Genomic DNA, 57,671 nt, shown 5'->3' on the forward strand with positions numbered 1-57,671 from the left:
ATTATGCAATGGGAAGTGCCAAGGAATGTATATAATCCACAGCCCTGCCCATTTGTAATAATACCTTCCAATATCCCTTCCTCTCAAAACTGGTTTTATTATCTCCTCTGTTCTTTTTCTTTCTTCTTCTGTTTTGCAGTTTGCCAATATCCTGTTTCTTGTTTCTGTATCAATAATAAATGCTTCATTAAAGCCTGTTAAAACACCTCTGTAAATTTTCACATCCCAATCTTTTAATGGTTTTCCAATCTTTTCTATCTTTTCTTTGAGTGCTAAAACCTTTTCATCAGCAAGTGTCCAGGCATTTTCAGAGAGTTTTTCCTGAAGTACTTTGTTTTGATTTTTTCTAATATATTCAATGACATCACCATCAACTTTACCTACATTTACAAATTTTACCTGATGATTATTATTTGGTCTTTCTTTTTGAAACAAGATTATGTTTGTATCTACTGTTTGCTCAAATACAGAATAACCACTAAAATCTATAATCTCTACTATTTTTGTGTTTTCTTTCAAAAATTTTCTTAATTTTTCTCCATATTTTGCTCTCATCCATTTATTACTTGATATATAAGAAAGCACGCCTTTTTCCTTAAGTAATTGATAACCCTTTTCATAAAAGTATACGTAAAGGTCTGCTGTCGATGTGAATACTTCGTAGCCTTGTTTTTCCAAGATTGGTTTTTGGTCTTTTATTCTCTCTTGTCTTACATACGGTGGATTTCCAATCACTATATCAAAGCGGTCATCTATTCCAAACATCCATTCAGGATCAAACCAATTCGCACTTTGAGTTTGACTTAAGAGATCAAAACTAATAATTTCCTCGATGGTTTTATCCGAAAAATAGTTTTTAGAAAGCTCTTCTTTTATTTTGCTCTTTATTTCATTTATTTTCTTTCTTAAATTAGCCTTCTCTTCTCTATTTGTGAGTCTAAAATGTTCTTTATAAAGCTCTTTCAATTCACTTTTGAGTCTCTCCAAAGTATCGTCTTTTGCCAAAGTCATCTGCTTTGGCTTTTCAAGCTCAATAAGTGTATTCGCTGACACAAACTTAGTCTCAAGATGGGGTAAAGGCCTTATCCCATAATTTTCCTTATTTTTATCAATTTTTTGATCTATTATTAAGGATAGGAAAAATCTGAGCTTACATATCTGAATAGCAATAGGCTGTATATCTACTCCATATAATGAATTCTCTATCAAATAAAGCTTTCTTGCGTAGTCTGGATAACTTATGTTTTCATCAAAAATTTCATTTATTTCTTTTAAACGCTTTTCCCTCTCCTCCTTAGCTTTAATCTTCAATATCTTTTCTACCTCTTTTAATGCTTTTTGATCTTGAAGTTTTTTCCATAAGGTATTATATAAATCTATCCTGTTTAAAAGATACACAAGCTTATGCAAAATTCCCATGGGGAAGGCACCAGAACCCACTGCGGGATCTAATACTTTTAGTTTATCTATAGCTTCTATTAATTCCTTCTTTTCTCCATCTGTTAAATTTACTTCTTCTGAATAGGATAATAAAGTCCTTAGTTTTTCTTCATCTATACTTGTTTTATCTTTTAAATAGAAGATTAAAGCTTCTTCAGACATAAAATCCACAATTTCCTTTGGAGTGTAGTAAGACCCTGTCGCTTTACGGGCTGTAGTCTGGGTCTCTGGATTATAAGCTGCAAGAAGATTTTCAAAGATATGTCCCAAAAGCTCTGGATCAAGAGATACTTCTATATCTATGGGGCTATTTTCATCTGCAGTAAAATTATAATCCTTAAGTATATTTATAATCCCCCTTACTTTTTCTTTTTTTCCATCCCCATAAAAGAAAGATAAATCTTCTTCCCTTTCTTCACTGAAGAATAAAAAATCAGGAATTCTTGCCCTTTTATCCTCCCTTCTTGAGAAACCGTCTATATAATTCTTGTCGTCATCAAGACATTCAAAAAGTCCACCATTTATAAAAGGTACATCATCAAAAATTTTTATAAATTCCTTTTCGGGTATTAATAAAAATTTCTCATATCTAAATAAAGTTTTCACCCCAAAAGTTTCTCTATTTTTAGGATATCCTTCGTCTTTCGCCCAAGCCCTTTCATAAGGATATTTATTTAAAACAGCGAAGAAAAGATTTTGTAATATAACATTGTAGTAATAATCTCCATTTCCAAAATTTTTTACAATATTTTTTAGTTCTTCTGGTTTAAAAATTTTATCAGGAATAAGATCCCTTTGTTTTATAAACCAAACAAAGATCAGTCTTGTGATAAGCCTTATAATATTCTCCTCAGGCTTTCCACCTGGGAATTTAGCATACTTTAGTGCCCATGCATACCAATTTTGAATTTCTGCATAAAATTCCTTTGTAAGAGGTTGAATACTGAAGGCAGAAATAATATCTTCAAGAGACTCAAATTTAGCGTTATAAAGGGCTTTAACAAAAGTACGATAAGGACTATTCTTCCCTACAAAGTAGGTATATCTTTTGTAGTAGCTAAAATTTATTTTTGCCCCTGAATATTTTTTGTAAACCAATGAAAATCTAAAATTTCCATCCTTATCATGGAAGACAAAGATTCCAGCATCATAAGGCTCATAGGTATCCTTTAAGATCTCTTTAGCCAAATCATACTGTTTCTTTTTACTGTTTCTTTCTGAAAGCTCTCCTGATACTTTTATAGAGTAGACTACCAGTTTTTTATTATCCTCTAATCTTAAATCCCCAATTTTATAAACTTCATCAAAAACATTTCCCTCATAATTTTTCTTCCTTAAGGGAGAAGTAAAAATTTCGAAATTACCATTTTTAGCCCTTAAAAATCTTTTTAATTTGTCTTGTGTGAAACCTCGAGCAAGATCTTCAATAGCCTCTCTCAAGGTCCCCTCCCTCCCCTAAATTTTATTTCTATTCTCTATAGCTATGATAATTTCTTCCCTATGATTTTTAAAAAATTTCAGGGTCTTTTCAAGAAAATCCTCTCCTATTTCACTTTTCAATTCACTAAGTTTTTCTACAATTTTATCTATATCATCTAATTTTTCGCTTAAAGAATTAATCTCCGAAATAACATATTCAGACAGTGTCCTATATTCTCTTATATCCTCAAGGATATCCGATATAAATTTTTTATAGGGATTTAATTTCTCATCTTTGTTTTCAATAAGTGTTGTTAAAATACTATATGCTTTTGCCCATGAATCATTTGAACTTTCACAACGAGGTTTTATAAAATCTTCCTTTTCAAGGATTTGATGATAATTTTCCCAGAAATGATCACTTAGATTTAATCCTTCCTCATCTTTTTCTGCCTTTATTTTTTCATATACCTTTTCAAAACTTACCGCCTGTGGAGATTTATCTTTGTAATTTTTGTAGCCTACAAAAAGATCTTTCCCCTTCTTCACAAAAACCAGGAGTTCATCTTCTTCTCCTTTTTTTGCTACTTTTACCCTATTAGGTATATTTTGAATTTCATTTTCAATATTGGGATAAATCTCTTTTATTTTTTCAAAATCTCTTCTCAGTTTTGTAAAGAAACTTTCTTCCTCTTCTATATAAGTATTTAATCTTCTATATAATTCCGAGGGCTGAGGTTCCTCATCAGGGTCAAAAATTTTAGCGTCTTCTCCGAGGACATTATGTATCATAAACATTTTTGTCTGAGCAATCTCTCTTGATTTAACTATATCAGAGCCCTTTTCTGTTGGGAAAAAGTTAACAATATAGATTTCATTATATACTTTTTTGGCAATACGATTTATTCTTCCTACCCTCTGAATTACTCTTACAGGATTCCAAGGTATATCATAATTTATTACTACTCCCGCCCTATTAAGGTTAAATCCTTCTGAAAGCTTATCAGTGGTGAGTAAGACATCATATTTAGATTCTTGATCTTCATATTGGGCATCAAAATTTTTGAGAATAGCTTCTATGGTACTCTTGCTTAAATTACCAATAGCAGTTAATAATCTATCTTTAAATTTATTCTTCAAAATTTCTTTTAAATAGTCTGCAGTATCCAAATACTCAGTAAATATAACTACTTTTCTTCCCTCTTTTAGGAATTCCTCCAAACCTTTAATTAATCTTTCAGCTTTTGGATCATTCTCTACAAGTTTTAATTTCTCTACTTCTTCATAAATCCTTTCAAACAGCTTCAAATCTTCTTTAAGATCTTCTACAAATTTTTCTGCATATTTTAAATCCTTTTTTATATCATAGACTTTATAATACTTTTTTGATATATTTTTTTCCTTAAGATCTTTTTCGTACTCCGCTAACTCTTTTAATATTTCTTCAGGCTCTGCAATAACAAGATCTTCCATTAGTTTTCTATCAAGGATAAATTTTCCTGTCTTTTCTACAAATTCAATAGCAGTCTCGTGTATATCTCTAAAACGATGGATACTTTCTTTAAATGCTCCAAAACTGCTCTCAAATCTCTTTACAAGAAGTCTTCTCATGAAATCATATAGGTTCTGTTGAGATACATAAGTAAAATATTCTTTATTATCTTTAAATTCATCTACAAGAGCTTCTATATCTATATCTTTCTCGTATCTTGCAGGGAAGTAAATTGCTCCTGTGAATTTTCCACCATCATAGTGAGAAGCAAAAGTTTGAATCACTTCATCATAGAATAAGGATTGCTCTTTTGTTAATTCAAAGAACCATTCTTGTGGATCTTTTACTTCTGGAAGATCTATCTTTTCTCCATAATATTTCAAATCAAGTCTATTTCTTCTTATTACTATTGGTTCAAGAATTGCTCTAATTTCTTTTGCAAGCTCTTTTGTATAAACCCTTACCTTATCAAGATTTATGTTATCCCCTCCAAAAATCTCTTTGTAATATCTTTTTGCTTTTTTCTTCTTTTTCTCATTCTTTGAATTAAAATAGTTTTTAATGTAGGCTAATTTTCTAAATTCAGTCTCATAAAAGAGAAATTTGGCTTCTAAATTCTCATCCAAAATAATAGTAGACTTTCTTGGAATAGTGAATAATTTTAAAAGAGCAAAAAGATCAGAAGGTCTATTGTTGAAAGGTGTAGCAGTGATGAGTATAACAGTCTTTCCTCTACATATCTCCCTTAAATAATAATAGCTTTGGGTATTCTCATTTCTAAACCGATGAGCCTCGTCCACTATTACTACTTCAATATCATTATTCTTTTTAACAAATTTTAGAGTATCTCTTAATTTTCCAATAGATCTTACTTCCCAATCTCTTAATTCAAAATCATCCAAATATTTTCTCCATCCTGATGTGCGATTTTCATCACCAATAAGATGAGGAGGACATATTACTATTCCTCTCTTACCAAGAGATTTTGCCACAAGACAAGCTATAATGGTTTTTCCAAGTCCAACTACATCTGCAAGAATAGTTCCATTATGAGCGTTACAATTTGCTAATGCTTGGGATACCGCTTCGAGTTGGTAAGAAAATGGTTTATATCCTTTATCTTTCAATATAGATTCAAAATTTTTGCTTATTTTTCTCTTATGAAGATTAAGATAAGTGTAAACCAAATATGCATATGCAACAAAGGGACTTATCTTTCTAAGTAAGCTCTCTTCTTTAATTATTTTTACAATTTTATTTATATCCTCTTCTGAAAATTCCACTGCTTCGTTCCATAGCTCATCAAAATATCTTTCAGCTTCTTCAAAACCATAATCTTTAACTTCCACATTAAATTCTCTTTGTGATTCAAGGCCTGCCTTCGTGAGATTACTACTTCCAGTAATAAAGAGATTTGGGATTACCTCTTTAACTGAGTTATCCATTTTAAATAGATATAATTTTGCGTGATTAGGTTCTGAGGTTTTTCTAAGCTTAATCTTTTTCTCTTTTAAAAGGCTAAGAAAGAGATCTACCTGCTCATAAACATCCTTATTATCTAAATCACAAGAAGTAAAGGCAACTTTTAAGGATTCTAAAAATTTTTCTTTTATTTTGTTATTGCTAAAGGTTTTCTCTATTTTTGCTATCTCATAAAGACCATAATTTCCTTCATCTACATTTAATCCAACAAGAATCTTCAAGTGTTCATCCTTTAATTTACCTTCATTATAGAGTTTTTTTAAAGATTCATATAGCTCTCTTAATCCAGAAAAATAAAAAAAGCCTACAAGAAATTTTAATTCCTCACTTCTTTCTACTAAAGTTTGAATTCTTCTTTTTAAATTTTTCTCCCCAGAATTTGTAATAAAATTACTCATTGAAGGAATCTCTATTCAAATTCAGCTTCCTGCCTCTTGAAGCCTCCTAATAACAAAATCCTTAGGAAGAGAAACTAAAAAGTATCCTGCTCTTGGTCCTGAAGTTTGTTTTAGAAAGGCTAAATATATGAGCTGGAAGGCTCTTTTTCCCTCTACTCCGTGCTCCTGAGCTAAGTTGTATATAAAGTTTTGAAGCTCATCTCCTTGCCAATCTTTTTCTTTTATCTTCTCTGCTAAGTCTTTTAAGAATTCTTTTTCCTTTGGAGAAAAGGTTTTTACAATCTCTGGAGTTTCTTCCTGGAGTTTAAATTTTACTTGAGATGGGGCAAATTTTTCAAGCCAATTTTTTACATACTCTACTCTCTTTAATATTTCATCAAATTTATTAAGCTCTTTTTCATAACCACTTCTTATAAGCATTTCCTTAAGAAGCTCATTATTTCCTAAGGAAATTTGAGTCAAGGTAATTATATGTCTCAAAGGTACCTGAGGACCAGGTTCCTTTGGTACCCCTTTAACTTGAGAAAGCTCATAAACTCTTGCAAGCTCAGCCCATTCCTCCTCAGTACCTTCTAATCTATAATATATTCTTTCTAATCTTTCATAATCCTCTGCCAAGAGAATATATCCATTTACTGGATCAAAATCTATATGTTTATCAGGCTTATATCTCAAAATTAAATATCTTACCCAGGATGGGGGAAGAATCTCTAATATTTCATTTATAGAGATTGCAATCCCCTTTGAGCTGGACATAGCACCTTTACCTTTTAGATATATCCATTCATATATAAAAGGATATGGTGGCTCATACCCAAATATTTCTTTTGTAATTACTTTACCTGTGTCATAAGATCCGCCAGTAGTAGCATGATCTTTACCAAAAGGTTCAACAGTAACTCCAAATATCTTCCATCTTCCAGGCCAGTCTAATCTCCAAGGAAGTTTCGCTTCTCCTTTACTATAGTCTGCAATTCCCGTATGTCCACATTTACATTGATATTCTACCTGATGCTTTTTTACGTCAAAGGAGACTATACTTGTAGTGGTCAATCTTCCGCACTTTTCGCACTTAGGAAGAAGGGGAACAAAGTTTTTCTCCAGATTTCTTCCTGCAATTTCATTGAGGATTTGAGTTATCTTCTCGTTATTCTGTAAAGTTAAATCAATGATCTCTGTATAAAGTCCGTTTTTATAGCTTTCATGAGCCTTTATAACTTTGGGCTCTATTCCTAAAATTTTGATTGCTTCCAAGAAGGGCTCTAAAAAGTGTTCAGCATAGTTTTCGTGACATCCCTCGGGATCTGGTATTTCAGAGATGGGCTTTCCCACATGTTCAGCATAAGAATCAGGAAGAAAAGGATATACTTTTCTTAAAGGATCAAAAGTATCAGCAATATAAATAAATTCTACTTCTGAGCCTTTATCTTGCAAGGCTCTATAAAGAGCATCACCAGTAAGGATCTCCCTCAGGTTCCCAAGATGAATGGGACCTGAGGGAGTAATCCCTGTAGCTACCACGTTTTTTTTGCCTTTAAGACGGATTATCTCTTCTGCGGCTAAATCAGCCCAATGAGGAACCTTCTCTACCATACAGAATACTTCCCTTCGGCAAGCTCGTTACAGAATTTCTCAATATTAGCCAACTCTTGATCAATTATATCTTCTACTGGTTTTGCCACATCATATATTGAAGTTCCATTTTCTAAGATTAATTGAGCTGTAGCAATTTTAGGTTGATCAATGGGTTTTCCAATTTGGCTACATAGCCACACATAGACCTCTTTAATACCTGGTACCTTTTGATAGATCTCTTTGGCAATCTTATGAGTAAGAATGTTATAGATCTTTCCAACATGGCTTACAGGGTTCTTTCCAGCTGCAGCTTCTGTCCCCATTGGACGATTTAATGCAATAACACCATTTACCCTATTTCCTCTTCCTACCTGTCCTGAATCTGCATCTTCCGCTGAAGTTCCAAGCACACTTACATAAATACCGTCCATGCCTCTTTCTGGATCATCCAAGGTATTGATATCAATAGTGATATTTTCAAAATTCTGAGCTCTCTCACTTACAAAATCTTCCACAATACTCTTGATAACTTCTTTCTTTTCAAAATAATCTTTAACGCTGGTTACATATCTATCGATAAGGGGCATTGCTATAGTCAATTGCAAATTCTTCTTTTGTCTAAATGCCATTATTTTAATATCTTCTCCTACCTCTGGATGAATAGCCTTAAACTCTTTTGAGTTTAAATATCTTTCAAGTTCTAATACGATCTTTTCTGTAGAAGTTAAAGGCGCATATCCTACAGCTGCTGAGGTATCATTGGCAGGAAGCAATCCCTTTCTTCTTCTGAAAATAGCTGTAAGTTCTGGAGAACCTGGATAAAGTTCTACCTGAAATTTTACATGTTTATCTGGATCGACAAATCTCAGGTTTTTTCTAAACCATTCCTTTGCTGTTTCAATAGCTATCTCCTCTACAGGTATCCTTATACCATCCACTTCAAAGGTTGCTCTGTCTCCTATGACAAGAAGCATCGGCTTTCTAACTTCGCCGCCTACTCCAAGTTTTCTTTCCACCTCTCCAGCTACAAGCAAACTCTTATCAATATTATGATGTAAAATATTTCCTACACGCTTTATATACTCCTGTGATAAATTTACAGATATCTGGTCCATAATAGCATCACAAATGGAGTCAGGATGTCCTATTCCTTTTCTTTCTACAAGTTCCACACCATGTTCTTCTACTGGCAAAGAATTTAGCTTCTCTACTACAATGTTTCTCATCTCTCCTATCCTCCTTCTTTTTTTTAATAAACAAGCAAAAAAATAATATCATAAGCTAATAAAGATTACAATAAATTAAGGAAAATTTTCAATAAAAAAAGGGAGAAGAATTTTATCTTCTCCCTTTTTTTAAAATAAATTTTAAATCAAAAATTTCCTTTTTTACTTTTTATTGGAATAATATTTATCAATGAAGTTAGAAAGCTTCCTATAATACTCTTTTAATAGTGGATAAAGTTCCCTATATAATCCATACATTTCCTCATACATCTTTGCCCTTTCTGAATTAGGCTCTTCTAAGCTCATCACTTTAACAACTCTATCACAAGCCTCTTCTACACTCTTATAGACACCCACACCAACACCTGCAAGAAGTGCTGCTCCATACGCAGCGCCTTCTGTTACATTTATAGTAGTTATAGGAGTATTAAATACATCTGCAAGAATTTGTCTCCACAATTTGCTTCTTGCACCACCTGCAATGGCTCTTATTTCCTTCATTTCTATCCCAAGATTCTTCATAAGTTCTAAGGAATCTCTAAGTCCAAAGGCTACTCCCTCAAGAACCGATCTCACAAAATAAGGCTTTTTATGTCTCAAACTGATCCCAGCAAATACACCTTTCGCGAGGGGATCTGCATGGGGAGTCCTTTCACCTGTAAGATATGGCAGAAAAATTAGACCCTCAGAGCCAGGAGGCACATTTTCTGCCTCCATAGTTAAAAATTCGTATGGATCTCTACCAGTCCACTTAGAGAGTTCTATTTCTACATCTCCAAAAGAATCTCTAAACCATCTGAAGGATCCACCTGCAGAAAGCATTACTCCCATAGTATGCCATTTACCAGGTACTGCATGACAGAAAGTGTGAAGTCTTCCCTCAGGATCCCCCTCAGGAGTATCCAAGTGAGCAAATATAACCCCTGAAGTTCCTAAGCTTACAAAAAGAATTCCACTTTTGACAATACCACTTCCTACTGCTTGAGAAGCATTATCACCACCACCGCCCACTACAGGAATCCCAGAAGGAAGACCTAATTCCTCAGCTACGCTGGGAAGTAAAGTACCAGTAATTTCTGGTGATTCATATACTTTTGGCATCCACTCTTCTGGAATTTCCAATAAATTTAACATCTCCTTTGACCATTTTCTGTTCTTTACATCAAAAAGCAAAGTTCCCGAGGAGTCAGAAACGTCAGAGGCATATTCTCCTGTTAATCTAAATCTTATATAATCCTTGGGAAGTAGTACTTTATGTACTTTAGAGTAATTTTCTGGCTCATTCTCTCTAAGCCATAATATTTTTGGTGCTGTAAATCCAGTAAGAGCAAGATTTAAAGTAAAGTCTAAAAGCCTCTTTACTCCCCCAACCCTCTCTACAATTTCATCGCATTGCTTAGCAGTCCTTTGATCATTCCACAATATTGCTCTCCTTATTACATTTCCTTTCTCATCCAAAAATACCGAACCATGCATCTGACCAGATAAGCCTATGCCTTTGATTAACTTAGGCGATACTCCTGTCTTATCTATTACGCTAACCACAGCCTCTTTTGTTGCCTTCCACCAATCTTCTGGCTCTTGTTCTGACCAGGATGGAAAAGGAGTATAAAGGGGATATTCTACAGTAGAACTTCCAATTACTCTACCATCATCATCAATAAGTAAAGCTTTAGTACCAGATGTACCAATATCAATTCCTAAAAGCAAATTATTCACCCCACTTCTCAATATGATTTTTTATTAGTTTATAAAAACGTTTTTCTATTTGTCAATATATTAAATTTTTAAAAATAGCTACGCAAAAGTTAGAGATTAGAGAAGATTAAAAAAGTAGGGGGGAAAAAATAATCCCCCCCCCTCTTTTTTACTCCTTCTTAATAGCACTAAATGGACACACTTGGAAACAGATTCCGCACTTTGTACATTTAGATTGATCTATTACATAAGTTCCATCTTCATCTTTATAAATTGCTCCTACAGGACAGTTTCTAAAACATATGGAACATTTTCTGCATTCTTCTCTTATCACCTCATAATGGATTAATGCGGTACATACCTTAGCAGGACATTTTTTATCTCTAATATGGGCTAAATATTCATCTCTGAAATATTTAAGAGTAGTAAGTACAGGGTTCGGAGCCCCCTTACCAAGACCACATAGAGAAGTATTTCTTACCGTATAAGCAAGCTCCTCTAACTCTACTAAGTCTTCCTCTGTACCTTCACCTTTAGTAATCTTGTCAAGAATATCTAACATTCTCTTTGTACCCACCCTACAAGGTACACATTTTCCACAGGACTCATCCTGAGTGAAAGAAAGGAAGAACTTAGCTACATCCACCATACAATTATCTTCATCCATCACAATGAGACCACCAGAACCCATTATGGCTCCAAGAGCAGTTATAGATTCGTAGTCTATTGGAGTATCAAGATATTCTGCCGGAATACAGCCTCCCGCAGGACCTCCTATCTGCACCGCTTTAAATTTCTTACCCCCAGGAATTCCTCCACCAATATCATATACTACTTCCCTTAAGGTAATACCCATGGGAACCTCAATAAGACCAGTCATATTTATCTTTCCTGCAAGAGCAAAAACCTTTGTGCCTTTGCTTTTTTCTGTTCCAAAACTACTAAACCACTCTGCTCCGTTCAAAATTATTGGAGGGATATTTGCCCAAGTTTCCACGTTGTTAATAACAGTAGGCTTACCCCAAAGACCTGAATTAACAGGGAAAGGAGGTCTTGGTCTCGGCATTCCCCTCTTACCTTCAATAGAGGCAATTAAAGCTGTCTCTTCACCACATACAAAAGCCCCTGCTCCTATTCTTATTTCAATATCAAAAGAAAAATCAGTTCCAAGAATATTCTCTCCTAAAAGTCCGTAATTCCTTGCTTGTTCCAGTGCTGCTGTAAGCCTTTTGATAGCAAGAGGATACTCTGCTCTTATATAAACAAATCCCTTTTTAGCACCAATCGCGTATCCTCCAATTAACATTCCCTCAATTACCGAATGAGGATCTCCTTCCATAATACTTCTGTCCATGAAAGCTCCAGGATCACCCTCATCGGCATTACAAACAATATATTTCTCTTCTCCCTTTGCTTTTCTTCCAAGCTCCCACTTTAAGCCTGTTGGAAACCCTGCTCCACCTCTACCTCTAAGGCCTGACTTCTTCACCTCTTCTATTACCTCTTCGGGCTTCATCTCTGTAAGAACCTTTGCAAGGGCAGAATAGCCATCTCTAGCTATATACTCTTCAATATTTAACGGATCAATAAAGCCCACATTTCTCAATGCTATTCTTACCTGATTTTTAAAGAAAGGTAATTCATTAATAGTAGGAATTGTTTTCTTTAATTCTGGCTCCTTAACAAGAAGTCTTTCTACTACTCTACCTTTAAGGAGATGCTCATGAACAATATCTTTGGCATCTTGAGGCTTTAATCTTATGTAAAAAGTACCTTCAGGATAAATAGCCATCACAGGACCTAAATCGCAGGTCCCAAAACAGCCCGTTTCAATTATCTTTACCTCATCGTAAATTCCCGCCTCTTTAAGCTCCCTTTCAAGGGCAGACTTAAAACTTTCCTCTCCTGCAGAAATACATGCTGCTCCTGCACATATTAAAATGTGCGCTCTCTCTGGCATCTTTAAACCTCCTTATCCTATGATGTGTTAATCTTATTCTGTAGAAAGTACGTCTTCAGTAACAATTTGTCCGTTAACAATATGCTGAGCAATAATCTTTCTTGCCTTTTCTGGGGTGACATGCTTATATAAAACCTTAGAGCTTCCTACTTTTTCTACTGATATTAAAGGCTCGTATTCGCAAAGACCAATACACCCAGCTTGGGTCACTACTACATTCTTTAAATTTCTCTTTTCTATTTCATCTAGGATTGCAAGTAAAGTTTCTCTTGCACCTGCAGCAATTCCACATGTCCCCATATGTACCACTATTTTGTCTTTACCCTCAGCACTCCTTGCCTCAAGGTCTGCCTGAGCTTTCTCTTTAATTTTTTTGAGGTCCTCAATAGTAAGTTTTTTACTCATTTTTACCAACCTCCCAAATTTTCATAAATATATTTTTTTAAAAAGGAGATAACTTCTAAACTATTTAAGGGAATACCATTTAATTCCCTTTTCAAATCTTCGGTAGAAAATTCAAAAATGTCTCCGTTCTTTTCAAATTTAAAGTTTAAATTTAAATCAGGGTTTGCTACTATAAGAGACAAAATGGTGCCTGAAATATCCCCCAAAGGAGGAAGATCAATGCAATCATAAGGAACTTCTGCAATAATTTCCGTTCCTTTCCCTACTTCTGATCTAACATTTAGATTTCCATTGCAACTTCTTACTACTTCCCAGAATAAAGGAATCCCTAAACCCACCTTTCTGGTTTTTCTTGTAGTAAAAAAGGGATTCTTTAATTCCTCCAAAACCTCAGGAGGAATTCCTTTTCCATCATCCTTTATCTTTAAAAACAATTTTTTATTTTCCAAATCCTTCTTCATCTCAATATAAATATTTCTAGCTCCAGCCTCTATAGAATTTTGCACCAAATCCAACAAATGAAGAGACAATTCTTTCATTGATGTTCTTTTCTGAAGTTCTCTATCAATTTTTTCAATTTATCAGGAGTAAGCTTTCCATATACTTCTTCGTCAATCATAAGAGCAGGAGCCATACTACAAGCACCAATACACCTTACAAGATCCAAAGAGAAATAACCATCTTCAGTTACTTTACCCTCTTTGAGTCCTATCTGCTCTAAAGCTGTTAATAGATCTGCTGCTCCTTTAACATAACAGGCAGTACCCATACAGAGTCTAATCACATGTTTACCTTGAGGCTCCAACCTAAAGAAGGAATAAAAAGTCACTACTCCATAGATCTCACTTAACGGGATCTTTAGTTTTTCAGATACCATCTCTAAAGCTTCTTTAGGAAGATAACCAAACTTTTCTTGAATTGCATGCAATATCATAATAAGTGAACCTTTAGTAGAGGAAAATTGATCTAAGATTTTTTCCAATTCTCTCTGGGCATAATCTGAAAACTTTAGCTCTACTGCCATAACTATACCTCCATTTCTTCTATTTTTATAATTTTATTTTTTAAGCTAAAGAAGACATCTTCAATTGTTAAACCCTCTACACCTATGAAAGTTCTTGGTTTTTTAATATCATCTAAATAGTGAGCATCAGAAGAAATTATAAAGTTATTTTTTTTTGATATTAAACCATAATTATCCCTCAAAAATTTCTCAATTTTTACTTCCTTCGATAATTCAAGTAAATCATAGTCTAAATTTTCTGGTATAAATCCCAAGTTAGAAAGCACACTAAAATTAGGTTTATCAATATGAGCAAGAATTATAAATCCATCAAACTTTCTTATTAACTTCGTCACTCCTTCTAAGGATAAATTTGTTGAGGTTAACAATAACCTTTCTTCAATTCTTTCTACCTCATCTTTTTCATTAACCACTACTTGAACTCCAAAAAGATTCTCATCATTCTTTTTATCAGGTAAATGATTCCAAATTTCTTTTTGAAACTCATACGCTGAACTGTAATTTTTAAACAATCCTAGTACATGAACTTCTTCTCTTGTTTGAATTTCCATTCCAGGAATAACTAAAATATCCATTTTCTCTCCCCAATAGGAAACTGCAGGGAAATTTTCTACCATGTGGTGATCAGTTATCCCTATTATTCCTAATCCAATTTCTTTTGCTTTTTCAACTATCTTTTTAGGGCTCATATTCCAGTCTCCACAAGGAGAAAGTATGGTATGAATATGAAGATCTACTCCAATCCAAGTCAAATATTTTTGTACTCCTCCTTTACCTTTTTCTTCATAACTGCAGATTCAATACCATGAGAATACAAAATCCCGCTTACTTCAAAAACTATTTTTTCAGTACTTACTAAAATTATCCCTTTCTCTTTCGCAAGATCAATAACATCTTTTGGCACTACTTTTCCTCTGCATACTATTATCATAGGAATGTCTAATATCTCAGCAGTTCTTACAATTTGTGAATTTGTAATACCAGTAATAAGTACCACATCTCTCTCTTCAGAAGTAACCATTGCAAGTACATCGCTCATAAGATCAGCAGCAAAAGCCCTTTTGATATCAATTTCATCAAGCTTTTCTTCACCTACTAAAGCTTTACCTTCAATCAATTCAACCAGTCTCCTACCTTTCATTGTATTCTCTTTACTCCTTTTATTCCAAGCTCATATAACTTCCCCACAATGTTAAAAGCGGTATCTTCAGTACGAGCAAGAATAATCTTTTCTTCTTTTGCCTTTTTTATAGTTTCCTCATCAGGTTTTTGACCAGAAACAAATATGATTGCTTTTATTCCTGCAAGGGTTGCAACAGCAATAGTATTTACATGTGTTTGTATAGTCACCCATACAGAATTCTCAGGAGCATTTGCCATTACAAAGGAAAGTAAATCACATACTATACCATTTTCTACCTCCCAATCTTCATCATAGGGAAAGATTAGCTCAAGCCCAAGTTTATTTATCAATTCACTGATCTTCATTCTCCTCTTCCCTCCGCTTTAAAATAACTGAAGAAGATCTCCTTGATAATTCTTCCATTTCCTTAGCCATCTCCCATAATTTCTCTTTTAAAAGAAAGATACAATCATATACCTGAGCATTACCTCTTACAATATCTTCTGCTAAAGATGCACAAGTGGGTGCCCCACAAGACCCACAATCAAGCCCAGGCAAAATCTGAAGGATTTTTTTCATCTCATCCATTTTCTTTAGAGCTTTATTAATATCTTCATCTAATTTCCATATAGGTCTTGGAGAAATAGGAGACATCCTTACTATTTTGGAAATATGTACTTCAGCAATATCTTTTAACAGATTCGTATTTTCAATTTTTTCTTTGTCTAAATTTTTATAAATAGAGTGCATTCTCTTCTTTGCCAGGTAATAATTTTCAGGATTTAAAACTCCTCCTACACATCCTTCTTCACAGGCTCTAAGTTCCAAAAACTTTATCTCTTGAATTTTATTTCTCTCCAAATCCTCCAATACCTTTACAACCTTCTCTATACCACCTACACTTATTGCTTCTTCTTCATTAAAAATCTGAGATTCTCCCCCTAAAGTTCCACAAAGAATACCCTTAGGATAAAACAATTTTAATATTTCTGATTTATTTTCTTGAAGTTCCTTTTTGACTCTCAAATAAATGTTATCTATGCCTATTACAAAATCTACTCCCTCTTCTTTATTCTCCTTTAAATAACTTGCAAGAGCAGGACAGGGAGTAATGTAAACCAAATTTAATTTCTCATTAGAATAATTTTTGCTCCAATACTCTCTTATAATTTGCCCCATAATCTCAATGGGAGACTTAAAAGGAGATAAATTAGGAATAAGAGTAGGAAAACGTACCTGAATCAGCTCAATTATTGCAGGACAATATGTGGAAATAAGAGGCAGATTATGGGAAGAATTAACATAATCTAATAAAGCATTTTCAAGGAGATAGATAGCATAAGTGGTATCCCATACTTCTTTTGCATTAGTAACTTTTCTGACAGCTTCCTGTATATCGCCAACAGAATATTTTGTGGAAAATTGAGAATAGAATTCAGGAGAGATAATAACTACTATATTATCAAGATAGGCAATACTATCAAGGGTATGAGTAAAACCAAAAGGAGCATGATATGGACAAACTCTAATACATTCTCCACAATCTATACAACGATAAGGAATTATCAAAGACTTACCATTTCTTACTCTCATTGCCTCTGTAGGACAATGCCTTATGCAGTGGATACATCCCCTACATCTTTGAAGATTTATAGCAACGGAATGAATATACTTTTCAGACATTCGTTTCCCTCTTTAAATAAATTCTTGAATGAACTGTGGTTCCTCTTCCCACTATAGAATCAATATGAAGCTCATCAGAGGAATTCTTTATATTAGGAAGTCCCATCCCTGCTCCAAATCCCATCTCCCTTATGTTGTCGGGAGCAGTAGAATAACCAGGTTGCATAGCCAATTCTATGTCAGGTATTCCTGGTCCTTCATCCTCAGCCACAATATCAATATACTCAGGGGTCACTTTTACCCTTAAAACTCCTCTATAAGCATGTATCACAATATTCATTTCTGCCTCGTAGGTTACTACCGCAACTTTTCTTATAATATCAGGACCTATTCCAAGCTGTTGAAGCACTTTTTTCACATTACTAGATGCCACTCCTGCTAAGGCAAAATCTCCACCCATTACTGGATATTCAAGAATAAGAACCGCTTCTTCTTTCTTTTCCTCCTTTATTCCCTCAATATCTTCAACATCTACAAGATTTAATACTATATCCTTTGTGCTCAATATTCCAAGAACCTTGCCTTTTTCGTCTACTACAGGAAATCTTCCAAATCTAAACCGCCTAAACTTTATTAACGCCTCATAAAGGTTATCGTCAGGCTTTAAACACTTAGGATCTCTCACCATATATTTCTCACAAGGAACATTTATATCACCTTTTGCGAGGGCATTAATTACATTTTCTACAGTCACAAGACCAATAAGATTTTCTAAATCATCAACAATAGGAATAGCATCAATTCTCTTAATTCTCATTATTTCTTGAATAGAACGCATATCCTGGTAAGGCCTAAGCCTTACAATGTCTGTATTCATAATATCTTTAACCTTTATCTTCTCAAGATATTCTTTGGGAATTTTCAAGAATCAACATCTACCTTCTTTCCTTTAAATCCAGCGGTGTACAATAATCCACAAGCCTCATACATAGGGTACTTGGTTGAGAGAAGAGGTAAATTAGACTTACGAGCAAGGTCAATAACATCCTTAGGAGGAATCTTTCCTCTTACAAATACTACACCCACCAGATCCAACATTTCTGCAGTTCTTACTACCTGTATAGTTATAAGTCCAGTCAAAAGTAATGCGCCCTCTTCTAACAAACATAGTGCATCACTCATGAGATCTGTAGCTCCAACAATAGAAATTTCTCTATTCAAATTTTCCTCTCCACACAAAACCTGAGCCTTTAAAATTTCTCTGACCTTTCCTAAAGTCATACTCTCTTCCTACATCTTTTTATTTTCACATTTAATTTAAGCACAATAACAATATTATTGTCAATAAAACTTAAATGTGTTATAATCTTAAATTTTTATTAATTATACCTATGTGGGTAAACATTAATTGTTAAATTTTTCTCAATTTCTTGCAATTATATAATACCTTTATAAAATTATACCCTTAATAGGTATAAGGGAATAAAAATAAATGCTATAATTAAGATATGAGAGGAGTGAAAATTGGATTAGCCTTAGGAAGCGGTGGTGCAAAAGGTCTATCTCATATAGGAGTACTCAAAGTTTTAGAAGAATACAATATTGAAATTTCTTTTATTACTGGAAGTAGTATTGGTGCCTTAATTGGAGGACTATATGCTAAGGGGTATTCTTCTAAGGAATTAGAAAATTTAGCCAACAGTATTGCAGAAAATAAAGAGCAGTTTTACAAATTGTTTGATTTTTCAAAATCTCTTCAAGGAATAATTAAAGGGGATAAAATCTTAGAGTATTTAGACAACCTTTTAGAAGGGACTACTTTTGATAAGCTTAAGAAACCATTTATTCCTATTGCTGTAGATCTTATCATGGGAGAAAAAGTATATGTACAAGAGGGAAAAGTCTCAGAAGGAATAAGGGGTAGCATTTCTATTCCTGTAATCTTTCAGCCCTTTCCATGGAAAGATAAACTTCTAATAGATGGAGGTGTACTTTCTCCTCTTCCTGTGAAAGATTTAAAGAAACTTTACAAACCAGATATTGTAATTGCAGTAAGCCTTCACAAAAGATCTAAATGGGCACCAAAGAATAACATAAGTATTGACATTCCTTACAAGCCTAATACAATTACAGAGAAAATTACTTATACTTTATCTCAAACAAGCATCTTCAGGGAATTTCAAAAAAGGCTAAATCCTCTTCTAAATCCATCTCTTTTTGATGTTTTGATGCAGACCATAGACATAATGAACTACGAACTTGAAGAGGATAATAAAAAAGAAGCTGATATTGTGATAATACCAGAGGTTCAAAATTACGGTACTTTTGACTTTGATAAGGCAAAGGAATTAATAGAAAAAGGCGAAAGTGCAACAAAGGAAAAAATTCAAGAGATACTAAATCTTATAAAAAGGAAGAAAAAGAAGTTCATTTTCTTCTAAAGAATTTTTACAATCTCATCCAGAGAGAGTCTTGTCTTTGGTGCTGGATCTTCTGCTGGATATCCAAGGGTCATTAGTTGAATTATCTCTGCTTCCTCTGGTAAATTTAACACCTTTTTTACTTTATCTTGATAAAAAGATCCAATCCAACAAGTTCCAAGACCCTCTTCTACTGCCTGTAAATGGATATGAGTAAGAGCTATAGCCACATCAATATAATGAGCAGGAACCCCACATCTCATAATATAGTCTTTATCAATAACATAAGCCACAATTATGATAGGAGCTTGTAGCATAAAAGGCTGATGGGGAGAGGCTTCTTTGACTAATTCTTCCTTTACCTTTTTATCTTTGACTATTATGAATCTCCACTCTTGCCTATTTCTTGCAGAAGGAGCAAGCCTTGCAGCCTCAAGAATCCTTAAAAGCTTTTCTTCTTCTATTTCTCTATTCTGATATTTTCTTATACTCCTTCTCTTCTTTATAGCCTCAAAAACATCCATATCCTACCCCTCCTTATCCAACATTTTCCATCTTTCCCCCATCATTCTAAGCCTTCTAATTCTCTCTTCAATAGGAGGATGAGTGCTAAATAGCTTAGATACCGCATTACTACTTAGAGGATTAACGATATAAAGGGGTGCAGTCATCACATTAGCTCTTTTTATTGGCTGAAAATTTTTAGCTATCTTTTCTAAAGCAGAAGCAAGCCCTTCAGGATACCTAGTAAGCATAGCAGCGCTGGCATCTGCCATATATTCCCTCTGCCTTGATAGGGCAAACCGTAAAAGTGTAGCAAGAAAAGGCGCCAAAATTGCAATTATCAGAGAAACTATGCCTAATATGTTCTCATCCTTGTCTCTTCTTCTTTTTGAATAATAAAAGGATCTTTTTAAACCATCACCTAATATTACAATCAATCCTACCATAACTGCTGCTATAGTCTGCAATCTTACATCATAATTTTTAATATGAGAGATCTCATGTGCTATTACTCCTTCAAGCTCTGTCCTATTAAGGATATCTAAAAGTCCCTTGGTAACTACAACTACACTATTTTGGGGATCTTTCCCTGTGGCAAAGGCATTAGGAGAGGGATCATCCATAATGTAAATTTTAGGAGTTGGAATCCCTGCTGCAATACTTAATCCCTCCACCACATTTAAGAGATACGGGTATTCTTCCCTTGTAGGCTCCCTAACCCCACTATAGTTTAAAATTATCTCATTGCTTTTTTGGTAGGCATAGTAATTTGTAAAAAGTACTATCAAAAAAGCAATTATTATGCCTATTTCTCCCAATTCAAAATAAGAGACAACGGCATAACAAACAAAAAAAGCAAAAAAGAAATGATAAAAACAATAAACCAAGTCTTCCTTTTATTAGACTCTATAGCCTCATAAAAAGTAAAAGGCTTCATATCTCAGAAGCTAACTTTCACAGCTCTCCTCTCTTCAGGACTTTCTACCTCAAAGTACTCCTTAGGCTTAAAGCCGAATAAGTTAGCAATAATGGAATTAGGAAACACTTGAAGAGATTGATTATACATCATTACTACGTCATTATAGAACTGCCTTGCATAGGCAATTTTAGATTCTATTCCTGAAAGTTCTTCCTGTAGCATCATAAAATTCTGATTTGCCTTCAATTCAGGATAATTCTCTGCAATAGCAAAAAGTGTCTTCAACACAGAAGTAAGTCCTTCGTTAGCTTGAGCAGCCTCCCCAGGAGTTTTTGCTCCTACCATTTGAGCTCGATACATGGCTATTTTCTCAAAAACTTCTTTTTCATGAGATGCATAAGCTTTTACTGTTTCTACAAGATTTGGAATTAAATCATATCTCTTCTTCAACTGAACATCAATTTGTGCCCATGCATTTTCTACTCTATTTCTCAACACTACTAAACGATTATATATAACTATAACAAAAACCACAATGAAAACGATCACACCTAAAATGACTAAACCAATCATTTAATTAAATACCCCCTTTAAGATTTTATTTTAATTTTTTATTCCCAACTTTGAAGATAATTCAATTGCTCAGGAGTTAAAGTATCAATACTTATTCCTAGACTATCTAATTTTATTTTTGCAATTTCAAGCTCTATGTCTTCAGAAACAGAAATTACACCTTTAGGAAGTTCTTTTCCTCTTTCCATAAGCCACTTCATAACAAGAAATTGAATACCAAAGGAAAGATCCATTATTTCTATAGGATGCCCATCTCCTCCAGCAAGATTTAAAAGTCTTCCCTCAGCAATAACAAAAACCCTCTTACAATTTGGAAGCTTATATTCATGAATGTTATCTCTAACCTCCCTTTTTTCAATAGCAATTTTCTCCAAAGTTTCCATATCTATCTCCACATTAAAATGCCCAGCATTAGCAAGGATAGCACCATCTTTTAAATCATAAAAATACTCTTCTCCTATTACCTTGAAATTCCCCGTAGCAGTAATAAAAACATCACCAATTTTTACAGCTTCTTTCATTGGCATAACTAAAAAGCCATCCATATGTGCTTCTAAGGCCTTAATGGGATCTACCTCTGTTATTATGACCTTTGCCTTTAAACCTTGAAGTTTTTGAGCAATACCTCTTCCTACCCACCCATATCCTGCCACTACAAAGGTTCTACCCGAGATAAGTAAATTTGTATTTCTCATAAAAGAGGATATGGCTGATTCTCCGGTACCATAACGATTGTCAAAGAGAAATTTTAATTTTGAATCATTAACCGCAACTACAGGAAAGTCAAGTCCTCTATCTTTCAATAAAGCCTTTGCCCTTTTAACTCCTGTAGTAGTCTCCTCCCCAACCCCAAAAATTTTGTGTTTCAAATAAGAAAACTTCTTATAAAGAAGTACTGTAAGATCAAATCCATCATCTATTATTAAGTTGGGCTCCTTTTTTAAAACCTCCTCTAAATTTCTTTCATAATCTTCAGAACTTTCCCCTCTCCATGCAAAGACCTCAATTCCCTCTTTAACAAGATAAGCAGCTACATCATCCTGCGTAGAAAGAGGATTACTTCCTGCACATACCACTTTTGCACCACAATTCTTAAAGGCAAGAGCAAGCCTTGCAGTTTTTGCTTCCAGATGGATACACATACCTATGGTTTTATCCTTGAAAATTTGAGAGAAAGAATATTTAGACTCAAGGGTATTAACTACAGGCATAAAATTTTTTACCCATTCAATTTTCTTCTTTCCAGACTCCCATAAATTAATATCTCTAATTCTACTCATATATTTTTTCTCTTCTCCTCTGAACTGTAAAGGCTTCTACTTCACTCCTCAGAACTTGTATAAATAAGTTATTGCCCACATTTCTATTTTTCCTCATGTATCTCTCTATTCTTTCTTTCTCAAAGGATAACACTTTAAGAAAATCATCAAGGGTAAAAATAGGTAGACCAAAATCGTTTACTTGCTTCTCAAGCTTAGTAAATTCCTCTTCGAGAATAGACTTCAACTTTGATGCTCTAGTAGACCTAGGATGCAGAGAGGGTAGAAAAAGATTTTTCTTTCTTGTTTGGTATTCCTTTTCCATTAAAGAAATTACATCTAAGAGCTCTTCATCGGTAAAGCTAGAAAACTCCAAAAGGAATTTATATATCAAACTCTCAAAATACCAGAACAAATCCCACTGTTTTCTTTGAAAATCTGCCGGTTTTTCTTCAACTCTCACAATAGAATACAACTGAGCTTCTTTAAGATAAGTACAATCAGGTGGACAGTTTATTTCTTTTAATCTTTTTGTCCCACAACACTCAGTGCATATAAGCCCAGAAAGTGCAGGACACCTTCTCTTTCCTTTTTTCTTATTACATGAAATACATCTACTCATAACATGTAAAATTATACCATGATAACTTTAAAAAAAAATTAATTGAATAGGAATTTGTACAATTATATAATACTTACACAAAATCTAAAAATAGAGGGCTTAATTTTGGAAAAAGCGACAATTATTAAAGAAATCGAATCCCTCAAAGAAAAACTTCTCAGAATGGGAAGCATCGTAGAAAAGATGCTTCACAAAACTCTTGACTCCATAAAAACAAGAGATCTGGATTTAGCACAGGAAGTCATAGAAACAGACAAATTGGTAGATGATTATAATTGGAATATAGAAAACCAATGTATTAAAATATTATCTCTTCATCAACCTGTAGCAAAAGAACTAAGAATTATAGCCTCCACCATGAAAATAATTAAAGACTTGGAAAGAATAGGAGATTACTCTGTAGACATTGCAAAATTTGCATCAAGTTTATTAAAATACTCCTTTGAGATACCTCTTGCAGATATTATCTCCTTGGCTACCTTAGTAGAAAAGATGGTAAAAGACATAATAAGAGCCTACTCTGAGCCTAACTTAGACCAACTTGAAGACCTCTCTTCATATTATAATTTTGTATACCTTAAATATCAGGAGATATCCAATGAACTCTTAGAAGAAATCTACAAAAACCCAATACTTACTCAACAAATAGTTCAACTTATAATGATTTCAAGATACTTAGAAAGGATCGCTGATCATGCCACCAATATAATAGAACTCATTTATTATATAGAGACAGGAGAAAGAAAAGAGCTTCATAAATAAAAACAAACTTATGTATACCATAGACGAAAACTCTCTCTCGGTAAAAGATTTTACCCTGATTTTAAATTCAGATTCTGAAATTGAAATCTCTGAAGATTTAAAAAACAAGATTTTTTTATGCTCAAATCTGTTAAAGACTCATTTTGAAGTTTTAGATAAAAACATGAACACTAAAAACTATAAAGAATTTGAAGGTAATGGTCTGTTGAATGAGAGAGAGGTAAGAGGAATTATACTTGCAACAATTTACACTTTAGCTAACGGAAGGTCAGGAGTAAGTTATGAAACCATAGAAAAATTAATAGACTTGTTTCAAAATAGAGAAACCATAAAAATACCAGAGTTCTCTCTTTCTACAAAATTAGATACTCTAACCCCTAACCATTATCTCTTAAACTACGTGAAAGATATTGCACCTATTGAGAGGAAGCTCCTAATAAAAAGCCTTGCATACATTCCTGGATTTATATGTTCTTACTTTGAAGATCTCCAACTAGTAAAAAAGCTCCTTACAATTTCCTTAGTACTATATTTTAATTACCCTTATATGGATTCCTATAATTTAGCTTCAAGTCCGCATTTACCCTTTATTAAATTAGCTGAAAATATAAATCTATTCTTTATAGCGGAGAACAAAAACAAAAATAGAAGTATTGATCCTTTAATATTCTCGTATGTTTCGTACCTTTATAAACTTTTAGATGACTTGCAAGAATTATTAAATATACAATTAAATTCTTCTTATCACCCTTTTATCTTTATTCCTGAAAATAATACCTTTATTAAAAATTCTTTATTAATACCTCAAAAGCTATATCTGTTAAAAACCGTTGAAAATCTAATTCTTACAGTAGATAAAACCTTTGAAAGCTTTTTGACAAAGATTGGATCCTTCGAGGACAAAGTCACAATTTATAATGTGTTTTATAGCTTAAAACAATGCAGTGATGAAATCCTTTTAACCCTTAAGTATAAAATTAAGATTTATAAAAAGATCTTAGCCTTTATCTTATATGAGTATGCTGTGAAGGACAAAGCACAATCTTTAGATCAAGTTTTAAAGAGTTTTATGAAGGAAAAGAATATAAAAAACTACAAAGAATTAGAACCTCTTCTAAAAGATCTTTTAAAAACTATTGAAGAAAAAATAAATGAATTATATTAGATTCACAAGTTCTTTTATCACTTTCACTGCGTGTTCTATTTTAAGCATGCCCATGTTAAGAACTATATGATATAATTCGGGATCATTCCAGTCTACATTGTAAAATCTGTAAAGATATTCTTGAGCTGCTCTATCTTTTTCAGAGATGTACTTTAACGCATCTTCCCTTGTTAGTCCCTTTTGCCTCATTATATTTTCAATTCTAAACTCAAGAGGAGCTATAACTCTCACATGTAATACATGAGAGATATTTCTCAAAAGAACTTGTCCACCTCTCCCCACAATCACCACATTTCCCCAATCCACAAGCTTCTTAATCACTGCCTGAACAAAAGCAAGAGAGCTTTCTTCATCAAAGACTTTAGTAGTTAAAACCAACTTCCCTTTTTCATCCTTCTCTTTTATAGTAACTGAACCTACAGGAGTTTTCCTTCCAAAAAGTTGCTCAAAAAAACCTTTTACCTTATAATTGTCTTCACTAAAATCTATAACTTCTGCCTCTGTAAGTCCCGAAGAAATAGCAATCTCTGTCATAAGAAATTTATCAAAATATCTATACCCAAGCTCCTTAGAAAGTCTTTCTGCTAATTCGTCTCCTAAGCTTCCTACCTGGCGAGAAATGGTAATTACAGGCATAAAGGCCCCTCCCCCTTTGTCTAATTAAAACTTATAACCTATTTTTCTTAAAAACTCTTTCCTATGCCTCATATCCTCCTCTCCTTCTACTCCTTTAGGCTTTACTCCATCTATAACTCCAATAATTCCACGCCCAACACCATCATCTATCACTACTACCTTCAAAGGATTAGCGGTAGCAGCAAATATATTCACCACTTCAGGTACATGTTTAATAGCATTTAAAACATTTATGGGATAAAAATTCCTTATAAAGATTATAAAACTATGTCCTGCTGCAATTTTTTGGAGATTTTTAATTGCTAAATCCTCCATCTCTTCATCGGTTCCCACATGTCTTATAAGGGCAGGACCAGAAGCCTCACAAAAAGCAATACCAAATTTAGCTCCAGGAACTGTGTTCATAATTGCCTCATATAAATCTTCAACGGATTTGATAAAATGAGTCTGTCCAAGAATAACATTGACTTCAGCAGGTTTTTCTATCTCCACAATTTGAATTTCCACACTTTCCACCCCCTAAAATTTTATTTTAACTGGGCAGGGAAAAACCCTGCCCAGTTTTTAATTTGCTTTAACCTCTTCAGCTATTTTTTCAAATTCAATAGTATTTTTTTCTTTATTATATCTTACCATAATTTTATCGCCCTCTTGAACTGCTCCCTCAAGCATAGCCTTAGCAAGTTTTGTTTCAAGTTCATTTCTAATTTTTCTCTTAAGTTCTCTTGCTCCAAACTCAGGACTATATCCTATATCAGCAAGAAAATCTACCACTGATTCATCAAATATGAGCTCTATATTTTGAGCCCTTGCAGTTCTTCTTACCCTTTCAAGCTGCAATTTGACAATGTCTCTCACTTGTTCTTTAGTCAAAGCATGGAACACTATTATCTCATCAATCCTATTGAGAAATTCTGGTCTAAAGTACCTCTTAAGAATATCCATAAGTTTTTCTTTAAGCTGTTCATAGCTTAACTTATCCCTTCCAGCAGCTGACAAATTAGCCTGGATAATGTCAGATCCTATATTACTTGTCATTATAATTATGGTATTGGTAAAATCTACAACTCTACCTTTCCCATCGGTAAGTCTTCCTGCGTCGAATACCTGTAATAGTATATTATGCACATCTGGATGAGCTTTCTCTATTTCGTCTAAGAGAATTACACTATATGGTCTTCTACGTACCTTTTCAGTAAGTTGTCCACCTTCTTCATATCCTACATATCCTGGAGGAGCACCAATTAATCTTGAAACAGTATGTCTCTCCATATACTCACTCATATCAATACGTATGATAGCATCCTCATCTCCAAATACTGCCCAAGCAAGAGCTCTCGCCAGTTCTGTCTTACCTACCCCTGTAGGACCAAGGAATAAGAAAGTAGCTATGGGCCTATTCTTCTCCCTGAGACCTGCTCTTGCTAATCTTATAGCATCACTCACTGCCTTTATAGCTTCATCCTGCCCTACCACTCTTTCATGTAATTTTTCTTCAAGCTTTAATAGTCTTTCTCTTTCATCAGTGGTAAGCTCTGTTACAGGAATACCTGTAAGAGAGGATACTATTTCGGCTATATGCTTAGCTCTTACCTCAGGTACATCAGATGCAATTTCTCTCTTCCAAACTTCAGTCTTTTCTTGCAATTCTTTCTCAAGTTTCTGAATTTGCTCCTCAAGTTCTTTAGCTTTATCATACTGCTTTCTAGAGGATGCATATTCCTGCTCTCTCTTCAAAGACTGTATTTTGGCTTCAAGTTCCTGTATCTCGGCAGGCCTTGAAGTCATCATAATTCTTACCCTTGCTGCTGCTTGATCTATAAGATCTATAGCCTTATCAGGCAAGTATCTATTTGTTATATACTTATCTGAGAGTTCAGCAGCAGCTATTATTGCCTCGTCAGTAATCTTTACTTTATGATGTGCTTCAAATCTATCCCTTAACCCTCTTAAGATTGTTATAGTCTGCTCTACAGTAGGCTCAGAGATAAATATAGGTTGAAATCTTCTTTCAAGGGCAGGATCTTTTTCAATATATTTTTGATACTCATTCAAAGTGGTAGCGCCAATTAAATGGAGTTCTCCCCTTGCTAATGCTGGTTTAAAAGCATTAGCAATATCTAAATTTCCTTCTCCAGCAGCACCTGCTCCCACAATAGTGTGAATCTCATCAATAAAGATGATCAAATTATCCTGATTAGCTATTATCTCATCTAAAATCTGCTTTACTCTTTCCTCTAACTCTCCTCTATATTTTGTCCCTGCCACAAGGGTATTTATGTTTAATTCTACTAATCTCTTATCTCTTAAAACTTCTGGTACTTCTCCTTTAACAATCCTTTGAGCAAGACCCTCTACAATAGCAGTCTTACCTACACCTGGCTCTCCTATGAGCACAGGGTTATTCTTCTTTCTTCTTGCAAGTACCTCAATAACAGTTTCTATCTCTTTTGCCCTTCCTATGACAGGATCTAATTTACCTTGTCTCGCTAATTCCGTTAAATCACGAGAAAATTTATCAAGAGTAGGGGTATTAGATCTTCTAACTCCTTTGCCAGCCTCTTTACCTCTTCCTACTACTCTAATAGTTGCTTGTCTCAATGCCTGGGGATTTAGTCCATACTTTCTTAAAACATTTGCAGCAAATCCTTCCTCTTCTTCTGCAAGCCCTATCAAGAGATGTTCTGGACCTATGTAGTTATGCTCTAAGTCTCTTGCAGCCATAAAAGCTCTCTCTAAAGCACTTTTTAGCCTTGGAGATATGTCTACCTCCACCTCTTCTCCTTCAGGCTTAAACCCACCCTTAGGAGCATTATTATCTATATAGGCTTTGATCTCTTGTGGTGAAACTTTAAATTGTTTTAAAATCTCATTTACCACATCATTGTCCAAGAGAACATAGAGCAAATGTTCGGTTCCAACTTGTTTCTTGCCAAAATCAATAGCTTTTTTGGCAGCTTGTTGGAGAAGATCTTTTGATACATTGCTCAAATAATCATTCAAATCTATAGATTCCCTTTCTCTTCCAAAAGGACTTTCAAAGGGAAAACCAATATCCTCTCCAAAAAAGTCCCTAAAAAGATCACCAAAGAATAAAGATTCCAAAGGAGAATATGACCTTTCTTGTCTCCTTTGCTTAGCATAACATTCTTCACATATATCAAGGACTCTCTTTTGTCCATTTTTTATGGTGTAGACCCTAATAGTCGCAGGGTTGATCCCACAGATGTCACATAATTTTCTGCTCATAACATTCACCTCCTTAATCTTTATTATAGCTTATCTTTTTCATTTTTTTATATAAGATATGTTTGTTCTATATATTAAAACTGTATATATATTACTCTAATATATTTGCCTTGTCAATAGCAAAAAAGAAAAAATAAATATATAATTAAGCTATGAAGAGAATACTTGAAGTAGCTATAAAAACAATTAAAGAATCTGGTAATATACTTTTGAACTACATAGGCGAGGAAAAAGAAATAGAACTTAAAGGAATTTCCAATTTAGTCACTCAAGTAGATAAACTCTCAGAAAGACATATACTAAAATCCATAGAAGAAAATTTTCCGGATCATTCAATCTTGACAGAAGAAACAGGCTTTATAAATAAAAATTCTGAATATACCTGGATTGTAGATCCCTTAGATGGAACCACAAATTATGCCCATAATTTCCCTTTTTTTGGAATTAGTATTGCCCTCATAAAAAATAAAGAAATAATACTTGGATTAATCTATGATCCCATAAGAGACGAGTTATTTTATGCCATAAAAAATGAAGGTGCATACCTAAATGATAGGAGAATAGAGGTATCAAAAACAGAAAGTCTTAAAAATTCTCTCATTAGTTTTGCCTTTCCTTACGAATTAAGTCTTGAGGAGAAAAATTTTATTCCTTTTATAAATTTTTCCTCTAGAACTCATGGTATAAGAAGGACAGGTTCGGCAGCAATAGAAATAGCCTATGTAGGGTGTGGAAGACTTGATGGATTTTGGGCAAAGAAACTAAAACCATGGGATATTAGTGCAGGCATTCTAATAGTGGAAGAGGCAAAAGGTAAAGTTACAGATTTTAGTGGAAACAATATTGATATTCATACAGACAATATTTTGTTTTCAAACGGTAAAATACACCAAGAGATGATAAAAATCTTAAATTTAGGTAAAATATTCATTAGAAATAGAAATGAAAAATTTTGATCTTTTGTATTTTGTTAATATAATTTTACATTTTGTCTCTATATGTTACATATTAGGGACATCAGGCTTTTTTACCCTTTTATTATTAAAAATTAAAGATAAAGACTCTTTACTTAAGACTTTAAAAAGTTTCACAGATTACTTACCCTTTTTTATGCTTCTTTATCTTGTAACAACCTTAGCTTACATTTTTGTAGACAAAAAAATAATTTGGGCTATAAAATATGATCACAATGCAAACCTACTAATTAAATTCTATGTCCCCTTCTTTATCGCTTCCATATTATTGGCTCACCACCTTCGCAATAAAATCATTAAACTTTCAAAGTTAGAAATAACCTTAATTCCAAATCGTGAATGGTGGAAAATAAAAATTGATATATCTGTTCTAATGGAATTTTATTTTGTAATCCTAATAATAGAAAGTCTGATGGTATATTTAATTTATTTTGATTAAATAACAAACAATGGTGCGCCCGTAGCTCAAAAGGATAGAGCATCGGCCTCCGGAGCCGAGGGTTGGAGGTTCAAATCCTCTCGGGCGCACCAGTAAAAACTATTTAACTAAAAATCTTATTGAGGTCTTCCAGTTAAAGTCAATGGGCAAATCTATCTTATAAAAATGAAGGAGAGCACTTCCTTGATAAACTTTTTCAAATCCTTCCTCAGAAAGAGACACCGTTTCTATAGGATATCTATACAAAATAGTTTCCATATCTAAAGAACATTCCAATTCTATTCCTATACCCGAAAATACTTTCCAATTATTAACTTTTTCAACTCCAAAAGAAGAGAGAGGATATTTTTGATCTCTTATTAAAAAGTAGTAATCAGGATGATTTGGTGCTAAAAAGTTAATATTTATCTCCCATCCAAAGTTTAAAGTTATAGGTTCTTTGGAGATATTTTTAATTTCATAAACCACATCAATAAAAGGCTCATTCTTATAAAGAAGATATCTTTTATGGATTTCAAAATCTTTATAATCTCCTTTAAAATATACTACGATTTTCTTCTCATCTTTACTTATTTCATATTCGTATTCTTTATAAAAACTGTCAACTTCGGCTTTTAAGCTATTCTTCCATAAATCTTCAAGGGTAGGCTCTTTTTTAAAAATTCTCTCAATAAAAGAAACCCTTCTATGGTTATCATAAAAGAGTATTTTTTCTAAGCCCTCCTCTTTTGTACTCCATCTTTCATGTATACTCTTTCCTTGAACATCAGAGCTTACCTGAGATAATTTAGAATGATATGCTTCTTTTCTTCTAGTTAAAGTATTAGTTAGATTGAAAGCTTTAGGTCTAAAATCCCATTCAAGGAGTGATCCTCCATGCATAGGAGAGAGATACAAATTAAAAGTAGGAGATTCAAGAATTAACTCATCATTTCCATCACAATCCAAGTCAAAAATCTTATAATGCAGGTCATAATTTTCAATATAATTTTCTGCTTTAATCAAATGTTCGTATATGGCAGTCCTTAAGTGAGGAAGATAAAGCCCTCCAAAAATACCATGCCAATATGCATCATTTGCCTGTCCCTGAAAGACTTCTTCTTCAGCCTTATCTTTAATCTCCCCATCAGGATAGTTTTGAACTTTACTCCATACATAGAGCATCTTCTTCTGCATATGATTAGATTCATCGTACTTAGCAAGGAAGTTTCTCCAAAATCCGCCCTTTACATAAGGAGAAAACTTATCCCATAAGCTTTCACTTTTAAGTTTTTCCATAAGATCCTCAAGGTCTTTTTGAGCTTCAGGAAATAAAACCCATTCCATCATCTCTCTATAAGAAGCTGTAGGAAGATATATTCTTCCCTTTGGCTTCACCTTCTTCATATAGGTATACAAATTAACAGGTGTTACTAATAAAAAATTTTCTTTTATTTTATTCACAAATCTTTCTAACCATCCATCCTCATATACTGTCTTATAAGTATCAGGCCATAATCCAAATTTCTCTCCATCATCAAAAAGAAGGGCAATTTTACTTTTATCTTCCGAGGCAAATTTATTAAGATAAGTAATGGTTTCTTCAGGGTTAGCAAAAGGTATTAAATAACGCAACTTCATACTTATAGGAAATACAGCAAGCTTATATCCTTGTTCTTCCATTAGATAATACCCAAAAAGATCTTCTTCTTTTAATCCTACGGAAAAGAAATGGGCATCATCTACTACCACATACTCTATACCTGCCTCTGCAATGTATTTAACAAGATGAGGTTCCCATACCCTTTCGGCAAGCCACATTCCTTTAGGATTTTGTCCAAATTTATCATATATGTATTTATTTAGCTTTATTATTTGTTGCACCTTATCTTTATCAGGTATTATAGGCAAGATTGGTTCATAAAAGCCCCCGCTTACAAATTCAACCTGTCCTCTCTCTGCCATGATCTTTAATTTTTCAAAGTATTCGGGATGATTCCTTTCAAGCCAAAGTAATAAAAAACCCGAAAAATGAACATTTATAGGAAAGTCAGGATATTTAAAAAAGAAATCAATAAGAGGCTTATAACTCATCTCATAAGCCTTTTCAATTACAAAATCAAAATTCCCTACAGGTTGATGATTGTGAATCCCCAAAGAAAAATATATGCCTTTCTCCATTCTTTACCTCCTTTCAAATATGTTATAGTCTATAAAGCTAAAAAGAGAATCTTTATTTTCAAGTTTCTTTAAATACTCAAATTCTTTTACTGAAACCTCTTTCAGATCAAAGTAATTTAATAAAGTTTTATAGTTTGAATAATGTTCCTCAAATCTCTTATACCCATACTCTTTTGCCTGACCCGTAGTAATTAAAAAGGGCCAATCGCTACTTTCAAGCAATAACTTTTCCCTACAAGCTTGCCTTATAACTTTTTCCTTCCATAAATTCAATTGGGTAATCTTAACTTTGTCAATAAATTTTTCATTTTCTTCTTCAATCTCATAAATCTTTTCCCACAACATTACCGTCTCATCATTTAACCACACCTCATGCTTTCCTCCTCTACCCCAAGAAGACTCAGGAAGCTCAATTCTCTCATCAGGAGGACATTTCTCAAGAGCCAAAACAGAATTTATACTCTTAACCTTTTTACTTTCATTTAATAATTCAAAAATTCTTTCTAAAAACCATACTCCTTCAAACCACCAGTGCCCAAATAGTTCTGTATCGTACATGGCAGTTATTATACCATCAGATTTGATTTCATCTTCCAAAACCCTTACAAAATGTTCTGCATGCTCATAAACTCTACCTTTCGCAATTTGAGGATCATAAACATCCTTCTCTCCAAGGTCTTTTCTTTTATCTGTTATTCTCCAATATTGAAGTCCTGAAGTTTCTGATCTCTTATGAAACTCTCTATAAACTCCATCCCCCGGATATCCCCACTCAGCTGACCACACCTGCATACCTGTTCTGCTATCTCTGCCAAAAACAGCCACATTACTTCCAGAAACTAAATATGGCTTATAAATGTTTTTATCTTGTTTCTCTCTTTTTACATTTAAATCAGGATAACTTAAAGGTTCTCCTCCAAGGATAGTATGAGTATCTACAAAGAAATAACGTATTCCAAGTTCTTCAAGGAATTTTTCAATTCCAGGTTTATAAGCGCATTCAGGAAGCCATATTCCCTTAGGCTCTTTCTTCATGTTTCTCATATAAACTTCTTTACCTACATAAAGCTGAGCATATATGGAGGATTTTTTCTTTAATAGTGGCAAATATGCATGGGTTGCAGAGGATGTGATTATATCTAAATATCCTTCATCTTGTAGTTTCCTCCAAAAACCAAGAACATCCATGGATATTTTATTTTTAAAAAATTCGAAAATCTCATTAAGATAATTAATATAAAATCTGATCACTTCTGTTTCTTTTCTATTTTCTTTATTATACTTCTCTAAATCTTTATATGCAGATTCTATCTTGGTTTCTATGTATTTTTCTGTCTCATATATCATATAAGGGTCAAGCATTTGTTCTGCAAGAACAGGCGTAACTCCCAAAGTCAATTTAAAATCTATACCCTTATTTACCAGTCTATAAAAAACCATAGAAAGGGGTATATAGGTCTCTAACATAGCTTCAAAAAACCATTCTTCTCCAAAGGGCCATCTTCCAGCTTTTTTAACATAGGGAAGATGGGAATGAAGAACTAAATTAAAATATTTTTTTATCATAATAACCTCCTTATTAACACATGTTAGTTATCAATTATTAAAGAAGGGGGAATTTACTTTCCCCCTTCTTAATCATATACCTAATACCCCTTCCTCCTTAAATTTTTAAATTATTGCAACCTGACTTACAGGGTCGAAAAGATGCATCTTTCTCAAATCAAACATTACTTTTACGTTTTCACCCATCCTTGCTTTTGTTTCAGAGCCTACCCTTGCAACCACACTTACTGGACCATTTATAAGATACAAATATACCTCTGTTCCCATAGGCTCAAGTACTTCTACTCTCATATCTGCCACCGCTTCTGGAATAAGGTCTTCGGTCTTTATCAAGCTTACCTCATAAATATGCTCAGGTCTTACTCCTAATATTACTTTCTTGCCAAGGTAGTTCTTAGCTTGCTCTGCTACAAAACCTTGCATATCAGCGGGAATCCCAAGTTTGAAGCTACCTAAATCAAGAATTTTCGCATCAGAAGATAAGGTGGCATCAATAAAGTTCATTGGAGGGCTTCCTATAAAACCTGCTACAAATACATTATTAGGTTTTTCATAAACTATTAGAGGATCGTCTACCTGTTGCACTACTCCGTCTTTCATTACCACAATTCTATCTCCCATAGTCATCGCTTCTGTTTGATCATGAGTAACATAAATGGTAGTAACCCCAAGAGTTCTCTGAAGTTTTTTAAGCTCAGCTCTCATTTGTACCCTTAATTTTGCATCTAAGTTAGAAAGAGGCTCATCCATCAAAAATACCTTTGGTTCACGGACAATAGCACGACCTAAAGCAACTCGCTGTCTTTGACCACCTGAAAGTTCCTTTGGCTTCCTTTTTAAAAGATTTTCAATTCCAAGCATTTCTGCTGCTGCCTTTACTCTACGATCAATTTCACTCTTTGGATACTTTCTTAATTTGAGACCAAAAGCCATGTTGTCATAAACTGTCATATGGGGATAAAGAGCATAGTTTTGGAATACCATTGCTATATCACGATCTTTTGGAGGAACATCATTAACCACTTTTCCATCAATATATATATTACCTGATGTTACTTCCTCTAATCCTGCAATCATTCTTAATGTGGTAGTCTTACCACAACCCGACGGACCAACTAATACAATAAATTCCTTATCCTTAATCTCCAGATTTACATTATTGACCGCTATAACATCCCCAAATCTCTTGGTAACATTCTCAAGTTTTACTTCTGCCATTTCTCCTACCTCCCTAAACTTTTCTATTAAAAGAAATAAACAAAGCGTAGTTTGACAAAAAGCTGCAGATTATTTTTATAAAATACCACCTCCATTGTATATATATTGAAGCGTAGGGTAGGAGAGAATACGAGTATTCAAAGTTGGTGCGCCCGAAGGGATTCGAACCCCCGACACGCGGTTTAGGAAACCGCTGCTCTGTCCTACTGAGCTACGGGCGCTTCGGGAGTTTTTTGAAACATTTAAAAGAAAACTACACTTTATATCAAATTTTATTCTTTTCAATTTTAATAAACTTATTCCCCTCTATATTATGGTGCGGACGGAGGGAATCGAACCCCCGACGCAGGGATTTTCAGTCCCTCGCTCTACCGACTGAGCTACGTCCGCACTCTTAAATGAATTATATCAAATAACTATCTTATAGACAAGTGTCTATTGGTTTTTAGATTTCAAAGGTATGATTAATTTTTGCCCTACCACTAAATAGTTTGGATCTTTTAACTTATTAACCTTAGCTATTTCTCTCCAATCTACACCATATTTTTGAGCTATTCCTATCATGGTATCTCCAACTTTTACCTCATAAATTATTTTATCTGGTTGCTTTATCTCTTGGACAGTTACAGTCTTAGATACGTTGTTTTGGTTTACATCAGCTTTAAAAGTTTCAGTATATACTAAGGTTTGAGTTAAAGTCTTGTTCTCTATGTTTAATTTATTATTTCTTACGAACTCGGAGTTTTCAAAATAAGGTCTTTTCTCTAAAGAAAATAACTGACTTGTCAAAAAAGCTATAAGTAAGAAACTTATACTATAAATTAATACTTCTCTTAAAAATCTTTTCATAAATTTTCTCTCCTATTAGCATATATAAAGGAATTAAAGACAATAATAAAACCAACAAAAATTCTTCCATATTAAGTCTTTCTAAATTGAAGAACCTTATTCCCCAGGGGGTAAATATTACGAGAATTTGTAGGAGAATAGAGAAGAACACTGCAAGACTTAAATATTCGTTAGAAAAAATTTCTTTAAAGAAATTTTTTCTTCTCTTTAAGGACAATCTCAAGGCTTGAAATATTTGAGAAAAAACAATCCCTGTAAAAGCCATAGTTCTCCCCGTATTCACATTTTTATTTACTCCCATTATAAAAAGTACAAATCCTATTACCCCCATCAATATTCCATCAATAACAATATTCTTCCACATTTGTCTATTAATTATTCCCTCGTTAATTTTACGAGGCTTTCTACTCATTATATCCCTCTCTGGAGGTTCTACTCCAAGAGCAAGAGCAGGAAAACCATCGGTCACCAAATTTATCCATAAAAGCTCTATAGGAGTTAAAGGTAAAGGATAACCTAAGAACACACTTAAACTGACTACCAAGATTTCACTAAAATTACAAGATAACAAATAATAAGTAACCTTCCTAATATTATCAAAAATTCTTCTTCCTTCCTCTACTGCCCTAACTATGGTTGCAAAGCTATCATCTAAAAGCACTAAATCAGACGCCTCTCTTGCCACATCTGTTCCCCTAAGTCCCATTCCCACCCCTATATCTGCCATTTTTAGTGCAGGAGCATCATTCACTCCGTCTCCGGTCATGGCTACTATCTCTCCTCTTTCTTTAAGCTCCTTTACTATATTCATTTTCTGTTCAGGGAGGACTCTGGAAAAAAGAACCACACTATTCCAATCAAGTCCATTCAAATCCTGTTTTTGCAAATCTAATCCAGTATATAAAGTACCATTGTTGACATCTATTCCTAAATCTTCGGCAATTTTCTTAGCAGTAAGGAGGTAATCTCCTGTTACAATAATTGGTCTTATTCCTGCTTCTTTACACTTCTCTATAGCCTCTTTAACTCCCTCTCTCAAAGGATCAATAAAAGCTATAAAACCTAAAAAGATTAATTCTTCTTCCCATTCTTCTTTATCAATAATATTATCAATTTCCCTTTTCGCAATAGCAAGAACCCTTAATCCCTCCTTTGAGAGAGAGTCCTGTATTTCTATAAATCTTTTTTTATCCTCATCACTTATCAACCTTAGAGTATCTCTGTCCTTATAATAAGTACTTCTTTTCAATATTTCCTCTCCTGCCCCTTTGATACATAACCTATATTTACTTCTAACAAGATCTTTATATAAAACACTTACTCTTTTTCTTGCAGAATCAAAGGGAATTTCATCTATTTTTATTAAATTTTCACCAATCTCCCCATAAATCTCCTTAAAGTTTTTATAAATAGCCACATCTAAGGCATCCCCTATATAATTACCATCATGAGTTATCCTAACACTACTGGCAAGAAAGGCTGTTTCAAGTATCTCTTTTATCTCCTCTTTATTTTCTTGGTAATTACTTTTATCTATTAATTTTCCATATGGCAACACCACTTTTACAAGATCCATTTTGTTCTCAGTTAGAGTACCTGTTTTATCCGTACAAATTACCGAAGTTGCTCCTAAAGCTTCTACAGCAGAAAGTTTACGAACTATTGCCTTTCTCTTTGCCATCTCCTGAACTCCAAGGGCAAGAAGAATAGTTATTACCGTAGGAAGTCCTTCGGGTATTGCTGCAACAGCAAGACTTACTGCGGTAAGAAACATATCAAAGAATTCTCTTCCTTGTATAATCCCAATAAAAAGAAGAATAGCTACAAGAGAGAGAATAACATAAGTTAGTTGCTTTCCAAGTCTTTCAAGGTCTTTCTGAAGAGGAGTTGGCTCTTCCTCCATTTCTGAAAGTATCTTTGCAATATCTCCTAAGGCTGTATTTAAGCCAGTACCAACCACTACTCCTTTTCCTTTTCCAGTTATGACAGTGGTTCCTTTAAATCCCATATTAATCTGGTCTCCAAGAGTTATATCCTCTTGAGTAATAAAATCTGCATCCTTTCTCACAGGAACAGATTCTCCTGTCAAAATAGATTCGTCTACTTGTAAATTATTAGTTTCAATTAGCCTTAAATCAGCTGGTATTTTCTCTCCTTCTTCAATTAAAACCAAATCTCCGGGTACCAAATCCTCGATATTCACTTCCAAAATCTTTCCATCTCTTACTACCTTTGCTTTTGGGGAGACATAAGATTTAAGAGATTCAAGGGTCTTTTCAGCTTTATATTCCTGAAAACTCCCAAGAATAGCATTTATCATAACAATAAGTAAAATTGCAACGGCATCTTTTGTTTCTCCAAGAAGAAAAGAAATTAAGGTTGCAGTTAACAAAACAACGGTAAGAAACTCCTTAAATTGGTTTAAGAATATTTTTAGAAAACTTTTTGATTTTTTCTCAGGAATCCTATTTTCTCCATAGATCTTTTTTCGCTCTCTAACTTCTTCTTCTGATAAACCATGCTCAGGATCAACCTTTAATTCCTTTAATACCTCATCTTTTGTAAGTTTATACCACAAATAAGACCCTCCTTTAAAGTAGCTATTCATCTATAAAGAAATATTTTTTCCATCCCTCATTTTTATCGTAATCCAAATACCTTGTCAATCTAAAATAATGTACATTCTTTGGTGGTTTGGGCTCTCTAAGAAGCTTCATATTAGCTTCTTCCAGGGTTTTATCACCCTTTTTGTGATTGCACTCTTTACAAGCGGTAACAAGATTTTCCCACACAGACTTTCCTCCAAGTCTTTTCGGGATTACGTGATCAATAGTTAGCTCACCACCTTTTTTACCACAATACTGACATGTATAATTATCCCTTAGAAAAATTCCCTTTCTAGACAGTTTTAACTCTAACCTTGGTCTTTTCACATAATAAAGCAGTCTAATAACTGAGGGTACTTCTATTTCCATAGATGCAGATTTTATAACTCCACTATTGGTTTCTATAGTTTCAGCTTTCTTCTGCATAATGAGAATTATTGCCCTCTTCACTTTACATACATCTAAGGGCTCATAATTACTATTAAGTACTAATACCATTTCATTAAGAATGTCTTCCATAGCTATTAAAAATTATAGCATAATTTAATAAGCGCCTTTACCAAGTAACACTGAAGGTATGGTTTTTAATATAATTTTTATATCTAATAAAATACTCCAGTTCTGGATGTAATAAAGATCAAATTTTATTCTCTGAGAATAGTCTACATCACTTCTTCCACTTACCTGCCAAAGTCCTGTTAAACCTGGTTTTACTCTCAAAATCTCTTCAGCATATTCTCCATACTTTTCTAATTCTTTAAAAGTCACTGGTCTCGGACCTACGACACTCATTTCCCCCTTTAAGATATTAAATATCTGAGGAATTTCGTCTAAGCTAAATTTTCTTAAAAATTTCCCCACTTTTGTTACCCTCGGATCATTTTTTAATTTAAACTCTTTTTCAAACTCCCTCTTTAATTCAGGATACTTATCTAATATTTTATCCGCATCTTTATACATGGTCCTAAATTTCCAAAGATAAAAAGGTTTACCATATCTTCCAGCTCTCAGATGTTTATAAAAAATAGGCCCTGGAGAATCCAATTTTATAAGAAGTGCTATTATTAAAAAGAGAGGAGAAAAAAGTATCAAAGCCAATGTTCCCAAAAGAAAGTCTATAATTTCCTTTATATATCCTTGGAACCCCTCTAAAGGAGATATCTCTATCTCCAATATGGGAATGCCACTAATCTCATCAAAAGAAATTCTTTTAGCAAAAATAAGATACCCTTCGGGGACTATTTTAATAGAAATACTTCTTTTTCTCTTTAAAGATATTAGTTTTAGTAATTCATCATCAGAAATTTCTCCTGTCACAATAATTTCCTGAATATTCCTTTGATCAACAAAACTTTCAAGCTCTCCAAAATCTATTTTATCCTTTTCTATTTCAGCATAATCTCTAATCTTTCCTGAGGAAATTATAGATTTTGCAAATTCATTATTACCAATAATCAAAGCCCTTGATAGTCTTCTACCTAAAACTACTGCCCTTACAATATATAAAATTACCCTTGAAATAAAAGTCAAAAAAAGAGCAACTCCCCAAGCCAAGATAAAAACTAGCCTTGAGTAAGAAAACTCTCTATAAAAAAAGGATAAAGAAGAAACAAGGAATATCCCAACAGTAATAGCATTAACCACGGGATAATAAGAAAAAATATTTTTAACACTATAGACTCGGTTAAGAATAAGTAAAATAATCCATAACACTGTGAGTATAATACTTATGCCAAGATAATAAGGGAAAAACTCAGGCACTTCGTTTGGCTCCACATAGAAATACCTAATTTTACTCAAAAGATTAAAACGAATATTATAAGCAATAGTAAGGGCAAGACTTAATAGGATTAAATCCAAAATAAACAATATTAAAAGAAAAAAAGCATCTAATCTTTGCTTATCCATAATACTTGCTAAATATTCCTTTTTGGATTATAAAAAGAATTATAGAAATTGTCAAAAAGGGAGGGAGTTATGAGAAAAACAATTTTACTTCTTTTAGTTCTTGTTTTTATACTTTCACCAGCCTTTTCTCAAGAATGGGGGAATCTTGAACTCAGTACTGAAGTCAACTCAATTTATGGACAAGATTATATTTTTTCTGCGGAAAAATGGTGGAGTGAAAATTTAGGAGCTGGATTTTCCATATTTTATAATCCTAGCCCAAATTTCTCCTATAAAACTTTTTTACAAACCCCATATTTAAGATTTACTCTTGGAGAATTTTATCCAAAAATCAATCTAATATCAGAAAACTTGCAGCTAAAAGGGTTTCATCTTAGCTTTTATCTTTATAACAACGAGATATTTTATATGTCAGGATATGGAGCAAGAAAATTTCCTGATCTCCCTTACTATACTCACTTAACTAATGATGTCCCTTTAAAGATTCTGGGTTGGAGTTTGCCTATAGGGGAAAATAAATATATCAATTTATCTTTAACTTCTATCAATGATTCTCAGGAAAATTATTTAATTGATGCCTCCTTCTTAAACAAAACCAGTCTTCCTCTGGGGAATATAATCATAATTCAAGATGCCAGCATATTTTTAAAAAATTCTATTCTCTATTTAAGTGCATTGAATAGTACAAACCTCTCTATAGGAAGCTTATCTATAAAAGCACTCTTTGGATATATCAACCCTAATACTCCCTCTTTTTACCTATTGGATCCTGGAGATATTGGAGGAATAATCAGTTTAAATTTACCTTTATCCTCAAATCTATTCCCAGAATATATGCTTGGGTATTTTTATAATGTAAAAAAAGCGGAACATAAAATCAACCTTGGAATAAATTTGGGTTGGAATTTGTCCAATTACTTGAATTTAACAAGTTCAGCAAGGTATATTTTATCTTCCAAAAATAATAACTGGCTTTATATGCAAATAGCATTGAATTTTCCAACCCTTGAGGGTACCATGTGGAACAGCATATATATCAAGTATGAGAAAAGCATAACCCAAGAAGATACCAGTCTTGGGCTCAGAATAACATACCAATTCTGAAGGAGGCTTAAAAAATGAAGAGGATCTTTAGTTTTCTTATAATTTTCTTTTTGGGCTTTTCCATGATATATGCCCAAACAGGAGAAGATATCCTAAAAAACCTTGAACAAAAATGGAGCTTAGCAAGGGATATAAGTATGAAAATGAGCATAACAGTATACTCTTATTCAAGCAAGGGAGAAAGCTTACCTACAAAGATGTCTATGGAAATGAAAGCAATAAAAAATCCTGAAATATTAAGGATAGACTTTACAGAGCCAGCTCTCATGGCAGGACAGATCATTCTAATTGATGGGGAGAAAAAAATCACAAGGATGTATTCCCCTTCCACAAAACAAATAATTGAAGCGCCCTATACTATGACCCAAACCTCAACCATGTCTTTTTCAAGCCTTCCTATGGTAGGAAATAAAGAAGATTTTTCCCTTAAAGTAGAAGAAATTATAGATAAGAATCAAAAACTTTATAAAATTACAGGGGTACCGCTAAAGGCAGATTTAAAGGCTAATTATTCCTCCTTTGAGTTTTATATCACCAAGGATTATACCCCTATAAAGTTAATAGTTTATGATGTTCAAAATAGACCTTACATTGAAATAGCATGGCAGAATATTAAAATTAACTCCAATTTGTCTCCAAATACTTTAAGAACCTTTCCTCCAGGAAAGATAATAAAACAGAAAGAACCACTAAATTTCAATACAACTATGCCCTTCATGGCTCCATCAAAATAATGGGGAGGGGGTAAAATTAACCCCCTTCTTTATTTCTCATTTCTGTTAAAGCTACTGCAAAGGCTCCATAAAGACCTACATCTTCTCTTAACCTTGCTGGAACTATCTCTACTTTATCCGTAGGAACAAGAAAAACTCTTTTTTTAATGACCTCTTTTATTTTCTCAATTACATCTTCCCCAGAAAGTCCTACACTTCCACCTATGACTACTTTTTCTGGTGAAACTATGGTGATAATATTTCCTACACCTATTCCTAAATACTCCATGGCAGAATCCCAAATTTCCTTTGCTACCTTATCTCCCATAAGCATGGCTTCCCTGACATGTTTTGCAGTTAACTCTTCTCTTTCTGCCCACCCTTTTAATATGGTATCTTTATTGTGCTTAATCTCTTCCATTGCTCTTTTAGCAATAGCTGTTCCAGAAGAAAGAGCTTCTAAACATCCCCTATTTCCACAATTACATAAAGGTCCATCGGGAAGTATAGTTTGATGCCCTACCTCACCCGCACTATCTCTTACCCCATGAAGTAAACCACCATTAACAATAATTCCTCCACCTATTCCAGTGCTTACTGTGATATAGACCATATTTTTTACTCCTTTTCCAGCTCCAAAAAGGTATTCCCCTAAACAGGCAGCATTAGCATCATTATCCATAAAAATAGGAATTTTTAAACTCTCATAAAGATCTCTCTTCAAAGGGACTCCGTCCCATCCTGGAAGATTAGGTGGAGAGTATATTTCTCCCTTAATCCTATCTAAAGGTCCTGCAGTACCAATCCCAAGTGCTATTGTATCTTCAGTTTTTAACTTCAAAAGATTTAAAATTATATCTTCTAAAACTTTTCTATATCCCCTTTCAGCTTTTGTGGGAGATACAATTTTTTCCTCTAAGATTCCATCTTCCGTAAATCTTCCACAGGCAATTTTAGTGCCACCAATATCTAAGGCAAGATATCTTTTCATTCTCTATTTTTACCCCCTCCAAGTTTAAGAGGTATTTTTTAAATTCACTTCCAAGGGAAAAATTTCCTATACTACCATTACTCCTTACAACCCTATGACAAGGAACCACAATTAAAAAGGGATTACTTTTCATAGCATTACCCACAACCCTTTGAAGTTTACTATTACCAAGAAATTCTGCAATACCCTTATAACTTATAACTTTTCCATAAGGAATTTCTCTGGTAAATTCATAAATCTTTTTAAAAATAGGTGGAACTCTCTTTAAATCAATAATTAAATCTCCAAAATCCACCTTTTTACCTAAAAAGTAATCAATAAAAAGCTCTTTTCCTGGAAAGTCCTTTTCTTCTTCACACTTATATGTCCAATATATTCTTTTAATTACACTTTTTTCATATTCAACCATTATAAATCCGTTATTTACCCTAAGGGCCCCTTTCACTTTTAACCTCCTCTTTAGAAAGTATCCTTCTTAAAAATTTCCCTGTGTAAGATCGTTCATTCATGGCAACCTCTTCCGGAGTTCCTTCAGCTATAATCTCTCCACCTCTATCTCCACCTTCTGGTCCTAAATCTATGATATAATCTGCAGTTTTTATCACATCTAAGTTATGTTCTATAACAAGAACAGTATTTCCCTGATCTACAAGTCTATGAAGGAGATTTAACAACTTTTCTACATCAGCAAAGTGCAAACCTGTGGTGGGCTCATCAAGGATATAAAAAGTCTTCCCTGTACTTCTTCTGGAAAGTTCAGCAGCAAGCTTAATTCTCTGAGCCTCTCCTCCTGAAAGGGTTGTGGCAGGCTGTCCCAATTTTATATATCCAAGACCCACATCATATAGAGTTTCTAATTTTCTCCGTATGGAAGGAAAGTTTTCAAAAAATTTTAACGCCTCCTCAACACTCATCTCAAGAACATCAGCTATATTTTTTCCTTTATAAGTTATTTCTAAAGTCTCACTATTGTATCTCTTCCCTTTACATACTTCGCAAGGAATATAAATATCAGGCAAAAAATGCATCTCAACTTTTACCATCCCCTCTCCTTTACATGCCTCACATCTTCCACCCTTCACATTAAAACTAAACCTACCTGGTTTATAACCTCTCATTTTTGCTTCAGGAAGCTGAGCAAAAAGTTCTCTGATTTCGGTAAAAAGATTAGTATAAGTAGCAGGATTAGAACGAGGAGTCCTTCCTATAGGAGATTGGTCTATTACAATTACTTTATCAATATACTCTGTTCCTTTTATCTCATCGTAATACTCACTTTTTATCTTCTTTCCATGGATTGCCTTTTGAAGAGCAGGATATATGATTTCCTCCACAAGGGTACTTTTACCAGAACCTGAAACTCCAGTAAGACAAACAAAAGTTCCAAGAGGAATTTTTACATCTATATTTTTTAAATTTCTTGCCCTTGCTCCTTTAATCTCAAGCCATCTTCCCCCTACAGTTCTTCTCCTTTTGGGAATAGGTATATTCTTTTCACCCCTCAAATATTGAGCAGTAATAGAGGTAGGGTGTTTTAAAACTTCACTCAGAGGTCCTGCTACAACAATTTCTCCTCCTTTTTCTCCTGCTCCTGGACCAATGTCCACAATAAAATCCGCAGATCTCATTATTTCTTCATCGTGTTCCACAACTATCACTGTATTACCAAGATCTCTCAAACTCTTGAGGTTCTTAATTAATTTCTCATTATCTCTAGGATGCAAACCTATGCTTGGTTCGTCTAATACATATATGACTCCTACAAGTCCTGAACCAATCTGAGTTGCAAGACGAACCCTTTGAGATTCCCCTCCGGAGAGGGTATCTGCAGATCTATCAAGGGTAAGATAGTCAACTCCTACTTCAATAAGAAAATTTACTCTCTGAAGAATCTCTTTCAATATAGGAGAGGCAATTATTTTTTCCCTCCCATCCAAATTCAAATTTTCAAAGAAATTCTTTAGCTCAAACATATTCATCGCAGAAACTTCTGCAATATTTTTACCATTGACATAAACTGACAAGGCTTCTTTCTTAAGTCTTGTACCATTGCACACATTGCATGGAGAAAACACCATAAATCTTTCATAGAAATTCTTTACATCCTCCGACTCTGTTTCTTCATATCTTTTGTTAAAAATGTTTATTAAGCCTTCAAAATGTCTATAACCATCGATATCCCAGTCAGGAAAATGAACCTCAACAGCAAAGGGAACTCCGTACAAAAGTGCCTTTAATTGATTTTCAGTAAAGTACTTTAAAGGGGTATCAAGGTTAAAACCAAGCTTCTTTCCTACATTAGCAAGCAATATTTTATAATAAGGAGAGATTTCTTTACCCCACGGAATGATTGCACCTTCAGAAATAGATTTTTCATAATCTAAAATAAGATCAGGATCAAATTCTTTTTTACCTCCAAGTCCAGAGCAAGCAGGACATGCCCCATAAGGGCTATTGAAGGAAAAAAGTCTTGGAGTTATTTCTCCAAAACTAAAACCACATATAGGGCAAGAGAAATTTTCACTAAATATGTGCTCTTCGATTCTTCCATCCTCTAAGTATTCTTCTACTATAACAAGTCCTTCACTAAGTTTTAAAGCAAGTTCTATAGAATCGGAGAGTCTTGTTTTAATATCAGGTTTTATAACTAACCTATCTATAACTACAGAAATATCATGTTTCTTATTTTTATCTAATTCTATCTCATCCTCAAGACTATACATCTCACCATCAATTTTTACCCTTAGAAAACCCTCTTTCCTCAGGTTATCTAAAAGTTTCTTATATTCACCTTTTCTTCCCCTAACCAATGGTGATAATATTTGAATTCTTGTTCCTTCAGGCAATGCTAATATTTTTTCTACAATCTCTTGGGATGTTCGGGCAGAAATTTCTATACCGCAAAAAGGACAATAAGGTTTACCTATATTTGCAAAAAGAAGTCTGAGATAATCATAAATCTCCGTAACAGTACCCACAGTAGATCGCGGATTTTTTATAACGGTCTTTTGATCTATAGAGATGGCTGGTGAAAGCCCCTCAATAACGTCTACATCAGGCTTATTTAATTGCCCCAAAAACTGCCTTGCATAAGTAGATAAAGATTCCACATATCTTCTCTGTCCCTCAGCATAAATTGTATCAAAAGCAAGAGATGACTTGCCTGAACCACTGATGCCGGTGAACACTATTAATTTATTTCTTGGTAAATCTATATTTATATTTTTTAAATTATGCTCTCTTGCTCCCCGGATTTTAATATATTCACTCATAATTTTGTCTTCTTTCTCAATTCATTTTTTAACTCTTTAATCTGATCCCTTAAATATGCAGCCTTTTCAAAATCAAGTTCTGCTGCTGCCTCATACATCTCTTTTTCAAGCTGTCTTATTACCTCTTCAATTTCATCTATGGATAACTTCTTAGAGATTGCTCTGTAATCAGCTTTCTTTTCTGCTACTGCTTCAACAAAATCAAAGACCTCTTTTACTGGTTTCTTAATGGATTTTGGAATTATCCCATGAGCCTTATTATATTCCATCTGTATCTTCCTTCTTCTTTCCGTCTCTTGAATAGCCTTTCTCATGGATTCAGTGATTACATCGGCATACATTATTACTTTTCCATTTACATTCCTTGCAGCCCTTCCCATAACCTGAATAAGAGATCTTTCGGATCTCAAAAATCCCTCCCTATCTGCATCAAGAATTGCTACAAGGGACACTTCAGGAAGATCAAGCCCCTCCCTCAATAGGTTTATCCCCACAAGAACATCAAATTTTCCAAGCCTTAAATTCTGTAAAATTCCTGTTCTTTCTAAGGTTTCTATCTCAGAATGCAAATAAGTTACATTAATACCAAGATTTGAAAGATACTCAGCAAGATCCTCTGCAGTTCTCTTAGTAAGAGTAGTAACAAGTACTCTTTCTCCTCGAGCCACCACCTTCTTTATCTCAGATATCAAATGATCTATTTGTCCCTCAGTAGGATGTACTTCTATCTCAGGATCAAGAAGGCCAGTAGGCCTTATAAGTTGCTCTACAACCTGTTCTGAAACCGAAAGTTCAAACTCTGCAGGAGTAGCAGAAACAAAAATTACTTGTGGAACTCGCTCCCAGAATTCCTCAAAGGTTAATGGTCTGTTATCATAGGCAGAGGGTAATCTAAAACCATATTCTACTAAATTGTCCTTCCTTGACTTATCTCCATGGTACATGGCCCGGAGTTGAGGAATAGTAAGATGAGACTCATCAATAAATACAAGAAAGTCATCAGGAAAATAATCAAGAAGAGTGTAAGGAGGTTCTCCTGGCTTTCTCCCATCAAAATGCCTTGAATAGTTTTCAATTCCCTTGCAATAGCCCACTTCTCTTAAAAGCTCAATATCATATAGAGTTCTCGCTTCAAGCCTTTTTGCTTCCAGGAATTTACCCTGAGCTCTTAATTCCTCAAGTCTCTCTGTAAGTTCCCTCTTTATTGACTCTATAGCTCTTTCCATTTTTTCTGTAGGTGCTATATAGTGAGTTGCAGGATATATAAAAACCTCATTAAAATCAATAATTCTTTTCCCATTTAAAGGGTCAATCTCGGAGATTCTTTCAATATTATCTCCCCAGTACTCAACTCTTATAGCAGTCTCTCCCCCTATTGGAAATACCTCCACTATATCTCCCCTCACTCTAAATTTTCCTCGGGTAAATTCGTAATCATTTCTTTCATACTGAAGCTTAATAAGTTTTCTAAGCAAAGTCTCTCTTGGTAAATCTTCTCCTCTTTTTACTCTAAGAATCATCTCTGCATAATCCATAGGGGAACCTAAACCATAAATACACGAAACACTCGCAACTACTATTACATCCCTTCGGGACAACAAGGAACTTGTAGTACTATGTCTTAGTCTATCTATTCTATCATTAATGTCCGCATCTTTTTCAATATAGGTATCAGTCTGCGGAATATAGGCTTCAGGCTGATAATAATCATAATAACTCACAAAATATTCCACTGCATTATATGGGAAAAACTCTTTGAATTCACTATAAAGCTGCGCAGCAAGGGTCTTATTAGGCGCAATAACAAGGGTAGGCTTCTGAACATTTGCAATAATATTTGCCATGGTAAAAGTCTTTCCAGAACCAGTAACCCCTATAAGGGTCTGATATCTAAGACCCCTCTTAACTCCTTCAGTAAGCTTCTCTATTGCCTGAGGTTGATCACCACAGGGTTTAAATTCTGATACTAATATAAATCCACTCATACTCTACAGATTTTTATTATATATCATCCTATATATACTTAAAATCCTATTCTTAATCTGATTTTTAGTACTCTCTAAATCTTTATCGTTGTATATTACAAAGTCAGCTTTTTTAACCTTTTCTTCTATAGGGATTTGGGCTTTTATTCTCTTAATAGCCTCCTCCTGTGATATATTATCTCTTTTTATGATTCTTTCAAGTTGAATTTCAAAAGGAGCATATACAACCCAGATCTCATCAAACCAGTTTTCAATTCCAACTTCAAACAGAAGAGGAACCTCCACTGCAACTATCTCTTTATCCTTAAAATCTTCTAATCTTTTTTTTATTTCTGTAAGAACAGGAGGATGAAGAAGATTTTCTAATTTTTTTCTTTCCTTATCATCAGAAAAAATTATCTCTGCAAGTTTCTTCCTATTAAGTTGACCTTCTTCGAAAACCTTATCCCCAAAGATTTTTCTAATTTTCTCCAAATAGTAGGGATCTCTTTGAAGCTCTCTTACAATTTCGTCTGCACTAATAACAGGTATTCCAAGCTCCTTTAGAGTATTAATTACAAGGGTTTTTCCTGTACCAATGCCACCTGTTATCCCAATTTTATAGCTCATTTCAGCTCAGCCAGATTTTTACCCACTGAAATCTCAACCACAAGAGGAACAGAAAGTTCTACAACCTTTTCCATCTTTTCCTTTGCCATCAAAGGGGTAAACTCCATTTCTTCTTCAGGCACTTCAAGAATAAGTTCATCGTGAATCTGTAAAAGTATTCTTGACTTAAGATTTTTTTCCTCTATTTCTTTATAAATCTCTATCATGGCAAGTTTTATTATATCCGCCGCTGTTCCTTGAATAGGCGCATTTATAGCTATCCTTTCATAAGCATTCCTCACCTGCTTATTTATACTTCTAATTTCAGGTATATATCTTTTTCTTCCAAATAAAGTCTTTACATATAACTTTTCTCTTGCCTCATAAATAGTTTTATCTATAAAGAGCTTTACCCTTGGATAATGTTTAAAATATGAATCTATAAATTTTTCAGCCTCTTCCGGAGTGATACTTGCAGTTTCAGAAAGCCCAAAGGAAGAGATGCCATAAATAATTCCAAAGTTAACCGCCTTTGCCCTCGACCTCAAAAGATCATCTACTTCATCTTCAGGCACTCCGAAAATTTCTGCTGCTGTTCTTCTATGAATATCTTCACCCTTTTGGAAGGCTGATATTAATTTAGGTTCTTGAGAGAGGTGAGCCATAATTCGAAGCTCTATTTGGGAATAATCAAGAGATACAAAATAATATCCATCATCTGCTATAAAGGCTCTCCTTATCTTTCTTCCTTCCTCGCTTTTTATGGGAATATTTTGTAGATTGGGTTCACTACTACTTATCCTTCCTGTGGCTGTACCTGTGGGGTTAAATTTAGTATGAACCCTGCCTGTTTGTGAATTTATAAGATTAGGAATAGCATCTATATAAGTGCTTTTAAGTTTATATAACTCCCTATATTGGAGGATTTTTATCACAATAGGATGAGCATTCAGTAAATTTTGAAGCACCAAAGATGATGTAGAATATCCTGTTTTTCCTTTCTTGCCAGAAGGAAGCTTCAATCTCTCAAATAAAACCTCAGAAAGTTGTTTTGGAGAATTAAGATTAAACTTCATACCTGCAAGTTCATATATTTCCTCTTCCAATTTCTTAATTCTCTCACAAAATTCATCAGAGAGACTTTTTAAATACTCCTTATCTACCTTTATTCCCCATTTTTCCATGGAGTAAAGTACAGGAATAAGCGGTGTTTCTATATTAAAAAGCACAAATTCCAATTCTTCCTTTTTTATCCTTTCTTCTAGAATAGTTTTTAAAGGAAAGAGATAAGCAGCATACTTTTGAGGAATAAAAGAGGTCCTATTTAAATACTCTCTTATAAGTATGTCAAGGGAATGATTTTGTCTTTCTGGATTTAAAAGATAGGATGCGAGACTAACATCAAACACCTCCCCTTTTATTTTACAGTCCAGAAAATGTAGATCCCTCTGTATATAAGCTCCAATCTTTTTAATATTTTCGAAAGAAATAATATCTTTAACTTTCCCTTTAACTTCATCATTAAAGTCAAAGGAAGCTATAAAATATCCTTCTCCTTCCTTAAAGGAGATGGATATTCCTTCAAAGCCTTTTTCTCCAAGGCATTTAAAAGCAAAACAACCTTCCTTTTTTGCCTCTTCAAAATTGATTTCCTCTACATCTTTAATTTCTATATTTTCCCTTTCTTCAAGATCAGGAAAAAGTTTTTGAAGAATGCTTTTTAATTCATATCTTTTCAAAAATTCTATGAGTTTTTCATCCTTTTTTATTTCAAAAGGTTTAAGAACAAAATCTTTATCTATATTTTTTAATGTAACAAGCTCTAAATTTCTCTCAATAATATCCCAGTTTTTCTCAATAATCTCTCTTAAATCGCTCTCTAAGAACCTCACTTTATCTTTAAACTCTTCTAAAGTTGAGATCTTTTCAAGAATTTTTGATGCTTTCTTAGGTCCTATTCCGTTTATTCCAGGAATATTATCCGACTCATCTCCCACAAGGACCTTATAAAGAGGAATTTTTTTAGGCTCTACACCAAATCTTTCTTTAACAGCCTTTGGATCATAAATCGTAAACTCTGTGATTCCTCTTTGAGGATGTATTAAAAAAGTTTTATCAGAGACTAATTGTAAAAGATCTAAATCTCCGGAAAGAATATATTTTAAATCGTCCTTATACCTTTTTATTATAGTAGCAATGATATCATCAGCTTCATACCCAGGCTCCTCCAATATAGGTATATCATTTAACCTCAAAAATTCCCTTATCCAAGGAATTTGAGCTTTCAAATCATCTTTCATTGGTGGTCTTTTTGCTTTATATTCTTTATAGATAACATGCCTAAAGGTTGGCTCAGGTCTGTCGAAGGCAATACCTAAAAGATCAGGTTTAAAATCCTCTACAGCCTTTAAAAGTATCCTTATAAAACCATAAAGGGCATTGGTCAGCTCCCCATTTTTTGTCTTTAATGGGGGAAGGGCATAATAAACCCTATATATGATGCTGGACCCATCAATAACTAAAATCTTCTTAAGGGCTCTTTCTGTATTTTCTTGGAAAAGATCCCAAAGGGTTTTTTGTTCCATAGATTTTATATAAGCTTTTTCTCTTTTAAACTTACATAATCTTCATTATAAATGATAAGATGATCAAGAATCTCAAGTCCCAAAATCTTTCCAGCTTCAATTAACCTCTTTGTAAAGATTATATCATCCTCACTAGGAGTAAGATCTCCTGATGGGTGATTGTGGGCAAGAATTAACTTAGAAGAATTTTCTTGAAGAGCATATTTAAAGATCTCCCTTGGAGAAGCATATACAATATTTAAATCTCCCTTCGCAATAAGCCTTTTATTTAAGCATTTGTTTTTCACATCCATATAAATACAAAAAAGATGTTCCTCTTTTAGGTCAAACATATCTTCCTTAAAAATCAAGAAGGCATCGTGAGGATTCAAAATACTTTCTCCAAAATAATTCTTTTTTTCAGAAAATATTCTTCTTCCAAGTTCAATACTTGCCTTTATTTGAACCGCCTTTGTAATTCCAATCCCAGGATATTTAATAAGCTCCCCTATTCCTACCTCAGCAATTCTTTTCAAGCTTCCAAAATCAACTATTAAATTTTGAGCAAGTTCATAAACAGAGTAATTTTTATTCCCTGTCCTCAAAATGATAGCAAGAAGCTCAGCATCGGAAAGTGCTTTTTCTCCATAATTTAGTAATCTCTCTCTTGGTCTTTCTGACTTAGGAAAATCTTTAATCTTTCTTTTCTTCATCTTCAACAGCAGGAATTTTTTCTACATCTTCTGGTTTCAAATTCTCCTCTCTTGCAATGCTCTCAATTTCTCTTTGCTTCTCCAGAATTTTCTTTTCTAACCCTTCAATTTCTGTTATAAGATCAGCAAACAATTCCTTTCTTATTTCCTCATTATTTTTATGTAATTCATATAACTTTTCTCCAAGATTTCTCAAAAGACTGTCTTTATTTCCCTCAAGAATAAGAATATCTGCCTTTAATTTCCCAATCTTAGCAAGCTTAGCAGACTCTTTTCCAAGGGTTTTAGCCATCTCCGAAACTACCTCTCCAGCCTTTTGGGCGGTTTCTCCTGCTTTCTGAACCATAGATGCTATTTGAGGCTTTAAACTTTCCCACAGTTTTTTCCATCTATCTTCGGACATATTAATCACTCTCCTATAGAAGTAATTTTATTAGAAAGAAGATATATTCTTTTTATATTATACCTATCCATCACTGTCAACACGTAAGAATTTTCTAAGGCATCATAGGTATATGTAATCTTATAATGATCATTATTCTCATCTGAGTAAGGCATATTATTGTAAGGATTATTTGGGTACTCTCTGTTTGGTAAATAGTTCAGTATCTGCGCTTTTAACTCATTCAAACTATTTGCAATAGGATATTTTCCTTTATTGTCTGTAGAATACATTTCTACTGCAACCTGTATAGCCTTGAGAGCACTTTTTGCAGAACTTTCTCTTGCTTTCTCTAAATACATGGAATAACCTGAAACTCCTATAAGGGCAAGAATAGATATAATAACTATCACCACAAGAAGTTCAATTAAACTAAAACCCCCCTTATTCATAATTTTCAAGCTCCCATAAAAAATTTATAAAAAAGGGGCAAGAAATTTAATCTTGCCCCTTTTAAGTAAAAACCTTAACTTATACTTTATATTACTTTATTGTACCAGCGCTGGATACTTGGATTACAACTTTTTGGTTATCCTTCCCATATCCAGTGATTGTGTAAGAGGCATGGTCAGTGGATACTGTATAAACAATCTTATATGCGCTTTCACCACTGTCATTATTATTAGCAGTAAAACCATATTCTATATTTGTAGCAGGGTTGTTAGGGAATTTCCCTCCTGGTAAGTAATTGCCATTCTTTAGGGTGTAAATGTAGTCAGGATAATATCCTTGATTGTCAGTTGCATACATCTCAAGGGCTGTCTGTAGTGTTTTTACTGCGCTTCTTACTGCAGACTCTCTTGCCCTTTCAGTTGCTCCCATAAAGTTTGGAAGAGCTACTGCCGCTAAGATGGCAATGATCACAATAACCACCATCAACTCAATGAGCGTGAAACCTTTCTCTCTCCTCATCTTTCAGTCCTCCTTCCCCCACAATTTATTTTCCTTTTTGATTTATATTATACCCTTCTTAAATAAAAATCATTCATTTAGAATATTAAAGCCAACTAAAGCATCTCTCTCAATTTCTCTAAGGCACTTTTCAAAAGCCTTGAGACTTGACTTTGAGAAATTTTCAATATTTTAGCAACCTCAGTTTGGGTTAGATCTTGGTAGAAAATATATTCAATTATTTTTTTCTGTATTTCGGGAAGCTTTGATATTGCCTGTTCTAAAGCAATCTTCTCCTCAATAGGAAGTTTAAAAGATTCTAATCTCTCAGTTCTTATCCTATCCACCTCAATCTCTAAATCCTCAATAGACACTGTCATCATAGCTTCTTTAATTTTAAAAAGTTCATCTACTGATTCCACAGTAATATTTAAATGCTTTGCAATCTCCTCACAAGAGGGTGATCTATTTTCCTTTTCCCATACTTCTTTTATAAAATTATCCATTTTATTTATTAAGATCTTTACACTTCTTGGAATTTTTATTTTATCTATCTTATCCCTCAAATGATGTCTTATCTCTCCTAATACATAGTGAGAGATGTATGTAGAAAGTTCTCCTTTTTTAGGATCATAATTCTCAATAGCTTTTAAAAATCCCAAATATCCAATTTGTATCAAATCTTCCAGAGGTTCTCCATAAGAAGTAAATTTTGAAGCCCAGTATTGTATTAAATCATCAAAAACATTAAGAAGCTCCTCAAGAAATTTTTTATCTCCTGTCTCTTTATATTTCAACCAAAGGTCTAAAGCAGGCCTTATCATTTTATGTACTGGAACATGGTAAAAATAGGAAGATATAATGCAATTAACATCCCACCAACTATACCACCTACAAATACCATCATCAAAGGTTCAATAAGAGAGGTCAAACTTTCAACTGCTGCTGCAACTTCTCCTTCATAGAACTCTGCAATTTTGTTTAGCATTTGCTCCAAGGAACCTGATTCTTCTCCAATGGATATCATATGTACCACCATGGGAGGGAATACTTTTGTCTCCTTTAACACAGGAGCAATTCTTTCTCCTTCTCTTACTCTCTGCCTTGTTAAGTCTATGGCTTTTCTGAACACACTATTTCCTGCGGTCTGACCAGCAAGTTGAAGAGCCTGAAGTATGGGTACTCCAGTTCTTACCTGTGCAGCAAGGGTAGTTGCAAAATTCACCACAGAAGTTTTTTGGATTAATCCTCCAAAAACTGGAATTTTCAAGAGTATTTCATCTATCTTATCTTTTATCTTAGGATTTTTCCAAGCTCTTATAGCTCCAAGTATCAAAATTATTGTTCCAAGGAGGATTAAAAGTATATTACTGGTTATAAATTTACTCATCTTGAGAAGTACTAAAGTAGGCAATGGCAATTGGGCTCCCATACTCTCAAACATGCCTGCAAAGATAGGAACAAGAAAGGTCAACATACCAAATCCAGCCCCAATTGCAATAATAAGTACTATAACTGGATAGGTCATAGCTGATTTTATTTTTCTCCTTAATTCCTGTTGCTTTTCCAGGGTTACAGCAAGTCTCTCCAAAGTTTCATCAAGGGTTCCAGCAGACTCTGCTGCCTTTACCATATTAATATATAAAGGAGAAAACACATTAGGAAATTTTGCAAAAGCTTCAGAAAGGGAACTTCCTTCGTCTACCATTCTTTGAATTTCTTTTAAAATTTGCCTTAATGCCTTGCTTTCACTCTGTTCAGAAAGAATATTAAGACAGGTAGAAAGAGAAAGTCCTGCATTAATCATCGTGGCAAACTGTCTGGTAAATACTGTAAGGTCTGTTAATTTTACCTTACCAACCTTCTCCTTTTTAGGTGCTAATGTCAAACTGAAAAAAGAAGACGGCGTTCTTTTTTCCTCTATTCTTACAGGATACAAATTCATTCCCCTTAACCTTATAGCTACTTCTCTTATATTTTCAGCTTCATACTCTCCCGTGATAAGCTCTCCTTTCATATTTCGTGCCTGATAAACATAAACCTTTGCCATCTATCCCCTCACCTCCTCACTTCTCCCCCCAAAAGACGTATCAATTCTTCCCTATTTACCGCTCTTTCAAAGGCTACTTCTTGAGAGATAAGTCCCTTTTTCACAAGATCTGCAAGACTTTGATCCATAGTCTGCATTCCATATCTTCCACCCGTTTGAATCACACTATATATTTGGGGAGTCTTGCCTTCTCTTATGAGGCTCCTTACCGCTGGAATTCCAATTAAAATCTCTGTGGCAACAATTCTTCCTGTACCATCTCTTCTTGGTAAAAGCTGTTGAGATATAATACCTTGTATGACTCCTGAAAGTTGAAGCCTTATTTGTTGCTGTTGATGGGCAGGAAATTGGTCTACTATTCTTTCTATACTTTGGACCGCATCCACAGTGTGTAGAGTTGCCATAACCAAATGTCCTGTCTCTGCTGCAGTTATAGCTATAGCTGTAGTTTCTAAATCTCTCATCTCACCCACAAGAATCACATCAGGATCCTCTCTTAATGCAGATCTCAAAGCATTCGCAAAGGAATAAGTATCACTTCCTACTTCTCTCTGATTGACAATAGATTTTTTATGGGTATGCAAGTATTCAATAGGATCTTCAATGGTAATAATATGTCTGCTGAAGTTTGAGTTTATATAATCAATCATAGAAGCGAGGGTTGTGGACTTACCACTTCCTGTAGGGCCAGTAACAAGGATTAATCCCCTTGGGAGAGCAGCTAAATCTTTTAAAACAAGAGGAAGTCTCAGCTCTTCTATAGTTGGAATTTTCCAAGGTATCAATCTAAATACAGCAGCAAGACTTCCTCTTTGCCAAAAAGCATTTACTCTAAATCTTCCCTCCCCACTAATTCCCACTGAAAAATCTAATTCCTTATTTTCTTGTAATTTTTGTTTTTGCTCTTCGGTCAAAAGGCTAAAGACAAGTCTATAAGTTAGCTGAGGAGTTAAAACAGGATATTGGGTTTGAGGTATTAAATGTCCTTTTATACGGAAAACTGGAGGAACTCCAGAAGTTATATGTACGTCGGAAGCCTCTTTTTGAAGAGCGTTTTGAAGAATTTCAATTATGGAAAGATCATCTCTCATTATATTTTCTACCCCCTTTAATCTGCAGCAGTAACTCTCATTACCTCTTCAACAGTGGTAATACCCTTTAGAACCTTTTGCATACCATCCTCTCTCAACGTCACCATACCATATTTTCTTGCAACCTCTTTTATAGTTTCTCTTGACGCTTTTTTCAAAACCAACTCTCTTATCTCATCATTCATCAACATAATCTCATGAATAGCGGTCCTTCCTTTATAGCCTTTTCCATTACATTTAGGACACCCTTTACCCTTATAAAAGGTTATGTTAGAAAGGTCAACATCTCCTAAGGTAGCTTTTATGGCTTCTATCTCTTCTTTTGTAGGTTCATAGGGAGCTTTACAGTTTGGACATATAGTCCTTACAAGTCTTTGAGCAACAGCTCCAAGAAGCGAAGAACTAATTAAGAAAGGTTCAATTCCCATATCTATCAATCTTGTTACAGCAGAAGGAGCATCGTTAGTGTGTAAGGTTGAAAGTACCAAGTGACCTGTTAATGCAGCTTGAATAGCAATTCTTGCAGTCTCCTCATCACGGATCTCACCTACAAGCACCACATCAGGGTCTTGT

The 57,671-nt window shown here is 34.0% G+C and carries 51 protein-coding genes and 3 tRNA genes (1 of these 54 running past the window's edge); 8 read left to right on the forward strand and 46 right to left on the reverse strand.

Annotation, left to right across the window (positions count from 1 at the left end):
- The 15 genes from ACP5QL_RS07360 to ACP5QL_RS07430 form a co-directional block, all read right to left on the reverse strand.
- Positions 1-2,880, reverse strand: a 2,880-nt coding sequence (locus tag ACP5QL_RS07360; protein ID WP_428126505.1) for an Eco57I restriction-modification methylase domain-containing protein, incomplete at its 3' end; no start/stop codon positions are given.
- Positions 2,881-2,895: 15 nt separating this feature from the next.
- Positions 2,896-6,231: a helicase-related protein gene (locus ACP5QL_RS07365; RefSeq protein ID WP_428126508.1), complete on the reverse strand. Its 3,336-nt coding sequence runs from the start codon at positions 6,229-6,231 to the stop codon at positions 2,896-2,898.
- Positions 6,232-6,252: 21 nt separating this feature from the next.
- Positions 6,253-7,824, reverse strand: a complete 1,572-nt coding sequence (gene lysS / locus ACP5QL_RS07370) for a lysine--tRNA ligase (protein ID WP_428126511.1) — start codon at positions 7,822-7,824, stop codon at positions 6,253-6,255.
- Complete coding sequence (locus tag ACP5QL_RS07375; RefSeq protein WP_428126514.1) at positions 7,818-9,032, reverse strand: methionine adenosyltransferase; 1,215 nt, start codon at positions 9,030-9,032, stop codon at positions 7,818-7,820. The genes lysS and ACP5QL_RS07375 overlap by 7 nt, the downstream gene beginning before the upstream one ends.
- A gap of 162 nt (positions 9,033-9,194) precedes the next feature.
- Positions 9,195-10,751, reverse strand: a complete 1,557-nt coding sequence (gene xylB / locus ACP5QL_RS07380; protein WP_012583285.1) for a xylulokinase — start codon at positions 10,749-10,751, stop codon at positions 9,195-9,197.
- Between the two features lie 148 nt (positions 10,752-10,899).
- Positions 10,900-12,690, reverse strand: a complete 1,791-nt coding sequence (nuoF, locus tag ACP5QL_RS07385; protein WP_273334231.1) for an NADH-quinone oxidoreductase subunit NuoF — start codon at positions 12,688-12,690, stop codon at positions 10,900-10,902.
- Positions 12,691-12,723: 33 nt separating this feature from the next.
- Complete coding sequence (locus tag ACP5QL_RS07390) at positions 12,724-13,095, reverse strand: (2Fe-2S) ferredoxin domain-containing protein (RefSeq protein WP_012583283.1); 372 nt, start codon at positions 13,093-13,095, stop codon at positions 12,724-12,726.
- A 2-nt stretch (positions 13,096-13,097) separates the two neighbouring features.
- Positions 13,098-13,634 carry an ATP-binding protein gene (locus ACP5QL_RS07395; RefSeq protein ID WP_272995304.1) on the reverse strand — a complete coding sequence of 179 codons (537 nt, stop codon included), beginning with the start codon at positions 13,632-13,634 and terminating at the stop codon, positions 13,098-13,100.
- Positions 13,631-14,119: an NADH-quinone oxidoreductase subunit NuoE gene (nuoE, locus tag ACP5QL_RS07400; protein ID WP_012583281.1), complete on the reverse strand. Its 489-nt coding sequence runs from the start codon at positions 14,117-14,119 to the stop codon at positions 13,631-13,633. Before nuoE ends, ACP5QL_RS07395 begins: the two co-directional genes overlap by 4 nt.
- A gap of 2 nt (positions 14,120-14,121) precedes the next feature.
- On the reverse strand, positions 14,122-14,871 hold the full coding sequence (locus ACP5QL_RS07405; protein WP_012583280.1) for a PHP domain-containing protein: 750 nt from the start codon (positions 14,869-14,871) through the stop codon (positions 14,122-14,124).
- Positions 14,868-15,260 (reverse strand): DRTGG domain-containing protein, encoded by a 393-nt coding sequence (locus tag ACP5QL_RS07410; protein ID WP_272995307.1) that lies wholly within the window; start codon positions 15,258-15,260, stop codon positions 14,868-14,870. Before ACP5QL_RS07410 ends, ACP5QL_RS07405 begins: the two co-directional genes overlap by 4 nt.
- Positions 15,257-15,607, reverse strand: a complete 351-nt coding sequence (locus tag ACP5QL_RS07415) for a serine kinase (RefSeq protein WP_272995309.1) — start codon at positions 15,605-15,607, stop codon at positions 15,257-15,259. Before ACP5QL_RS07415 ends, ACP5QL_RS07410 begins: the two co-directional genes overlap by 4 nt.
- Positions 15,594-16,925, reverse strand: a complete 1,332-nt coding sequence (locus ACP5QL_RS07420) for a [Fe-Fe] hydrogenase large subunit C-terminal domain-containing protein (RefSeq protein ID WP_012583277.1) — start codon at positions 16,923-16,925, stop codon at positions 15,594-15,596. The genes ACP5QL_RS07415 and ACP5QL_RS07420 overlap by 14 nt, the downstream gene beginning before the upstream one ends.
- Entirely contained in the window at positions 16,918-17,790 is an 873-nt protein-coding gene (locus ACP5QL_RS07425; RefSeq protein ID WP_428126526.1) for a CBS domain-containing protein, read from the reverse strand. Before ACP5QL_RS07425 ends, ACP5QL_RS07420 begins: the two co-directional genes overlap by 8 nt.
- Positions 17,787-18,146, reverse strand: coding sequence for a PucR family transcriptional regulator ligand-binding domain-containing protein (locus ACP5QL_RS07430; RefSeq protein WP_012583275.1), 360 nt, complete (start codon positions 18,144-18,146; stop codon positions 17,787-17,789). Before ACP5QL_RS07430 ends, ACP5QL_RS07425 begins: the two co-directional genes overlap by 4 nt.
- Before the next feature lie 227 nt (positions 18,147-18,373).
- Here ACP5QL_RS07430 and ACP5QL_RS07435 point away from each other — a divergent pair, with 227 nt between their 5' ends.
- Positions 18,374-19,306, forward strand: a complete 933-nt coding sequence (locus ACP5QL_RS07435; protein ID WP_012583274.1) for a patatin-like phospholipase family protein — start codon at positions 18,374-18,376, stop codon at positions 19,304-19,306.
- Here ACP5QL_RS07435 and ACP5QL_RS07440 read toward each other — a convergent pair.
- From ACP5QL_RS07440 to ACP5QL_RS07460, 5 genes are read right to left on the reverse strand one after another with little or no spacing between them, the layout of a single operon-like run.
- A complete protein-coding gene (locus ACP5QL_RS07440) occupies positions 19,303-19,809 on the reverse strand; it encodes a nitroreductase family protein (RefSeq protein WP_012583273.1) in 507 nt (168 codons plus the stop codon). The two genes, ACP5QL_RS07435 and ACP5QL_RS07440, sit on opposite strands and share 4 nt — an antisense overlap.
- 3 nt (positions 19,810-19,812) lie before the next feature.
- Positions 19,813-20,676 carry a zinc metalloprotease HtpX gene (gene htpX / locus ACP5QL_RS07445; protein WP_428126533.1) on the reverse strand — a complete coding sequence of 288 codons (864 nt, stop codon included), beginning with the start codon at positions 20,674-20,676 and terminating at the stop codon, positions 19,813-19,815.
- 53 nt (positions 20,677-20,729) lie between these two features.
- Positions 20,730-21,281: a LemA family protein gene (locus ACP5QL_RS07450; RefSeq protein WP_012583271.1), complete on the reverse strand. Its 552-nt coding sequence runs from the start codon at positions 21,279-21,281 to the stop codon at positions 20,730-20,732.
- Positions 21,282-21,319: 38 nt separating this feature from the next.
- Positions 21,320-22,561: an adenosylhomocysteinase gene (locus ACP5QL_RS07455; protein ID WP_424662428.1), complete on the reverse strand. Its 1,242-nt coding sequence runs from the start codon at positions 22,559-22,561 to the stop codon at positions 21,320-21,322.
- Positions 22,554-23,162 carry a hypothetical protein gene (locus tag ACP5QL_RS07460; protein WP_012583269.1) on the reverse strand — a complete coding sequence of 203 codons (609 nt, stop codon included), beginning with the start codon at positions 23,160-23,162 and terminating at the stop codon, positions 22,554-22,556. Before ACP5QL_RS07460 ends, ACP5QL_RS07455 begins: the two co-directional genes overlap by 8 nt.
- 105 nt (positions 23,163-23,267) lie before the next feature.
- Here ACP5QL_RS07460 and phoU point away from each other — a divergent pair, with 105 nt between their 5' ends.
- Together phoU and ACP5QL_RS07470 are read left to right on the forward strand one after the other, a co-directional pair.
- The gene (gene phoU, locus ACP5QL_RS07465) at positions 23,268-23,924 is read left to right on the forward strand and encodes a phosphate signaling complex protein PhoU (RefSeq protein WP_012583268.1); all 657 of its coding nucleotides are present in this window, start codon (positions 23,268-23,270) and stop codon (positions 23,922-23,924) included.
- A 10-nt stretch (positions 23,925-23,934) separates the two neighbouring features.
- Positions 23,935-25,089, forward strand: coding sequence for a hypothetical protein (locus tag ACP5QL_RS07470; RefSeq protein ID WP_428126539.1), 1,155 nt, complete (start codon positions 23,935-23,937; stop codon positions 25,087-25,089).
- Here ACP5QL_RS07470 and ACP5QL_RS07475 read toward each other — a convergent pair.
- From ACP5QL_RS07475 to ACP5QL_RS07485, 3 genes are read right to left on the reverse strand one after another with little or no spacing between them, the layout of a single operon-like run.
- Positions 25,081-25,725 (reverse strand): AAA family ATPase, encoded by a 645-nt coding sequence (locus ACP5QL_RS07475; RefSeq protein WP_012583266.1) that lies wholly within the window; start codon positions 25,723-25,725, stop codon positions 25,081-25,083. The genes ACP5QL_RS07470 and ACP5QL_RS07475 overlap by 9 nt on opposite strands.
- A 24-nt stretch (positions 25,726-25,749) precedes the next feature.
- Positions 25,750-26,232: an adenosine-specific kinase gene (locus ACP5QL_RS07480; RefSeq protein ID WP_012583265.1), complete on the reverse strand. Its 483-nt coding sequence runs from the start codon at positions 26,230-26,232 to the stop codon at positions 25,750-25,752.
- A gap of 57 nt (positions 26,233-26,289) precedes the next feature.
- Positions 26,290-28,974 carry an ATP-dependent Clp protease ATP-binding subunit gene (locus ACP5QL_RS07485; protein ID WP_272994767.1) on the reverse strand — a complete coding sequence of 895 codons (2,685 nt, stop codon included), beginning with the start codon at positions 28,972-28,974 and terminating at the stop codon, positions 26,290-26,292.
- A gap of 152 nt (positions 28,975-29,126) precedes the next feature.
- Between ACP5QL_RS07485 and ACP5QL_RS07490 the strand changes: the two genes are divergently transcribed.
- The 3 genes from ACP5QL_RS07490 to ACP5QL_RS07500 all read left to right on the forward strand — a co-directional run bounded on the left by ACP5QL_RS07490 (position 29,127) and on the right by ACP5QL_RS07500 (position 30,479).
- Positions 29,127-29,930, forward strand: coding sequence for an inositol monophosphatase family protein (locus ACP5QL_RS07490; RefSeq protein ID WP_428126545.1), 804 nt, complete (start codon positions 29,127-29,129; stop codon positions 29,928-29,930).
- The gene (locus tag ACP5QL_RS07495) at positions 29,917-30,387 is read left to right on the forward strand and encodes a hypothetical protein (protein ID WP_272994769.1); all 471 of its coding nucleotides are present in this window, start codon (positions 29,917-29,919) and stop codon (positions 30,385-30,387) included. The genes ACP5QL_RS07490 and ACP5QL_RS07495 overlap by 14 nt, the downstream gene beginning before the upstream one ends.
- Positions 30,388-30,402: 15 nt before the next feature.
- Positions 30,403-30,479, forward strand: a tRNA-Arg gene (locus ACP5QL_RS07500).
- Positions 30,480-30,486: 7 nt separating this feature from the next.
- Here ACP5QL_RS07500 and ACP5QL_RS07505 read toward each other — a convergent pair.
- From ACP5QL_RS07505 to ACP5QL_RS07545, 9 genes are all read right to left on the reverse strand, one after another.
- Positions 30,487-32,547 carry an alpha-amylase/4-alpha-glucanotransferase domain-containing protein gene (locus tag ACP5QL_RS07505; RefSeq protein WP_428126549.1) on the reverse strand — a complete coding sequence of 687 codons (2,061 nt, stop codon included), beginning with the start codon at positions 32,545-32,547 and terminating at the stop codon, positions 30,487-30,489.
- A gap of 3 nt (positions 32,548-32,550) precedes the next feature.
- Complete coding sequence (locus ACP5QL_RS07510) at positions 32,551-34,113, reverse strand: 1,4-alpha-glucan branching protein domain-containing protein (protein ID WP_012583260.1); 1,563 nt, start codon at positions 34,111-34,113, stop codon at positions 32,551-32,553.
- 105 nt (positions 34,114-34,218) lie between these two features.
- The gene (locus tag ACP5QL_RS07515) at positions 34,219-35,331 is read right to left on the reverse strand and encodes an ABC transporter ATP-binding protein (protein ID WP_012583259.1); all 1,113 of its coding nucleotides are present in this window, start codon (positions 35,329-35,331) and stop codon (positions 34,219-34,221) included.
- Between the two features lie 144 nt (positions 35,332-35,475).
- Positions 35,476-35,552 (reverse strand) — tRNA-Arg (locus tag ACP5QL_RS07520).
- Between the two features lie 93 nt (positions 35,553-35,645).
- Positions 35,646-35,721, reverse strand: a tRNA-Phe gene (locus tag ACP5QL_RS07525).
- A gap of 45 nt (positions 35,722-35,766) precedes the next feature.
- The gene (locus tag ACP5QL_RS07530) at positions 35,767-36,180 is read right to left on the reverse strand and encodes a LysM peptidoglycan-binding domain-containing protein (RefSeq protein ID WP_273334261.1); all 414 of its coding nucleotides are present in this window, start codon (positions 36,178-36,180) and stop codon (positions 35,767-35,769) included.
- Complete coding sequence (locus ACP5QL_RS07535; RefSeq protein ID WP_428126556.1) at positions 36,146-38,758, reverse strand: calcium-translocating P-type ATPase, PMCA-type; 2,613 nt, start codon at positions 38,756-38,758, stop codon at positions 36,146-36,148. Before ACP5QL_RS07535 ends, ACP5QL_RS07530 begins: the two co-directional genes overlap by 35 nt.
- Before the next feature lie 22 nt (positions 38,759-38,780).
- Complete coding sequence (locus ACP5QL_RS07540) at positions 38,781-39,305, reverse strand: HNH endonuclease (protein WP_012583256.1); 525 nt, start codon at positions 39,303-39,305, stop codon at positions 38,781-38,783.
- Between the two features lie 24 nt (positions 39,306-39,329).
- On the reverse strand, positions 39,330-40,694 hold the full coding sequence (locus ACP5QL_RS07545) for a sugar transferase (RefSeq protein WP_012583255.1): 1,365 nt from the start codon (positions 40,692-40,694) through the stop codon (positions 39,330-39,332).
- A gap of 69 nt (positions 40,695-40,763) precedes the next feature.
- On the opposite strand from ACP5QL_RS07545, the gene ACP5QL_RS07550 reads away from it, so the two are divergent.
- Complete coding sequence (locus tag ACP5QL_RS07550; RefSeq protein WP_428126563.1) at positions 40,764-41,798, forward strand: hypothetical protein; 1,035 nt, start codon at positions 40,764-40,766, stop codon at positions 41,796-41,798.
- Between the two features lie 14 nt (positions 41,799-41,812).
- A complete protein-coding gene (locus ACP5QL_RS07555; protein ID WP_012583253.1) occupies positions 41,813-42,532 on the forward strand; it encodes a LolA family protein in 720 nt (239 codons plus the stop codon).
- Between the two features lie 16 nt (positions 42,533-42,548).
- Here ACP5QL_RS07555 and ACP5QL_RS07560 read toward each other — a convergent pair whose 3' ends face one another.
- From ACP5QL_RS07560 to gspE, 14 genes are all read right to left on the reverse strand, one after another.
- Complete coding sequence (locus tag ACP5QL_RS07560; RefSeq protein ID WP_428126567.1) at positions 42,549-43,502, reverse strand: ROK family protein; 954 nt, start codon at positions 43,500-43,502, stop codon at positions 42,549-42,551.
- Entirely contained in the window at positions 43,465-43,947 is a 483-nt protein-coding gene (locus ACP5QL_RS07565; protein ID WP_272996362.1) for a methylated-DNA--[protein]-cysteine S-methyltransferase, read from the reverse strand. Before ACP5QL_RS07565 ends, ACP5QL_RS07560 begins: the two co-directional genes overlap by 38 nt.
- Entirely contained in the window at positions 43,931-46,774 is a 2,844-nt protein-coding gene (uvrA, locus tag ACP5QL_RS07570; protein WP_272996364.1) for an excinuclease ABC subunit UvrA, read from the reverse strand. Before uvrA ends, ACP5QL_RS07565 begins: the two co-directional genes overlap by 17 nt.
- Positions 46,771-48,759, reverse strand: coding sequence for an excinuclease ABC subunit UvrB (gene uvrB, locus ACP5QL_RS07575; protein WP_012583249.1), 1,989 nt, complete (start codon positions 48,757-48,759; stop codon positions 46,771-46,773). Before uvrB ends, uvrA begins: the two co-directional genes overlap by 4 nt.
- Before the next feature lie 3 nt (positions 48,760-48,762).
- Positions 48,763-49,368, reverse strand: coding sequence for a dephospho-CoA kinase (coaE, locus tag ACP5QL_RS07580; RefSeq protein ID WP_272996365.1), 606 nt, complete (start codon positions 49,366-49,368; stop codon positions 48,763-48,765).
- Positions 49,365-51,932 carry a DNA polymerase I gene (gene polA, locus ACP5QL_RS07585; protein WP_272996367.1) on the reverse strand — a complete coding sequence of 856 codons (2,568 nt, stop codon included), beginning with the start codon at positions 51,930-51,932 and terminating at the stop codon, positions 49,365-49,367. The genes coaE and polA overlap by 4 nt, the downstream gene beginning before the upstream one ends.
- Before the next feature lie 5 nt (positions 51,933-51,937).
- On the reverse strand, positions 51,938-52,624 hold the full coding sequence (gene radC / locus ACP5QL_RS07590; protein ID WP_012583246.1) for a RadC family protein: 687 nt from the start codon (positions 52,622-52,624) through the stop codon (positions 51,938-51,940).
- Positions 52,605-53,027, reverse strand: coding sequence for a DUF47 family protein (locus ACP5QL_RS07595; protein ID WP_012583245.1), 423 nt, complete (start codon positions 53,025-53,027; stop codon positions 52,605-52,607). The genes radC and ACP5QL_RS07595 overlap by 20 nt, the downstream gene beginning before the upstream one ends.
- A gap of 5 nt (positions 53,028-53,032) precedes the next feature.
- Positions 53,033-53,458: a type II secretion system protein gene (locus ACP5QL_RS07600; RefSeq protein ID WP_012583244.1), complete on the reverse strand. Its 426-nt coding sequence runs from the start codon at positions 53,456-53,458 to the stop codon at positions 53,033-53,035.
- A gap of 91 nt (positions 53,459-53,549) precedes the next feature.
- Positions 53,550-53,978 (reverse strand): prepilin-type N-terminal cleavage/methylation domain-containing protein, encoded by a 429-nt coding sequence (locus ACP5QL_RS07605; protein WP_424662438.1) that lies wholly within the window; start codon positions 53,976-53,978, stop codon positions 53,550-53,552.
- A 95-nt stretch (positions 53,979-54,073) separates the two neighbouring features.
- The gene (locus ACP5QL_RS07610) at positions 54,074-54,781 is read right to left on the reverse strand and encodes a sigma-70 family RNA polymerase sigma factor (RefSeq protein WP_428126580.1); all 708 of its coding nucleotides are present in this window, start codon (positions 54,779-54,781) and stop codon (positions 54,074-54,076) included.
- Positions 54,778-56,007, reverse strand: a complete 1,230-nt coding sequence (locus ACP5QL_RS07615; RefSeq protein WP_012583240.1) for a type II secretion system F family protein — start codon at positions 56,005-56,007, stop codon at positions 54,778-54,780. The genes ACP5QL_RS07610 and ACP5QL_RS07615 overlap by 4 nt, the downstream gene beginning before the upstream one ends.
- An 8-nt stretch (positions 56,008-56,015) precedes the next feature.
- Positions 56,016-57,098: a type IV pilus twitching motility protein PilT gene (locus ACP5QL_RS07620; protein WP_273334273.1), complete on the reverse strand. Its 1,083-nt coding sequence runs from the start codon at positions 57,096-57,098 to the stop codon at positions 56,016-56,018.
- Between the two features lie 17 nt (positions 57,099-57,115).
- On the reverse strand, positions 57,116-57,671 hold the end of the coding sequence (gspE, locus tag ACP5QL_RS07625) for a type II secretion system ATPase GspE (protein WP_428126585.1). Its footprint extends 2,060 nt past the window's final position; 556 of the gene's 2,616 nt are visible here — the last part of the coding sequence; its start codon lies off the right edge, out of view — the gene reads right to left on this strand; its stop codon occupies positions 57,116-57,118.

The sequence above is a fragment of the Dictyoglomus sp. genome (assembly GCF_049968615.1).
GTDB lineage: Bacteria > Dictyoglomota > Dictyoglomia > Dictyoglomales > Dictyoglomaceae > Dictyoglomus > Dictyoglomus turgidum.

Coding starts and splice junctions, on each gene's coding strand:
- ACP5QL_RS07365 (WP_428126508.1), bottom strand. CDS start 6,231: ATGAGTAATTTTATTACAAATTCTGGGGAGAAAAATTTAAAAAGAAGA.
- lysS (WP_428126511.1), bottom strand. CDS start 7,824: ATGGTAGAGAAGGTTCCTCATTGGGCTGATTTAGCCGCAGAAGAGATA.
- ACP5QL_RS07375 (WP_428126514.1), bottom strand. CDS start 9,032: ATGAGAAACATTGTAGTAGAGAAGCTAAATTCTTTGCCAGTAGAAGAA.
- nuoF (WP_273334231.1), bottom strand. CDS start 12,690: ATGCCAGAGAGAGCGCACATTTTAATATGTGCAGGAGCAGCATGTATT.
- ACP5QL_RS07390 (WP_012583283.1), bottom strand. CDS start 13,095: ATGAGTAAAAAACTTACTATTGAGGACCTCAAAAAAATTAAAGAGAAA.
- ACP5QL_RS07395 (WP_272995304.1), bottom strand. CDS start 13,634: ATGAAAGAATTGTCTCTTCATTTGTTGGATTTGGTGCAAAATTCTATA.
- nuoE (WP_012583281.1), bottom strand. CDS start 14,119: ATGGCAGTAGAGCTAAAGTTTTCAGATTATGCCCAGAGAGAATTGGAA.
- ACP5QL_RS07410 (WP_272995307.1), bottom strand. CDS start 15,260: ATGAAAGGTAGGAGACTGGTTGAATTGATTGAAGGTAAAGCTTTAGTA.
- ACP5QL_RS07415 (WP_272995309.1), bottom strand. CDS start 15,607: ATGAAGATCAGTGAATTGATAAATAAACTTGGGCTTGAGCTAATCTTT.
- ACP5QL_RS07420 (WP_012583277.1), bottom strand. CDS start 16,925: ATGTCTGAAAAGTATATTCATTCCGTTGCTATAAATCTTCAAAGATGT.
- ACP5QL_RS07430 (WP_012583275.1), bottom strand. CDS start 18,146: ATGACTTTAGGAAAGGTCAGAGAAATTTTAAAGGCTCAGGTTTTGTGT.
- ACP5QL_RS07435 (WP_012583274.1), top strand. CDS start 18,374: ATGAGAGGAGTGAAAATTGGATTAGCCTTAGGAAGCGGTGGTGCAAAA.
- ACP5QL_RS07440 (WP_012583273.1), bottom strand. CDS start 19,809: ATGGATGTTTTTGAGGCTATAAAGAAGAGAAGGAGTATAAGAAAATAT.
- ACP5QL_RS07450 (WP_012583271.1), bottom strand. CDS start 21,281: ATGATTGGTTTAGTCATTTTAGGTGTGATCGTTTTCATTGTGGTTTTT.
- ACP5QL_RS07455 (WP_424662428.1), bottom strand. CDS start 22,561: ATGAGTAGAATTAGAGATATTAATTTATGGGAGTCTGGAAAGAAGAAA.
- ACP5QL_RS07460 (WP_012583269.1), bottom strand. CDS start 23,162: ATGAGTAGATGTATTTCATGTAATAAGAAAAAAGGAAAGAGAAGGTGT.
- ACP5QL_RS07470 (WP_428126539.1), top strand. CDS start 23,935: ATGTATACCATAGACGAAAACTCTCTCTCGGTAAAAGATTTTACCCTG.
- ACP5QL_RS07475 (WP_012583266.1), bottom strand. CDS start 25,725: ATGCCTGTAATTACCATTTCTCGCCAGGTAGGAAGCTTAGGAGACGAA.
- ACP5QL_RS07485 (WP_272994767.1), bottom strand. CDS start 28,974: ATGAGCAGAAAATTATGTGACATCTGTGGGATCAACCCTGCGACTATT.
- ACP5QL_RS07490 (WP_428126545.1), top strand. CDS start 29,127: ATGAAGAGAATACTTGAAGTAGCTATAAAAACAATTAAAGAATCTGGT.
- ACP5QL_RS07495 (WP_272994769.1), top strand. CDS start 29,917: ATGAAAAATTTTGATCTTTTGTATTTTGTTAATATAATTTTACATTTT.
- ACP5QL_RS07505 (WP_428126549.1), bottom strand. CDS start 32,547: ATGGAGAAAGGCATATATTTTTCTTTGGGGATTCACAATCATCAACCT.
- ACP5QL_RS07510 (WP_012583260.1), bottom strand. CDS start 34,113: ATGATAAAAAAATATTTTAATTTAGTTCTTCATTCCCATCTTCCCTAT.
- ACP5QL_RS07515 (WP_012583259.1), bottom strand. CDS start 35,331: ATGGCAGAAGTAAAACTTGAGAATGTTACCAAGAGATTTGGGGATGTT.
- ACP5QL_RS07530 (WP_273334261.1), bottom strand. CDS start 36,180: ATGAAAAGATTTTTAAGAGAAGTATTAATTTATAGTATAAGTTTCTTA.
- ACP5QL_RS07540 (WP_012583256.1), bottom strand. CDS start 39,305: ATGGAAGACATTCTTAATGAAATGGTATTAGTACTTAATAGTAATTAT.
- ACP5QL_RS07545 (WP_012583255.1), bottom strand. CDS start 40,694: ATGGATAAGCAAAGATTAGATGCTTTTTTTCTTTTAATATTGTTTATT.
- ACP5QL_RS07550 (WP_428126563.1), top strand. CDS start 40,764: ATGAGAAAAACAATTTTACTTCTTTTAGTTCTTGTTTTTATACTTTCA.
- ACP5QL_RS07555 (WP_012583253.1), top strand. CDS start 41,813: ATGAAGAGGATCTTTAGTTTTCTTATAATTTTCTTTTTGGGCTTTTCC.
- ACP5QL_RS07560 (WP_428126567.1), bottom strand. CDS start 43,502: ATGAAAAGATATCTTGCCTTAGATATTGGTGGCACTAAAATTGCCTGT.
- uvrA (WP_272996364.1), bottom strand. CDS start 46,774: ATGAGTGAATATATTAAAATCCGGGGAGCAAGAGAGCATAATTTAAAA.
- uvrB (WP_012583249.1), bottom strand. CDS start 48,759: ATGAGTGGATTTATATTAGTATCAGAATTTAAACCCTGTGGTGATCAA.
- coaE (WP_272996365.1), bottom strand. CDS start 49,368: ATGAGCTATAAAATTGGGATAACAGGTGGCATTGGTACAGGAAAAACC.
- polA (WP_272996367.1), bottom strand. CDS start 51,932: ATGGAACAAAAAACCCTTTGGGATCTTTTCCAAGAAAATACAGAAAGA.
- radC (WP_012583246.1), bottom strand. CDS start 52,624: ATGAAGAAAAGAAAGATTAAAGATTTTCCTAAGTCAGAAAGACCAAGA.
- ACP5QL_RS07595 (WP_012583245.1), bottom strand. CDS start 53,027: ATGTCCGAAGATAGATGGAAAAAACTGTGGGAAAGTTTAAAGCCTCAA.
- ACP5QL_RS07600 (WP_012583244.1), bottom strand. CDS start 53,458: ATGAATAAGGGGGGTTTTAGTTTAATTGAACTTCTTGTGGTGATAGTT.
- ACP5QL_RS07605 (WP_424662438.1), bottom strand. CDS start 53,978: ATGAGGAGAGAGAAAGGTTTCACGCTCATTGAGTTGATGGTGGTTATT.
- ACP5QL_RS07610 (WP_428126580.1), bottom strand. CDS start 54,781: ATGATAAGGCCTGCTTTAGACCTTTGGTTGAAATATAAAGAGACAGGA.
- ACP5QL_RS07615 (WP_012583240.1), bottom strand. CDS start 56,007: ATGGCAAAGGTTTATGTTTATCAGGCACGAAATATGAAAGGAGAGCTT.
- ACP5QL_RS07620 (WP_273334273.1), bottom strand. CDS start 57,098: ATGAGAGATGATCTTTCCATAATTGAAATTCTTCAAAACGCTCTTCAA.